This is a genomic window from Streptomyces prunicolor NBRC 13075, from assembly GCF_000367365.1.
GTDB classification, from domain to species: Bacteria; Actinomycetota; Actinomycetes; order Streptomycetales; family Streptomycetaceae; genus Streptomyces; species Streptomyces prunicolor.
This window is the reverse complement of sequence record NZ_BARF01000025.1, coordinates 341,788-398,427: the sequence shown is the minus strand read 5'-3', so window position 1 is coordinate 398,427 and position 56,640 is coordinate 341,788. Positions and strand designations below refer to the sequence as shown.

The window sequence follows — 56,640 nt, the reverse complement described above, 5'->3', positions numbered from 1 at the left end:
TCGCTGACCGGGTTCACCACGGTGGGGCAGTTCGTGGGCACGCTCGACTATGTGGCTCCTGAGCAGATCTCGGGGCGGCCGGTCGATGGGCGGTGCGATGTGTACGGGCTGGCGTGCGTCGTCTACGAGAGTCTGGCGGGGCGGCCGCCGTTTCGGCGGGACGATGACATGGCGCTCCTCTGGGCCCACCAGTACGACATGCCGCCGGCGGTCAGTGAGGCTCGGGGTGATCTGCCGGGGCACGTTGACGGGGTTTTCGCGAAGGCGTTGGCGAAGAGTCCTGATGATCGGTACGAGTCTTGCCTGGCGTTTGTTACGGAGTTGCGTGGGGGTGTCGCCGGGCATGCGCCTACCGAGGTGGACCGGCGGGTGGCGGTGGCTCGGGGGCGGGATGAGGGGCCGCCTGCGCCGCCTCGGTGGGCGGAGCCGGTCTTTAGGCGGCGTGACTGAAGTGTTTTGTGTGCGGGTGCGTTGTGGCTGGTCGCGCTCACGCGGCGGAGCCGCATATCGATACAGCCCCGCGCCCCTAAAGGGGCGCTGCAGTGCCCGGCGTCAACCCGTTCAGCGGCACCCGCCGCGCCTCCAGCCTCCGCCGCGCGATCCGCCAGCCCGCCCCCACCCGCACCACCGTGTCCACGTACGTCACCGATCCGCATGAGCCGTCCGTTCTGATGCCCAGCCCCTTCGACCGCACCCGGACCTGGCCGTCCGCCAGTTCCTCCACCACCACGTTGGTGACGTGATGTGCCACGGGATTCGCGGCGCCCAATGCCAGGGACGCGTCCGTGAGTTGGGTGAGGCCCGTGAGTGTGCCCCGGCCGAAGTCGGTGAGGTCGTACTCGACGTCCGGGGTGAACACCTCGGCGGCGCGGTCGAGTTCGCCCTCGTCGACCAGGTGGCCGTGCAGTGCGATCAACTCCGTGATGGTCAGGCGGTCTTCGAGAGTCAGTGGCATGTCGCGCACACTTTCACGCCGGGCGCTGCGACTGTGCGGGAATTTCGACCTCGCCCCGCCGGTGCACCGGTCTCGCCAGCAGCGCCCCCAGGAAGCCCGCGATCAGGCCCCACAGAGCTGCCAGGCCCACCGCCGACCACAGTTCGGGCTTCAGGAACAGGTCTCCGGACAGGCCGCCGCCGACGTCGCCGATGCCGAGGAGGGAGAGGCCGTAGTGGGCGGAGATGCGGCCGACGAGGCAGATCATGAGGACGGCGAGGGCGAAGGCGATCGCCAGGTGGACGGCGTGTTGCCAGGCGCGGACGTGGGCCGGGGAGCGGGCGGCCATCAGGAATGCTGCGGACAGGAGGAAGACGGCGTTGGCCGCCAGGAGCCACCACACGCCGTTGTCCTGGGCGGCGAGCGAGCGCAGGTTCAGGGTGGAGACGTCCGGGGTGCGCAGGACCTCGCTCAGGATGCGCGGGACGGGCAGGCCGAACGGGCCCTCGACCCGGCCGTTCCAGGTGGCGCCCAGGCCGATCGTGAGGGCCAGCCAGGCCAGGTTGGGCATGCCGAGCAGGATCAGGGCGAAGGTCTGGGTGGCGTTGCCGCGGGTCGCCGCCGCGGCCAGGGCCAGGACGACACCGAGCGCGACGTAGGCCAGGAGCAGGGTGACCACCGCGTACGCGGACGGGCGTACCGACGCGTGGAAGCGGAGGAGGCGGGCGGGGAGGGGCGCGCCGGGGGAGACCAGGAGGGCGAGTACCAGTACTCCTGCCAGCCACAGCAGGCCGAACAGCGCCGTCTGCGGTACGTCCGCCTCGAAGCCGACCTCGGGGGACGCGCCGATCAGGTCGCCGATGTCGCCGAGGGTTCCGGTGCCCAGGGAGATCGAGAACTTCTGGCGTGCGCCGAAGGCCAGTCCGATCAGGGCGAGCAGCCACAGGACGGCGATACGGGCGGCCCAGCCGGCCAGTTCCGCGCCCGAGGCGACCGCGCGGTGCCGCAGGGGGCGTAGGAAGCCCGCCGCGGTCATCAGGGCGCCGGTCAGGGTCACCGAGAGGGGGATGACGGTCAGGCCTGCCTTGGTGTCGGCCAGGGAACCCGCGTTCCCGGAGAGTTTCACGGTGCCCCCCACGGCCGTCACCACCGTGGCTGTGACGACCCGGGGGAACGCGCCGTCCGGGAGGTCCGTCGCGCCCGCCGCCCACAGGCCCAGCGCGGACACCAGGCCCATGCCGAGCAGTCCGGCCAGTACCGTGCCGAGCGCCTGGAGCCAGCCGTGGCGGGCTACTGCCTGGTCAGAGGGGGTTCGGGGGGTCACACGGCCACGCTAAGCAGCGCCGGGGAAGCGCGCCCGCCGGGAGGGCCGTCCGCGTCGGCTTGCGGGCGGACCATGACCCGAGCACACAATGGGTTCGTTGTGGATAAAGCGGCATGAATTGGTATGAATGCCGCTGTCGCCCGCGTCGGGAAGAAGAGCTCGTGAGCGTCGAACCTCCGTCTTCAGGCCGCCCCACCGGACCGCCCTCCGGCCCGCTGTCGGGACCCTCCCAGCCGCCTTCGGGCCCGCCCTCGCAGCCTTCGGGCGGCGGCGGTGCCGGGGCGCCGGAGCCGCACCGGCCCTGGTGGAAGTCGGTGCCGCGCGTCGCGATCCTCACGGCCGTCGTGGTGGCCGCCGTTGTGCTGGGCCTCGTCTTCACCCGGTCCGACGGCGGTTCGAGCAACACGGCGAGCAAGGGCGAGGTCTTCCTCCAGTCCGCGGCCAAGACCGGCCCCGACCCGTTCACCGAGTCCAGCGCCACCGAGAACTCCGCGCCGCCCGTCTCCGCCTCACCCAGCGCCTCGGAACCGGCGAACGCGGTACGCGGCGTCGACGGCGGCGCCCCCGGCCTCTACGGCGGCACCCAGAACGTCGCCAGCTGTGACGTGGAGAAGCAGATCAAGGCCCTGAACGCGGCCCCGTCGAAGAAGCAGGCGTTCGCGTCCGTCGTCGGCGTCCAGCCCGCCGGAGTCCCCGCCTATCTGCGCTCACTCACCCCCGTACAGCTGCGCATGGACACCCGCGTCACCAACCACGGCTACCGCGACGGCGCCGCCACCAGCTACCAGGCCGTCCTCCAGGCCGGCACCGCCGTCCTCGTCGACAACCACGGCGTGCCCCGGGTCCGCTGCGCCTGCGGCAACCCCCTGTCGCCGCCCGTCGCCCAGCAGACCACCCCGAAGCGCACCGGCGACACCTGGTCCTCGTACCGGCCGCAGAACGTCGTCGTGGTCACCCCCGCACCCCAGATCATCAACATCTTCGTGATCTACGACCCCCACAACGGCCACTGGTTCGGCCGGCACCACGGCGACACGGGCAAGCACGACCACAAGACCCCGGCGCCGGTGAACCCCGCCAGCCCCTCGGTGACCGTGTCCCCGCCGACCTCACCGTCCTCCGACTCCCCGTCACCGTGCGCCTCCACGGCCCCCGGCACGCCGGGCACGCCGGGCACGCCCGGCACGTCCACCAGCCCGTGCCCGCCGACGTCGAGCGCGCCGTCGTCCTCGTCGCCGAGTTCGGAGTCCCCGTCGAGCCCGAAGTCCCCGTCCTCCGAGCCGCCGTCCACGGAGTCGTCGGCAGCCTCCTCCGCCTCCTCGGCCTCGTCGTCCCCACCCGAATCGCTCGCCTCGGACACGACCACGACGTCGGCGTCCACCGTCAGCGCGCCGGTTTCGTCGGGGTCGATTTCACCGTCACTCTGATCGGGGGGAGTGCCGGGCGTGGTGCTGGGTACGAGCACTGATGCGACAGCGACCGGCAGTGCCGCCTTCCGAGAGAGACACGCATGATCGACCACCGGGACGGGGTAGTGATACCGACTCGTTTCGACGTGCCCGTGGAACCGCTGCGGCGGGCGGCGCACTACACCGGCGAACCGGGCTGCATCTCCGATGCCCGGCGCTTCACCCACCAGTTCCTCGAACAGCTCAGAACCGAGTGGTGCGCCACGATCGACGACCAGTCCGACGGTGAACTGCTCCTGGTGGTCAGCGAGTTGGTCACCAACGCGGACCGGCACAGCAACGGGCCGTACATCCTGGAGCTGGAGGGCACGGACACCTCGGTGACGGTGTCCGTGTGCGACAGCAGTGTCGCTCTGCCCCGGCTCTTCGCCCGTGACCCCGAGCGCATCGGCCGGCACGGCCTGGAGATAGTGCACGCCCTGGCGGCGCAGGTGAGCGTGGAACGGGTGCCGGTCGGCAAGCGGGTGCGCGCCGTGGTGCACCTGGGCGGAGCGGACCGCTAGGGCCTGTCCTGGGAGGTCACGCCCCGGTCCGGGTGGCCGTGATCAGTTCGTGGAAGTACCGCTTGGTGACCCGGCCGCCGTGCCGCGTCTCCAGCAGCTCCCGCAGACAGGCCAACAGGCCCTGGCGCGAGGGCTCGTCCATCGCGAGATGGTCCGAGTACGTGAGCACGACGTCGAGGTACTCGTCGGTCGTGTACGTGATCTCCTGCGCGCCGCGCCACACCGTGACGTCCGCGAAGTACGCGGAACGCTCGAACTCCCCGGTGTCCGTTGCCGTTTCGTCCTCGGTGGGACTCCGGAAGCCGGGCGGAGTGGCCGGGTCCCAGCGTTCGTAGCAGCGCTGCATCCGGTCGAAGAACTCCTGGGTGCCGCCCGCGACATGGTGCGTGGTGACGACCGCGAACGTCCCGCCGGGACGCAACACGCGTGCAGCCCTCGCCACCCTCGTCCCGGGATCGAGCCAGTGGTACGCCGTCGCGATCACCGCGAGGTCGAACGGCTCGGCCGGCGGCTCCCACAGCTCGAAGTCCGCGACCTCCACGTCCGCCCGCGGGAACGCGCGCAGATTGCGCCGGGCCACCGCAGCCATCGACGGTCCCAGCTCCACGGCGGTCAGCCGGCAGCCGAACTCGGCGAGCGGGACGGTGAGTTGGCCGGTGCCGGGGGCGATCTCCAGGACCCGGCTGGCCGGGCCGAGGTCCGATGTTCGGGCCAGTTCGTCGACCAGGGGGCGCGGATACCGGGGGCGGGCCCGGTCGTAGCGCTCGGCCACCGTGTCGAACGTGTCGCGCAGCACCGGTCCGGCACCCTTCGTATCGGCGATTCCCCCCAGGGCAGAATGCTGATCCCTTGCCCTCACGTCCAACGCTTTTACTCTGAGGGGGTGAGCAACCAAGCGCCGAACCAAGCCCGCGTGATTCCGCTGCGCCCGCACGAACCGGCCCCTCACCGGGCGGAGCCGCAGGTGCCCGGGCCCAAGGAACCCCTGTGGCGTGACCTGGTCGGTGACGTCCTGCGGCAGGAACGCCTCGCTCAGGAGCGCACCTTGAAGGACGTGGCCGACGCCGCCCGGATCTCCATGCCGTATCTCTCGGAGGTGGAGCGGGGCCGCAAGGAGGCCTCCTCGGAGGTCCTCGCGGCCGCCGCCCACGCCCTCGGTCTCGACCTCGGCGACCTGCTGTCGCTGGCGGGGGACGAACTCGGCCGGCACCGCAACAGGCGTCAGGGCAGGGTCACTTCGCCGTACAACGGACAGCTCAGCCTGGTCGCCGCCTGACGGCGCTGCTCAGAGCGGGCCGAGGCGTCGGCCGACCACCTCGTCGGCCAGGCCGTACGCCACGGCCTCCTGCGCGGTGAACACCTTGTCGCGGTCCATGTCGGCGCGCAGCGTGGCGATGTCGTGGTGGGTGTGCCGGGACAGCACCTCCTCCACCTGGGAGCGGATCCGCACCATCTCCTTCGCCTGGAGGGCGAGATCGGAGACCATGCCGCGCTGCCCGCCGCTCGCCGGCTGGCCGAGCAGCACCCGCGCGTGCTCCAGGACGGACCGCCGTCCGGGGTCCCCGCCGGCCAGCAGTACGGCCGCCGTCGAGGCCGCCTGACCGACGCAGAACGTCGAGATCGGGGACTGGACGTACGTCATCGTGTCGTAGATCGCCATCAGTGAAGTGAACGATCCGCCGGGCGAGTTGATGTAGATCGCGATCTCGCTCTCCGGCGACGACGACTCCAGATGGAGGAGTTGCGCGATGACGACGTTGGCGACGCCGTCGTCGATGTCGGTGCCGAGGAAGATGATGCGCTCGGACAGCAGCCGGCTGAACACGTCGTAGGAACGCTCCCCGTTCGGGGTCCGCTCGACGACGTTCGGAATCGTGTACGTCCCCATGTCAGAGCCCCATCCGTCGCTTCGAGGCGGCCGGGCGCACGTCGTCCAGGGAGGCGACGACCCGGTCCACCATGCCGTACTCCTTGGCCTGTTCCGCCGTGAACCAGCGGTCGCGGTCGCCGTCGCGGCGGATGGTCTCCTCGCTCTGGCCGGTGTGCTGGGCGGTGAGGCGCTCGATGGTCTTCTTCGTGTGGTCCAGGTTCTCCGCCTGGATCTCGATGTCGGCGGTGGTGCCGCCGATGCCCGCCGACGGCTGGTGCATCATGACCCGGGCGTGGGGGACCGCGTAGCGCTTGCCGTGGGTGCCGACGCTGAGCAGGAACTGGCCCATGCTCGCCGCGAACCCCATCGTCAGCGTCGAGACGTCGTTCGGGATCAGCTGCATCGTGTCGTAGATGGCTAGGCCCGCCGTCACCGAGCCGCCCGGGCTGTTGATGTACAGGCTGATGTCCGTGCGCGGGTCCTCCGCGGACAGGAGCAGCAACTGGGCGCAGATCCGGTTCGCGGAGACCTCGTCGACCTGGGTGCCGAGGAAGACGATCCGCTGTCCGAGCAGTTGGGCGGCGAGGTGGTCGTCGAAGCGGGAGGACGGGGTGTCGCCCTCCTCCGCGCGTGGCATGAGGGCCGGTGCGAAACCGGCCGTGAGTGGAGACATGGGCACTCCTTGTCGAGGGCGTCGAAGGTGTTGTGACCTGTCTCCACTGTCGGCCGACAACGCCCCGGCCTGGGGATTTCTCGGCCCTCAGCAGATTCGCCATGAGCAGACCGATCAGCTGACGCCCTTCTCGCGCAACTGCCGGAAGAAGGCCCGTACGTCCTCGGCCAGCAGGTCCGGTTCCTCCATCGCGGCGAAGTGGCCGCCCCGGTCGAGCCTGGTCCAGCGGACGATGTTCTCGGTGCGCTCGGCCTTGTGGTGGAGCGGGATCTGGATCTCGGCCGGGAAGACGGCGAGCGCGGTGGGGGTGGTCGAGGGGAGGGTGGGCGCGGCGGCCCGGGCGCCGGTGGCGTGGGCCCGCTCGTAGTAGATGCGGGCGGCCGAACCGGCGGTCCCCGTCAGCCAGTACAGCATCACGTTGGTGAGCAGCCGGTCCCGGTCCACGGCCTCCTCGGGCAGCTCCTCCGAGTCCGTCCACTCCCTGAACTTCTCGACGATCCAGGCGAGTTGGCCGACCGGCGAGTCCGTGAGGCCGTACGCCAGGGTCTGTGGGCGGGTGGCGTGGAGGACGGCGTACCCGGTGCCCTCGCGCGACCAGGCGGTCCAGCGGCGCCAGGACTCCAGGGCGTCCGCCCGCTCCTGGGGGGCGAGTTGGGCCAGTTCCTCGGCGGTGGGCTCGGTCTGTGCCTGCGCACCCGGCAACAGGTTGAGATGGACGCCGATGACCCGGTCGGGGTGGGCGCGGCCCAGCTCGCGGGAGATCGCCGAGCCCCAGTCGCCGCCCTGCGCGCCGAACCGCTCGTAGCCGAGCCGGTGCATCAACTCGGCCCAGGCGTCCGCGATCCGGCCCGCCTCCCAGCCGGTGTCGGCCGGCGGCCCGGACAGTCCGAAGCCGGGGATGCCGGGTACGACCACGTGGAAGGCGTCGGCGGGGTCGCCGCCGTGGGCCGCCGGGTCGGTCAACAGGCCCACGATGTCCACGAATTCGACGATCGAGCCCGGCCAGCCGTGCGTGAGGATCAGCGGGGTGGCGTCCGGCTCCGGGGAGCGGATGTGCGCGAAGTGCACGTTCGACCCGTCGATGGTGGTCGTGAACTGCGGCCACGCGTTCAGCTCCGCCTCGGCCGCACGCCAGTCGTACGTGTGCCGCCAGTACCGGACCAGCTCCCGCAGATACCCGGCCGGTACGCCGTACGCCCAGCCGGTGCCGGGGAGCTCGTCGGGCCAGCGGGTGCGGTCGAGGCGGGTGTGGAGGTCGTCGAGGTCGGACTGGGGGATGTCGATGCGGAAGGGGTGGACGCGGTCTGGGTGGGAGGACGTCATGGAATCCGAGACTAGTTCCGGGTGGCGGATCGACCACTCGGATTACTCGGCCGTCGGACCGATGAGTTTCGCGGCCCGTCCCGGTCGATACAGATGACCGTGTTCGATGCCCCCGGAGCCCATGGAGGAGCTCATGACCACCGACGCACCCACCGACGGATTCACCACGTGTCTCTGGTTCGACGGCCAGGCCGAGGAAGCCGCCCACCACTACGTGTCGATCTTCAAGAACTCCAGCATCGGCCGCGTCAGCCACTACGGCGAGGGCGCCCCGCAGCCGGCGGGCTCGGTGCTCACCGTGGAGTTCACGGCCTTCGGCCAGAAGTTCGTCGGGCTGAACGGCGGCCCGGAGTTCAAGTTCACCGAGGCGGTCTCCTTCCAGATCCCGTGCGAGGACCAGGAGGACATCGACTACTACTGGACCAAGCTCACCGACGGCGGCGAGCCCGGCCCGTGCGGCTGGCTCAAGGACAAGTTCGGCGTGTCCTGGCAGGTCGTCCCCACCCGGCTGATCGAGATGATCACCGACCCGGACCCGGCGAAGGTCGCCCGCGCCACCGAGTCCTTCATGGCGATGGGCAAATTCGACCTCGCCGCGCTGGAGAAGGCCTTCGCGGGGGAGTGACGGCAGGACCGGACGGGGTGGCCGGGATCAGCTCTCGCTGTCGAGCAGCAGCGCGTGCAACTCGGCCGCCCGCCGGGCCAGTTGCTCCGCCTGGCCGGCCTCGGCGCGGGTGCGCGGCCGGGGCAGCGTGATGTCGAGGACCGTACGGATCCGGCCGGGCCGGGGAGTGAGGACGACCACCCGATCGGCGAGCATGACCGCCTCGTCCACGGAGTGCGTGACGAGGACGACGGTGGACGGATGCTCGCGGTGCGTCCGCTGCAACTCGGCGCACAACTCGTCCCGGGTGAGCGCGTCGAGCGCGGAGAACGGCTCGTCCATCAGCAGCACCCGGGGCCGCTGCATGAGCGACCGGCACAGCGCCACCCGCTGCTGCATCCCGCCGGACAGCTCGTGCGGCAGGCGGCGCTGGAAGCCGTCGAGGCCCATCGTCCCGATCAGCTCCAGCGCCAGTTTCCGTGCGCCGTCGCTCCGCTCGCCGGAGATCTCCGCAGGCAGCAGCACATTGTCCAGCACCGACCGCCACGGCAGCAGCGCCGGGCGCTGGAAGAGGACGGCGCAGTCGGGGCGCGGCCCGGTGACGGCACGGCCGCCCACCAGTACCTCGCCCCGCGTCGGCGGTACGAGCCCGGCGATCAGCCGCAGCAGCGTCGACTTCCCGCAACCGGAACGCCCGACGACCGCCACGAACTCACCGTCGTCCGCCTCCAGATCGATGCCGTGAAGCGCTTCGACGCAGCCCCGTCGATGCGCGAACTCCTTGGACACGCCCCGTAGTTGGATCACGCGTCGACTCCCGTCGGCCGCCGTGCGCGGAGTACCGAAAATCGCTCTGCTGGATTGTGACACGCGCGCGTACGCTTTCTCGGATCGCGACCCCGGCGATAACGCCCCACCAAGTGCCGCCGTCCCCTCACCCATTCCCCCTCCGGGGAGGTCGCATGATCCGCTCGTACCGTACGACCGCGGTGTTCTGCGCGACGCTCACGCTACTGGCCGCCGCGGCCTGTGACTCCAACTCGTCCCCGAAGAGCACGAGTTCGGCCGAGGACCACGTCACCTACGTCACCGCGTTCGGTGCGGCGGGGCGGGACGCCTTCGCCTGGGTGGCCGAGCAGAAGGGCTATTTCCGGGACGCCGGAATCGACGTACAGATCGAACTCGGAAAGGCCACCGGCGAGAATCTCAAGACCCTCGCCTCCGGAAAGGCACAGTTCACGAGTCTGGACTTCACGGGCGCGATGATTTCCGCGGGAGCCAAGAACTCCACGGCCTACCGCGACTTCCGCGCGGTGCTCGCCATCCACCAGCGCACGCTCGTCTCCATCATGGCGATGCAGGGCTCGGGCATCACCACCCCGAAGGACCTCAAGGGCAAGCGGATCGCGGCCGCCGCCAACTCCGTGAACCAACTGCTCTTCCCCGGCTACGCCAAGCTCGCCGGTGTCGACTCGGCCGGAATCCACTGGATCGCCGTCCAGCCCGTCCAGTTGGGCCCGGCGCTCGCCAGCGGAAAGGCCGACGCGCTCAGCACGTTCCTGATCGGCCGGCCCACCATCGAGAAGGCCACCGTGCAGGCCAGGTCGAAGCATGTCGTCGTGTTCCCCTACAGCACCTACCTGCCCGACCTGTACGGCAACGCGACCGTCACCACGGCTTCCATCGCCGCGAAGCAGCCGGACCTGGTCAAGCGCTTCCGCGCCGCTCTGCTCAAGGGACTGAAGTACACGATCCAACACCCCGATGAGGCAGGGAAGTTGCTGCACGCCAAGCACCCGGAGACGGACTCCACGGCCGCGGCCTCCGAGATCAAGCTGATGACGCAGTCCGTGACCGCCGAGGGCACGGAGAACATCGGCCTGATCACCCAGGACCGGATGCGGCGCGCCCTCACCAGCCTGCAGAACGCCGGGGTCATCGAGCCCGGGATGGCACCGCAGGACGTCGTCGACTTCGCCGCCATGAAGACGAGTTGACGGCCGTGGAGACCCCGCTCTCGTACGTCTTCGACAACGACCACCCGGAGGCCGCCGACCGGCACGGCCAACTCCCGGCGATCCTCGACGAGTTCACCGCCTCGCGGCTGTCGTCCCTGGGCGACCTGACCGGCCTGCGCTGTCTGGAGACCGGGGCCGGGGGCGGCAGCATCGCCGCGTGGCTCGCCCGCGCGACGGGACCGACGGGGCGAGTGCTGGCCACCGACGTCAACACCCGTCATCTGCCCCCGAGTCCGCCGTACGACGTGCTGGTGCACGACCTGGAGAACGAACCCGTGCCGGACGGCCCCTGGGACGTGATCCACGCCCGGCTGGTGCTGCTGCATCTGCCCGGGCGGGAGGCCGTGCTCCAAAGGCTCGCGGCGGCGCTCGCGCCCGGTGGCGCGCTGGTGGTGGAGGACTTCGAGACGACCTTCCGCAAGCTGGTGCTGGCGGCCCCCAGCCCGCAGGCCGCCCAACTGGTCGACCGCTACCACGAGTTGCTCGTCGAACGCGTCCTGCCCGCTCACGGCAACGACCCCACCTGGGCGGGCCGGGTGCCCGCCGCCATGCTGGAGGCGGGCCTGACCGACGTGGACACCGTCATCGAGGCCCGGTCCTGGCCGGGCGGCACCGCGGGCACGCTGCTGATCGGCGCGAACATCGCGCAGGCGCGGGAGGACTTCCTGGCCGCCGGCATGACCGAGGCCCAGCTGGACGAGCTGAGCCGACTGGTCACCGACCCCCGGCTCGTGCTGCGCGGCCACTTCACCTACTCGACCATCGGCCGCAGGCCCTCCGGGTGAGACGCGTCCTCGCGGCGGGACCGCCGGTCCTGGCGGCGGTGTGCGCGCTTGCCGGGTGGTGGCTGATCACCGTCGCCTTCGACATCCGGCCGTTCCTGCTGCCCTCGCCGCCCGACGTCGTCGACGCCTTCGACCGGCTGCCCGGCTATCTGCTCCGGCAGAGCTGGCAGACGTTCACCGAGACCGCCGTCGGCTTCGGGCTGGCGGTGGGCGCGGGGCTGGCGACCGCCGTGCTGCTCACCGCGTCCCGTGGCGTGGAGCGCGCGGTCATGCCGCTCCTGGTCGCCGTCAACGCCGTACCCAAGATCGCGGTGGCACCGCTCCTCGTGGTCTGGCTCGGCTTCGGGACCGCACCGAAGGTGTTCATGGTGGCGCTCCTCGCCTGGTTCCCCGTGGTCGTGTCGGCCATGGCCGGGCTGACCTCGGTCCCCCTGGAACTGACCGAGCTGGCCCACTCCCTCACCGCGTCCCGCTGGCAGACCTACCGAAAACTCCGCATCCCCTGGGCCCTGCCCCAGGTCTTCGTCGGCCTGCGCCTCGGCGTCACCCTGGCCGTCGTCGGCGCGGTCGTCGGCGAGTTCGCGGGCGGCGACCAGGGCCTCGGCTACGTCATCGTGGCCTCCGGCGGCAACGCCGACACCCCGCTCGCCTTCGCCGCCATGGCCCTGCTCAGCGCCATGAGCGTGCTGCTCTTCTACGTCGTCGTCCTCGCGGAGCGGGCGCTGCTGCCCTGGGCCCGCGAGACCACCGGCTGAGCGACCGCCCTCGCGGCGGACGCGACCCCTGCGCGCCTTCTCCGGGTAACCAGTGCGTTTCGGACGTTAATTTCCGCCGCCAAAGGGTTGGCGGGAAACCATCCCCTGGTTATCGTTCACCAACTTCACTCAATCGTTCCGCTGAACGAATAGCTGAACGAATAGCGACAAGGACGGTCGGTACATGTCCGACATCCACCACCCGGGCCGCCGGTCGGTGCTCGCCGCGGGCGTCGCCTCGGCCGCCGCGCTCGGCGGGTCCTGGCTGCTGACCGGTTGTTCCGGGGCGGAGGCCGCCCCCGTCCTGCCGGCCGCCGCCGCGAAGGGCGCCCCCGACCGCGGCGGCACCCTGCGCATCGCCCGGCCGCCCGCCTCCGACGCCGAGACCCTCGACCCGGCCAGCTCGCTGTCCGCGTACGAGTACCTGGGCGCCCTCTACAACCGGCTCGTCCGCGTCGCCGCGAACGGCGAGCTGGCCCCCGACCTCGCCGAGTCCTGGGAGACCGACGCCAAGGCCCGCACCTGGACCTTCCGCCTTCGCAAGGGCGTCGCCTTCCACAACGGCCGTGCCTTCACCTCCGCCGACGCCGCCTACACGCTGCGTCACATCCTCGACAAGGCGACGGCGTCCCCGCAGGCCGCGGTCCTCGCCCCGCTGATCGACCCGGAGAAGCTGGGCACGCCCGACGCCCACACCCTCGTCGTGCCGCTGAAGAGCCCGAACGCCGAGTTCCCGAGCCTGCTGACGCACTACAACTGCTACGTCATCCCCGACGGCAGCGCGAAGTCCATCGGCCGCACCGGCATCGGCACCGGCCCCTTCAAGCTGGAGTCGTTCGCACCGGCGGGCCCGGGCCGCGTCACCGCGTACAAGGACCACTTCGCGGGCCGCCCCGTCCTCGACGCGATCGCCTTCTACTCGGTCGCCGACATGTCGGCCCGCTCAAACGCCCTGCTGGCAGGGCAGGTTGACCTGCTCTCGCAGACCAATCTCGACTTCGCGACCGCCCGCGTGGTCGCCGCATCCGACCGCGCGACCATCGCCCGCGTGAAGAACGCCCAGTGGTACGTCCTCCCGATGCTCACCACCGAGAAGCCCTTCACCGACGTCCGTGTCCGCCAGGCGATGAAGCTCGCCTACGACCCCGAGCACGTGGTCAAGGTCGCCCTCCAGGGCGCGGGCACCCCCGGCTGGGACAACCCGGTACCGCCGAGCGACCCCGCGTACATCTCCGCGCACCCGAAGCACGACCCGGAGAAGGCCAAGTACCTGCTGAAGCAGGCGGGCCACGAGGGTCTGGCGATGGACCTCTACACCTCCTCCTACGACCCGCTGTTCACGCCGATGGCACTCGCCTACCAGGACTCGGCGAAGCGCGCCGGGATCCGGATCAAGGTCAAGACGGCCTCCGCGGACTCGTACTACACGCAGATCTGGATGAAGAAGCCGCTGATGGCCACCTACTGGTTCACCGGCCGGCCCGTCGACCAGCTCTTCACCCAGATCTTCCGCAGCGGCTCCTCCTACAACGAGACCGCCTGGTCCGACAAGCAGTTCGACGCGGTGCTCGACAAGGCCCGCGCCGAGATCGACGACACCAAGCGGCGCGAACTCTACGGCGAGGCGCAGACGTTGGTGATCGAGAGAGGCGGGGCGATGACCCCGATGTTCGCCGACCGGCTCGTCGGCATCTCCCGCAAGGTGCGCGGATACGCCGAGCACGGCTTCGAGTTCGACTACCTGGGCATCGGCCTGAAGGGAGCCTGACCATGCTCTCCTTCATAACCCGCCGTATCGCGGCGGCAGTTGGCACCCTCTTCCTCTCCTCCATCCTCGTCTTCCTCGCCGTCCAGGCGCTGCCCGGCGACGTCGCCACCCAGATCCTCGGCAAGGACGCGACCCCGGACGCGGTGGCGGCCCTGCGCGAGAAGCTGAAGCTCGACCGGCCGGCCTGGGAGCGGTACTGGGACTGGGTCTGGGGCGCCCTGCACGGCGACTTCGGCACCTCCCTCGTCTCCGGCAAGGCCGTCGGCGGCGAAGTGTCCATGTACCTCGGCAACTCCGCGCTGATCGCCGTCGTCACGGTCCTCTTCGCGGTCACCGGTTCTATCGTCCTCGGCATCCTCGCGGGCCTGTACCGCGACCGCTGGCCCGACCACGTCATCTCCACCGTCAGCCTCGTCGGCATGAGCGTCCCCGAGTTCGTCGTGGCCACCGTCCTCGTCCTGTGCTTCTCGGTCGCCCTCCCGTGGTTCCCCGCGGTCGTCCTCTACGGCCCCGACGCCAGCGTCTCCCAACTCCTGCCCGCCGTATGGCTTCCCGCCCTCGCGCTCGCCGTGGTGATGGCCGCGTACATCGTCCGGATGGCCCGCACTTCGGTCATCGACGTGATGGCCACGGAGTACGTCACCACCGCCCGCCTCAAGGGCCTGTCCACCTGGCGGGTCGTCACCCGACACGCCCTGCCCAGCGCCCTGTTGCCCACCCTGCACGTCATCGCGCTCAACGTCGCCTGGCTGGTCGGCGGGGTCGCGGTGGTCGAGAACGTCTTCAACTACCCGGGCATCGGCAAGCTGATGCTCTCCTCCGTGCAGAACCGCGACCTGCCCACCATCCAGGCCATCGCCCTCATCAGCGCGGTCGTCTACGTCGTCTGCAACCTCGCGGCAGACCTGGCCACCATGGCCCTGAACCCCAGGCTCCGCACCCGAGGGAGGACCCGATGACCACGCTCGACACCATCCCGCCGACCACCGTACGAGGCGCCCGCACCGCCCGCGCCTGGCGCACCCTGACCAGCTCCCGCACCGCCGTCATCGGCCTCGCGATCGTCGCCGTACACGTCCTGATCGCCCTGCTCGCCCCCCTCCTCACCTCCTACGACCCGATCGCCAACGACGCCGACCACGCCCTCCTCGGGTCGAGTTGGAGCCACTGGGCCGGCACCGACCAGTACGGCCGTGACGTCCTCACCCGCGTCCTCTACGGCGGCCGGTACGCGCTCGGTATCTCCGTCACCGCGACCCTGATCACCGTCGCCCTCGGCACGGTCATCGGATGCGCGGCGGCCCTGCGCGGCGGCTGGTTCGACGACGTACTGGGCCGGGTCCTGGACGCGATCCTGTCCATCCCCGCCGTCCTGGCCCTGCTCGTCGTCGTGACCGCCCTCGGCACCGGCCCGGCGGTCATCGTCCTCGCCGTCGCGATCGTCTACGTCCCGCAGGTCGTCCGTGTCGTCCGTGGCGCCGCCCTCGCGGTGGTCCCGGCCGACTACGTGACCGCGGCCCGCGCCCGCGGCGAGAGCACCTGGTCGATCCTGCGCCGGGAGATCCTGCCGAACATCACCGACGTGGTGTGCGTGGAGTTCGCGATGCGGGCCTCCTGGGTCGTGCTGCTGATCTCCTCGCTGTCCTTCCTCGGCTTCGGCGCCGACCCGCCAACTCCTGACTGGGGCCTGATGGTTGCCGAGAACCGCACCGCCATCACCGTGGTTCCGATGGCCAGCCTCGCCCCCATCATCGCCCTGGCCACCCTCGTGGTCGGGCTCAACCTCGCGGCCGACGGCCTGTCCAAGGCGTGGGGCGTCGACCGGATCAGGGAGGGCTCCTGATGGCCTCGATCGTGTCCGTCAACTCCCTTTCCGTGGCCTACCGTTCGGGCGGCCAGGACGTCCCCGTCGTGCACGAGGTGTCGCTGGACGTTGCCGAGGGCCAGACCCACGCTCTTGTCGGTGAGTCCGGCAGCGGCAAGTCGACCATCGCCGCGACCCTGCTCGGGCATCTGCGCCACGGCTCGCGGATCACCGGGGGCTCGGTCGAGGTGTCCGGAGCGGACGTCTTCGCCCTGCCCGCACGGGAGTTGCGACAGCTGCGCGGCGGAACGGTCGCCATGGTCGGGCAGAACGCCGGCCACGCCCTCACCCCCTCCATGCGCATCGGACGGCAGATCGCCGAGGCGGGCGGTGACGTCCCCGTCGTCGACCTCCTCGAACAGGTCCGGCTGCCACGCCCGGCGGAGTTGGCCCGCCGCTACCCGCACGAACTCTCCGGCGGCCAGCAGCAGCGGGTCGCCATCGCCATGGCCATCGCCGCCCGCCCCAAGGTCCTCGTCCTCGACGAGCCGACCACCGGCCTGGACGTCATCACCCAGCGCAGCGTCCTCGACCTGATCGCCGCCCTGAGCGACGAACTCGGCCTCGCCGCAGTGCTGGTGAGCCACGACCTCGGCGTCGTCGCGCACATGGCCGACGAGGTGACCGTCCTGCGGTCCGGGCGAGTGGTGGAGTCGGCGACCACGCGGCAGCTGTTCGCCCAGCCCCAGGACCCGTACACCAAGCGCCTGTTGGCGAGCGTGCCGCGCCTCGACGACACCGGGCTCGCGGTCGTCGGCGAGGCGGGGGAGCGGGAGGTCAGGCCCAGGTCGGAAGTCCCCGTCGACGCCCCCGTCGCCGTCTCCGCGCAGGACATCACCATCGACTACGGCAGCACCCGTGCCGTGCACGGCGTCTCCTTCGACGTCCGGCGCGGCGAAGTCCTCGCCCTGGTGGGCGAGTCGGGCAGCGGCAAGTCCACCCTCGCGTGGAGCCTGGCCGGACTGCGCACCCCGTCCGGCGGCACGATGAAACACGCGGACGGCGACCTGGCCCGCCCGGCACAGCAACGACCGCTGTCCCTGCGCCGCCGGGTACAGCTCGTCTTCCAGAACGCCGACACCTCGCTCAACCCCCGCCGCTCCGTGGGCGACGCGGTCCGCCACCCCCTGCGCTTCTTCGGCACGGCGGCCGACCGCCCGGAGGCGACCGAGCGGGCCCGCCAACTCATCGCCGACGTACGCCTCGACCCGGCCCTCGCCGACCGCCTGCCCGCGCAGCTCTCCGGCGGCCAGCGCCAACGCATAGGCATAGCAAGGGCGTTGGCGGGCGAGCCGGACGTCCTGATCGCCGACGAGATCACCACCGCCCTGGATGTATCGGTCCAGGCCGATGTGCTCCGGCTTCTCGACGACCTGCGCCGCGAACGCGACCTGGCCTGCCTGTTCATCAGCCACGACCTGGCCGTCGTACGGGGCATCGCGGACCGGGTCGTCGTCCTGCGCCACGGAGTCGTCGTCGAGGAGGGCCCGACGGAGACCGTCTTCGCCGACCCCCAACACCCCTACACCCGCCAGCTCATGGCCGCCGCCCTCGAACCCGACCCCGACGCGCAGCCCTACGTTGACGACACTGCCGACTGGGCCGACGCGGCGGACGGCGACGACATCTGGACCGAGCACGGCACCGACGGCCACCGTGTCCGACGCTGGCGCCCCCTCAACGCCCCTGTGGCAGAAGGAGCTTTGTGAAGTACCGCGAACAGTTCGAGCGCCAGGTCGTCCGTGAGGACGTCTGGATCCCCACCCGGGACGGAAGGACCCGGCTGCACGCCCGTGTCTGGCGGCCGGTCGACGCCGAGTCGGACCCGGTGCCCGCGCTGCTCGAATACCTCCCGTACCGCAAGAGCGACTGGACCGCGCCGCGCGACGCACAGCGCCACCCCTGGTACGCAGGACACGGTTACGCCTCCGTCCGCGTCGACATCCGGGGCCACGGCGACAGTGAGGGCCTGCCCGGCGACGAGTACGACGCGCAGGAACTCGCGGACGGCGTCGACGTCGTCAACTGGCTTGCCGCGCAGGCCTGGTGCACCGGCAAGGTCGGTATGTTCGGCATCTCCTGGGGCGGCTTCAACTCCCTCCAGATCGCCGCGCTCGCCCCGGAACCGCTCAAGGCGATCGTCACCGTCTGCTCGACCGACGACCGGTACGACAACGACGTCCACTACACGGGCGGCGCAGTCCTCGGCATCGACATGCTCGCCTGGGCGGGAACCATGCTGGCCTTCGCGTCCCGCCCGCCGGACCCGGCGAGCGTCGGTGCGGACCGCTGGGTGCCGATGTGGCGCGAGCGCCTCGACGCCCTCGAACCCTTCCTGCACACCTGGCTCGACCACCAACAGCGTGACGCCTACTGGAAGCACGGCAGCGTCTGCGAGGACTACACCGCGATCGACGCGGCCGTCCTCGCGGTCGGCGGCTGGAACGACCCGTACCGGGACGCCGTGTTGCGGCTCGTCGAGCACCTGCCCGAGGACCGCGTCCGGGGCATCGTCGGCCCCTGGTCGCACCAGTACCCCGACCGGGGCCTGCCGCCCGGCCCGGCGATCGGCTTCCTCCAGGAGACCCTGCGCTGGTGGGACCAGCACCTCAAGGGCATCGACACGGGAGCCATGGACGAGCCCCTGCTGCGGGCCTGGATCACCGACCCGGTCCCGCCGGCGACGTCGTACGACGTGCTGCCGGGACGTTGGGTGGGTGATGCCAAGTGGCCGAGCCAGAAGGTCAGTTGGGACTCGCGTCCGCTCGGTGCGAGCGCGGAACCCGTCCTCGTACGCTCCCCGCAGCACACCGGCCTCGACGCCGGCCGCTTCTTCCCCTTCGGCAACGCGAGCGACCTGCCGCCGGACCAGCGCGAGGAGGACGGCCGCTCGGTGTGCTTCGACTCCGAGCCGCTCACCGAACGCGTCGAGATCCTCGGCCGCCCGCGCGTCCGGCTCCGCCTCGACAGCGGCACCCCGCGCGCCCACGTCATCGCCCGCCTGTGCGACGTGGCGCCGGACGGCTCGTCCACGCTCGTCACGCGCGGCGTGCTCAACCTGCTGAGCAGACACGGCCGTGATCGGGCCGTCGAGTGGACACCGGGGACGTACGAGGACGTCGAGTTCGAGCTGACCGGCATCGGCTACGCCGTCCCGCCCGGCCACCGCATCCGCCTCGCCGTCTCCGACACGTACTGGCCGTGGGTGTGGCCGCACGGCGAGCGCGGCGAGTTGCGGATCGTCCCGGCCGAGAGCGCCGTAGAACTGCCCGTGCGGGAAGCCGGAGACGAGCCGCTGATCCGTTTCGAGGAGCCCGAACAGGCGACACCGCTCGATGTGACCTACGACCGGCCCGCCGAGCCGACTCCCGAGCGGCTCGTCACGCACGATGTCGCCAAGGGGGAGTGGACGCTGGAGGTCGACCCCAACTACGGGGGATCGCGGACGTATCCGGACGGGCTGCGCTACGAGGAGAGCGCGCGGGAGACGTACCGCATCCACGGCGACGACCCGCTGTCCGCGAACGCCGTGTCGGAGTGGCGGATCCGGTTGCGCCGCGGGGACGACTACGACGCTGAGATCATGGCGCGGACGGAGCTGTGCGCCACGGCCGCGGACTTCGTCATGGACAGCCGGGTCGAAGCACGGGCGAACGGAGAGACAGTGGCCGAGCGAGCATGGCACCGCACCACCCCGAGGACGTCGGGATGACGGCCGCCAAGCAGCCGGCCGCGAAGTCCCCGCGTCGCGCCGTCGCCGCCGCCGACCGCACCCGGCAGCCCACCGAGGTGCGCCGCCGGCTCATCGTCGAGGCGGCCGTCCCGTTGATAGCGGAACGCGGTTATGCCGCGGTCGGCGTCCGGGACGTGGCGGCGGCGGCCGGTGTCTCCGTCGGCACTGTCACGTACCACTTCGGCAGCGTGCAGGAGATCCTCTCCGAGGCGATGGTCCTCCATATCGAGCGCTACTACGCCGAGTTGAGCGAGGCTGCCGAGCAGGCGACGAGCGGGGCCGAGGCGCTGCGGCTGCTCGTCGACGCGCTGTTCACGGAGGACACCGACCGGCACTGGCGGATGTGGTTCGACTACTGGAACGCGGGCGAGCAGGGCACGGACGCGGCCTTCAGCGGCGGCCAGGCCCATCGCTACGAGACCTGGCACCAGCAGATCCGCGCACTGGCCCAACGGGGCGTCACCGACGGCGAGTTCGACGCCGATGACCTCGACGGCTTCACCGTCCGTTTCGCCGCCCTCGCCGACGGCCTCGCCCTGCAACGGCTGCGCCAGGCACCCCCGTTGAGCACCCAGGATGCCCGCCGGCACCTCAATCGGCTCATCGAGACGGAGTTGGGGTCTGAGCGCCGATCACCCGAGTGATCTCCCGGGCGATCCGCAGGATGCCGGGGGAGGGGACCGGGCACGGCCTCGGCGTCGAGGTCGTCGGCGCCAGGCAGAAGTGCAGGTAGTCCGTGTCGAGGTGCAGGGCCGTACGCCCGTTGCCCGGCTGGGTGCAGTAGTCGGGGTGGGCGCGTTCGTAGGCGGTGCAGGGGAGGTACTGGGTCCAGGTGTAGCGGGCTCCGGTACGGCTCACGGTCCGGCCGGCGTCGGCGACGATGTCCCCCGCTGACCTGGCCTCCGTCTCGTAGAGCGCGTTCACGGCCCGGACGCGCTCGGGGGTGATCGGGTCGGGTCCCTGCAACAGCCAGACGATCGTGGGCCGTTGAGCGCCCGCGGCGGTCGCGATCTGCGCGGTGAGCTTCTTGACGTCGGCCTTGTACCGCGCGAAGTACGCCTCCCGGTCGGCGTCGTAGGTGATCCCGTCCATGCAGGGTGTGTAGCCCCACGCGTTGCCCCAGAACTGGAGCACCACGTAGTCCGGGTGGAGTGAACGCACCAGCGCGGGTGCCTTGTCCGCGTCCGGGACCAGTGACCCCTCCTTGGTGCCCTCCAGGTAGTCGCACGGTGTGGTCCCCGAGTACGGGGCGCTCGTGTACGTCGCGTCCAACTCGCCGCGTAGTTCCCGCCCGAGCACTTTCTGGCTCTCCATCGCGAGGGAGTCACCGAGGTACAGAACCCGGGGCGCCGACTTCACCACCGGAGCACTGCTCGGCGAGACCGGCGCCTGTCGTTGTGTGGTGGTCGGCACGGACGGGGTGGGCGGCGCGACCTCGGGCCCGGACGACGGGTCCGTGCACGCGCCGAGCAGCACTCCGGCCAGCACCACACTCACGATCCACGGCTTCCGCATACGCCAACTCCCGCCCCCGGCACCGGAAAACGGCCCCTCAGGCAAGCACAGCCGGACGGAAGGCGGAAGACGCCCGACTACTCGGGGCTCTCCAGGAACTCCAGCAGATCGGTCAGCGGGAGCGGCTTCGCGAGATGGGCGTCGAAACCGGCCGCCCGGGACAGCGTTCGGTCGGTGCCCTGGCTGAAGCCGGAGACCGCGATCAGGCGCGGCCGGGTGCCGTGCGGGCGGGCGCGTACCGTACGGGCTACCGTGTAGCCGTCGGTGTCGGGCAGGCCCAGGTCGCACAGGACCACGTCGAAGACGTCGGACTCGGTCGCGGTGAGCGCGTCCGCGCCGGTGTGCACGGCGGTGACGTGGTGACCTTGGCGCTCCAGGAGGGTGCGGTAGGTCGCGGCCAGGTCGGTGTTGTCTTCGACGATCAGGATGGCCAGTTGGCGCCGGGGGCGAGGCGATGCGGAGGGTCGTGGCGGCTGCGGCGCCTCCTCGTCCGCCCGGGGCAGGAGGACCGTGAACGTTGCCCCCTTGCCGGGGCCTTCGCTGTGGGCGGTGATCCGGCCGCCGTGCAGGTCGACCACCGTGCGGGCGACCGCGAGCCCCAGGCCGAGGCCCTCGGGTGTGTTGGGGCCCGCCGGGGCCGCGCGGGTGAACACCCCGAACAGGTCCTCTGCCTGGGCGGGTTCGAAACCGATGCCGTCGTCCTGGACCGTGAGCCGGGCCCGGCCCTCGTCGATCGCGAGGCGGACCTCCGTATGCCCGCCGGGCGGGGTGTACTTGAGCGCGTTGGACAGCAGGTTCGTCAGTACCTGCGCCAGCCGCAGCCGGTCCCCGTCGACCACAACGGGCTTGTCCGGCAGGGTGACTTGGAGTGTGCGCTCCTCGTGTCCGAAGAGGTTCCGGATGTCGGCGCACGCCGCCTCGGCCACGGTCCGCACGTCTACCCGCTCGGGCACCAGGTCCAGGCGTCCGGTCAACGCCCTTGTCCCGTCGAGGAGATCGTTGCTCATCCGGACCAGCGTGCCCAACTGCCGTTCCAGGACGGACAGTGCGGGACGGCCGGCGTCCGGCAGGTCCAGCGCGAGCAACTCCACGGCCGCGGTGGCGGCGGCGAGCGGGTTGCGCAGCTCGTGCGAGAGCGTGGCGATGAAGCGGTCCTTGGCCCGCTGCTCCTCCCGCAACTGCCGCCCCGCAGCGTCGAGTTCGGCGTTCGCGCGGCTCAACTGGTCGTTGACCTCGCGGATCTCCCGGGCCCGGACGAACAGGTCGATCTCCATGCCCTCGGCCCGCATCTGCGCCTCGGCTGCCGCGCGTTCCTGCTCCCGGCCGACGTGGCGCAGATGCACGAAGTCGGTGACGTCCTCCACCCGGTGGATGATGTGCGTGACGCGTCCTTCGGCGTCCAGGACAGGGGAGTTGACGGGACTCCAGTACCGCTCGTCGAAGGTGCCCGCCTCGCCGCCGGGGATGTCGTAGCGCTGCAGGGCCATCGTGTCCTTGCGGCCCGTCGCCACCACCGACTCCAGCGAGCGGCGCAGATTGGCGACCCCGTCGGCCGAGGGGTCGTCCGGGTTGTCGGGGAAGACGTCGAAGATGCGGTGCCCGACAATCGTGCGTTCCGTACGGGTGGCGGTGAGGTACGCGCGGTTGACTTCGACGATGGTGAAGTCGGGACTGAGGATCAGGAGCGGGGACAGCGACGCGTCGAAGAGCAGCCGGAAGTCCGGGGCGGCGAGGGGCGGCATGGCGACTCTCAGGGGTCGAGGCGGTAGCCGTACCCGCGGACCGTGGTGATCCGGGGTGCGGGCGTGGGGAGTGCCGCGAGCTTGCCGCGCAGGCGGTACACGTGCTCGATCACGGTCGCGGGCTGCTGCCAGGAGGCACCCCAGATCCGCTCCAGCACCTGCTCCGTGGAGAACACCCGGCCGGGCGCCTCCCCGAGCATCTCCAACAGGGCGTACTCCTTGGGCCGTAGCGTCAGGAGGACGCCGTCGGCAGACGCCTGGCGGGCCGCCGTGTCGATCCGCAGCGAGCCGATCTGGAGGACCGCCGGCATCTCCGGCGGCTGCGATCTGCGCAGCACTGCTCGGATGCGGGCCACCAACTCCCGTTGGGAGAACGGCTTGACCAGGTAGTCGTCGGCGCCGATCTCCAGTCCCGCCACCCGGTCGGCCTCGGCGCCGCGCCCGGTGACCACGATGACCGGGAGGCGGCTGGTGGAGCGCAGTGCCCGCAGGAGTTCGAGGCCGCTGCCGTCCGGGAGGCCCAGATCGAGTACGGCGAGATCGACGCGGCTCTCGTAGAGGACGGACTTGCCGGCTCGGGCGTCCATGGCCCAGGTGACGGTGAATCCCTCGCGTTCCAGATAGGAACGGCACATCAGTGCGAAATCGGGTTCGTCCTCGATCAGGGCGAGGTGCGGACGCATTCCGGATCACCTGGCCCAACTGCTGCCCGCTCGTTGTGTCGCTGATGAGCGGGCGTTGATGCCCCGACCATGTGGCGAAGGTAGAACAGTTGGTACCCACGGTTCAAGGGGGAGCCGCTCGGGGGGAGTTCCGGCGCGGGCTCGTGCGGTGCGGGGATGTCGAAGCCGCCGCACGGACCCGCGCCGGATCGCGCGCCCGCGCGCGAAAGGCACGGAACGGGGACGGAACACCTTGCGCGAGAACAGCCTGTTGTCCGAGAACGACCTGTTGCACGCCACAAACCTGGAGCCGGTGCCCACCCCGGCCTGGCCCGCGCCCGGCCAACACGCCCTGCTGGGCGCGCGGGACGGCCTGCTGGTCGTCGACCTGCACGGCGACCTCGACCTCGCGACCGCCGGCCCGCTGCGCGAGTGGCTGGACTCCGTCGTCGCCGTGCGCGCGCCCGCGTACGTCGTCGATCTGCGCCGCACCACGTTCATCGACTCCACCGGCCTCAACCTGGTCCTGCGCTTCCGCCGCCGGGTGCGGGAGTTCGAGGCGGGGTTCGCCGTGGTGTGCGCCCCGCGCACCGTGCGCCTGTTGCGGGCGCACGGCACGCTGGACGTACTGGACCCGGTGCCCGGCCTCCCGGAGGCGGCCTCCATGATCGCCGGGCGCTGAGACTCGGACCCGGTCGGCCGCGATCAGCGGATACGGGAAACTGCCGTTGCGGTAGGCGTCCGGGAACCCCCGTGCGCCGCCTACCTGCTGAGGTCGTTCACCAGAACCGCGGCCCCGTCGAAGCGACCGGCCTTCAGATCCGTCAGCGCGTCCGAGGCCCGCGAGAGCGGATAGGTGTGCGTGGTCGCGCGCACGTCGTGCCGGGCGGCCAGATCGAGGAACTCCCGTGCGTCCGCACGGGTGTTGGAGGTGACGCTGCGCAACTCCCGTTCGTAGAACAGCTCGTGCTCGTAGTTCAGGGGCGGTGTGTCGCTGAGGTGGATGCCGGCGATCGCGAGGACGCCGCCCCGGTCGAGCGCCCGCAGCGCCACCGGGACGAGATCGCCGACCGGCGCGAACAGGATCGCGCTGTCGAGCGGCTCCGGCGGCGCCTCGTACGCGTCACGCGCCGAGGCCGCCCCCAGCTCCAGCGCGAGCCGCCGCGCAGCCCGGCCCCGGGTCAGCACATGCACGGTGGCCCCCTCGGCCAGTGCCACCTGGGCGCACAGATGGGCGCTGCCCCCGAAGCCGTAGAGACCGAGCCGACCGCCCGGTGGCAGCGCGGCCCGGCGCAGGGCACGGTAGCCGATGATCCCGGCGCACAGCAGGGGCGCCAGGGCGACGTCGTCGAGGTCGGCGGGGAGTCGGTGGGCGAACGCGGCCGGTACGGTCGTGTACTCCGCGTAGCCGCCGTCCGCGTCCCAGCCGGTGTACTCGGAGCGCGGGCACAGATTCTCGGCCCCGCGCAGGCAGTACACGCAGGTGCCGTCGGTGTGCCGCAGCCACGCGACGCCCACCCGGTCGCCGACCGTGAAGCCACTCACCGCCGCCCCGAACCCCGCCACTACGCCGACGACCTCGTGCCCCGGAGTCACCCCGGGCCGGTGCACCGGCAGATCCCCCTCGGTGACATGCAGATCGGTCCGGCACACCCCGCACGCGCGCACGTGCACGAGGAGTTCGTCATCCCCAGGCACGGGCACCGGCTTCTCCACGAGCTGGAGTGAGCCTCCCTCGACGGGCCCCGGCTCGGTCACGGCCCACGCGCGCATCGTCGTCGTATCCGCCATACGTCCAGTGTGGAACGGACCTCGGCGTTCGGCGCGCGCCCCGCTCCCCGGGTGACTAGCGTGAGAAACCGGACGACACCCCACCAATCGGAGAGGGCCGCAGCCATGGCCGTACAACCTGAGGGAACGCCCTGTTGGGCCGACGCGATGTTCAGCGACGTCGAGGGAGCGAAGAGCTTCTACGGCGACGTCCTCGGCTGGACCTTCGGCGACGCGTCGTCGGAGTACGGCAACTACACCCAGGCCTACGTCGACTGAAAGGCCGTGGCGGCGGTCGTACCGCCGATGCCCGGAGCGGAGGGGCAGTCGCAGTGGTGCCTCTACTTGGCGTCACCGGACGCGGCGGCCACGGCGGCGAAGGTCCGGGAGAACGGCGGGCAGGTGCTGATGGAGCCGATGCAGGTCGGCGACTTCGGCACGATGTGCCTGGCCAGTGAGCCCAGCGGCGCGGTCTTCGGTATCTGGCAGGGCGGCACCCACGAGGGCTTCGAGGCCTCGGGCGTGCCCGGTGCCTACGCCTGGGCCGAGGTCTTCACCCGCGAACCGGAGAAGGCGGACGGGTTCTTCCCGGCGGTCTTCTCGTACTCGGCACAGCAGGTGGAGGACGACAACGTCGACTTCCGCGTCTACAACCTCGGTGAGAACACGGTCCTGGGCCGGATGAAGATGGGCGAGGAGTTCCCGCCCGAGGTGCCGTCGTACGTCAACGTCTACTTCACCGTCGACAACTGCGACGACGCCATCGCCAAGGCCACCAAGCTCGGTGCCGTGCTGCGCTTCGGTCCCATGGACAGCCCCTTCGGACGGTTCGCGGCGCTGAGCGACCCGCAGGGCGCCTCGTTCTCGGTGATCGACATGACCACGACGCAGGGCGAGATGCCGTCGATGACGGACGTCTAGCCGAGCGGGCCGTTCGTCAACTGCCGTCGCCCGCCCACCAGGCGGGCGCGCAGGCGACGGCCGCGTCGACCATGTCGTCCTTCGTGACGGCGGGGTCCTTCAGCCATGCCCTGATGGCTCCCGCGAAGCCGTGCGCCATGAACTGCGCGATCATCCGCCGGTTGGCCTCGGGCAGCCCCGGGTGGTCGCCGTCGGCCATGAAGGTCAGGGCGTAGTCGCTGAAGTGGCGCACGAGCGCGTCGTAGACACCGCTGTCGGCGGAGTCGTCGAGGGCGTGCCGGTAGATCGGCAGGTACCGCTCGACGTGGTCGGCCACCTCCGCCGTGGACATCCGCAGCAGTTCGTGGGCCGAGTACCCGCCCTGTGCACGGTGTTCGGCCTCGCGGCGGTGGCCGCGCTCCAGGTCGTCGTGGAGCACCTGGATGAGCAGGTCCAGCGGGGAGTTGCAGCGGTTGTAGAACGTGGCGCGGGTGACCCCGGCGCGGTCGGCCAGTTCGCCGATGGTGATCTGTGAGACGGGCCGTCGGCCGGCCAGGTCGACGATGGCCTCCTCGAAGGCACGGGTCGTGCGGGTGATGCGTGGATCGATCCGGTTGCTCAGGGCTCCGCCCTCCTGGGGTTGTCGTTGCACCCTGCCATGGCGAGTGATTGTATACATGTGTCAAATAGTGCGGCGAAAGGGAAAGCCATGGCCTCGCACACCGAGATCTCACCCCGGGAAGCCGCCGACCGACTCGCCATCCGCGAGCTGATCGACGCCTACGCGCACTGCGCGGACCGGCGGGACGCCAAGGGCCAGATGAGCCTGTTCACCGAGGACACCCGCTTCCTGGTGTTCATGGACGCCACCGCCGCCGAGCCGACACAGACCCTGCACGGGCGCGAGTCCCTGGCCCCGGTGTTCGACAACCTCAACGTCTACCGGGCCACCACCCACTTCAACGGCCAGAGCACCATTTCCATGGACGGCGACGACCGGGCGACCGGCGAGAGCTACTGCCTGGCCCATCACATCGGGGTCGACGAATCCGGGCAGCGCACGCTGATGATCGCCTCCATCCGCTACCTCGACGAATTCACCAAGCGCGACGGCGACTGGTACTTCGCCGAACGCCGGCTGATGGTCGACTGGACCGAGACGCGGCCCTCGACGCCCTGACGCCGGTGTGCGGTCATGTGGCCGGTTCTTCCTGGTAGTTGGCCACGCGGTTGGCCACGGCGACTCCCCAGGGGATGCCGAAGAGCAGGACGAGGGCCAGGCCGAGGACGAGGGGAGCCGGGCGCAGGGCGCCGACGCCCACGCAGAGGAGGGCCATGGCGACACAGGTGCGGGCCAGGGGGCGGTAGAGCCCGAGGTTCTCGTTCCAGTGGCGCAGGGATGCCGCGAGCACCATCGTCGCGCAGAGTACGACGGCCGCGCCCCCGCAGAGCACCCAGGCCGTGGCGGCAGGGGTCCGGCTGTCGTGGGCGTGCTCGACGAGGCCGACCATCGCGGCGCCCATGGCGGCCACCGCGGCCGTGATCGGCAGATGGACCATCATCCACCGCAGGGCACACGCGCGCGTGGGCCTCGGCAGCCGGTGTCCCGCGAAGTCGAAGTAGGTCCACCACGCGCCGAATCCGACGACCACGGCGACGAGCCCGACGGCGAGGGTGAGCGCGTTGGTCGGCTCGTGGGCCAGTCCGTCGACCACTCCGGTCACGTTCTCGCCGAGCACGATGATGATGAACAGCCCGAACCGTTCGGTGAGCGCGGCGGTCACGCTGAGCGCCACCACCTCTTCCGGAATGGCTCGGGCGATGACGAACACGAACCCCGCCAGGTAGCCGACGGCCAGCACACCCCAGGTCAGCACGCGGGCGTCGGCGGGCAGCGCCGCGCTCGCGGCCAGCACGACCGCACAGGCGGCGGTCCCCGCCACGTACAGCACGCTGGGGCGCCGGAACTCGGGGGTGTCACTGCGCGAGGCGAGCAGCCACAACAGCGCCAGGACCGCGAACAGCACCCCCGCGTCCACGGCGAACGCGGTTCCGCGCTCGGCGCCCGCCTCGGGGATGAACGCGCCCAGCGGGACGAGCACGAGGATCTGCAGCAGGAACATGCTCCGGCCGCGGGCATCCTCGTGCCCGTGCAGTTCGTGGTGCAGGCTGCCGTTGAACCAGGCGATCCACACCAGCGCGAACACCGCGGCGAACAGGCCCAGTCCGTGCCAGTCGAGCTCCCCGGACAGATGGTGGGCGGCCTGCGCGACCAGCACGACCACAACGAGGTCGTAGAAGAGTTCCAGCGGCCCGACCACGCGCTCGCGCGGCTGCTCCCCATGGGGACGTGGCGGTCGCCACAAGTGGCGGCGCACCCGGGCCCATTGCTCTTGTCGCGTGGTCATGCGCGCAGCGTAGAGGGCCGGCGGAGGAGATCTTCGGATACGGTCCACGGCCGGGCCGCGTTCTCCCGGTCCAGGGAGAAGAGGTGACCGATGGAGCCCTGCCCTGCTCGCCGGGCGGGAGCTCGCCCGGGGTGTCGCGGAGCCCGTCGCGCGGTCATGGCATGATCGGGCGCATGCGTGAACGTGTGGTGGCCGCGTGCGACGGGGCTTCGAAAGGGAATCCCGGGCCGGCCGCCTGGGCGTGGGTCGTCTCGGACGACAAGGAGAGCCCGGCCCGCTGGGAGGCGGGACCGCTCGGCAAGGCCACCAACAACGTCGCCGAACTCACCGCGCTGGAGCGCCTGTTGACGGCGATCGCACCGGACGTACCGCTGGAGATCCGGATGGACTCGCAGTACGCCATGAAGGCGGTCACCACCTGGCTGCCGGGCTGGAAGCGCAACGGCTGGAAGACGTCGGGCGGAAAGCCGGTCGCCAACCAGGAGTTGGTCGTCCGTATCGACGAACTCCTCGGCGGCCGCTCGGTCGAGTTCCGTTACGTCCCCGCCCACCAGGTCGACGGCGACCCGCTGAACGACTTCGCCGACCGCGCGGCCAGCCAGGCGGCCATCGTCCAGGAACCCGCGGGCAGCGACCTCGGCTCCCCGGAACCGCCCCCCTCGCCCGACACCCCGAAGAAGCCCGCCCGCGCGGGTGGCGCCAAGTCGCCCCGGAAGAGCACGAGTTCGGCCTCCCGCACCATCAAGGCCAAGTTCCCCGGCCGCTGCCTGTGCGGTCGCGCCTACGCGGCCGGCGAGCCCATCACCAAGAACCCCAAGGGCTGGGGCCACCCGGAGTGCGCCACGGCCGAGGCGTAAGCCTCTCGCCTGCCCGACGCGTCCCATCGGCCTTCGAGTCCCGAGGCCGATGGGACTTTCTTGTGTCTCCAGCCTGCTACTCTGCGGTTCCACTTGACCACTTTGAGTAATCCCCAGGGGTGTGCGCGTGAAGGTCGCCTGTGTCGGAGGCGGGCCCGCCGGTCTGTATCTCTCGATCCTGCTGAAGCGTCAGGACCCGTCCCACGACATCACCGTCTACGAGCGCAACGCCGAGGGCTCGACCTACGGCTGGGGCGTGACGTACTGGCGTGGTCTGCTCGACCAACTCCGGGAGTACGACCCGGAGTCCGCGCAGGCCGTCGACGAGCACTCGGTGCGCTGGAGCGACGGCGTCGCCCGCATCCGGGACCTGACGACCACTCAACCCGGGGACGAGGGCCACGGCATCGGCCGCCACCGACTCCTCAAGATCCTCGCCGAACGGGCCCGAACTCTGGGCGTACGGCTGGAGTTTGAGTGCGAGGTGACTGCCGACGACCTCCCCGACGCCGATCTGATCGTGGCCGCCGACGGCGTCAACAGCGCGCTGCGCACCCGGCACGCCGACCACTTCGGCGCCGAACTCAAGCCCGGCCTCAACCAGTACATCTGGCTCGGCACCAGCAAGGTCTTCGGCTCCTTCACCTTCGCCTTCGTGGAGACCGACCACGGCTGGATCTGGTGCTACGGCTACGCGTTCGGCCCCGAGGGCAGCACCTGTGTCATCGAGTGCGCACCCGAGACCTGGACCGGGCTCGGCCTCGACACCGCGGCCGAGGCCGACGGACTCGCCCTGCTGGAGAAGCTCTTCGCCGACCTCCTCGACGGCCACTCACTGATCGGCCGCGCCTCCGCCGACGGCAGCGCCCAGTGGCTCAACTTCCGCACTCTCACCAACCGCACCTGGCACCGCGACAACCTCGTCCTGCTCGGCGACGCCGCCCACACCACCCACTACTCCATCGGCGCCGGCACCACCCTCGCCCTGGAGGACGCCATCGCGCTCGCGGACGCCCTGCGCGAGCACACCGAACTGCCGCAGGCCCTCGCCGCCTACGAACAGCGGCGTAGGTCCGCCCTGTTGTCCATCCAGAGCGCGGCCCGCTACAGCGCCCAGTGGTACGAGAACCTGCAGCGCTACATCCACCTGCCCCCGCACCGCATGTTCGCCCTGCTCGGCCAGCGCCACTCGCCCCTGCTGCCGTACGTCCCGCCGCAGGTGTACTACGGCCTCGACAAGGCGGCCGGACGGCTGGAGGCGCTGCGCCGGTTCAAGCGGTGGCTCGGCCCCAAGGTCGCGCGGACCGTGCACGCGCGGGCGCTCGCCTCCCGCAAGTAGGGCACCCTCCGGGAGCGGTTCGGCTTCCGCGAGCGGCCTGGGAAGGTTGGGTGAATGACTATTCACCAGTTAGGGTGAATAGTCATTCACCTCCTTTTTCATGCCAGCTGGAGTGCCCATGGGCCAGCCCGTCCCGATACCCGACCCGTCCGGCAGCCTCGCCGGGCGGAGCCCCTTGCGGGACCGGTTCACCGTTCCGGTGCTGGCGTTCGGCGGGATCCTCATGGCGGTCATGCAGACCGTGGTCGTCCCGCTGCTGCCGTCCCTGCCCCGGCTGACGCACTCCTCCCCGGGCGCGGTGTCCTGGATGGTCACCGCGACCCTGCTCTCCGGCGCGGTCCTCACCCCCGTGCTCGGCCGGGCCGGCGACATGTACGGCAAGCGGCGGGTCCTGACCGGCGCCCTGAGCCTGATGACCGTCGGCTCGGTCATGTGCGCCCTGTCCTCCGACATCCGCGTCCTGATCTTCGCCCGCGCCCTGCAAGGCGCCGCCGCAGCCGTCGTACCCCTGTCGATCAGCATCCTGCGCGACGAACTGCCCCCGGAGCGCCGGGGCAGCGCCGTGGCGTTCATGAGCTCCACGGTCGGTATCGGCGCCGCGCTCGGACTGCCGCTCGCGGCGCTGATCGTGCAGTACGCCAACTGGCACGTCATGTTCTGGGCGACCAGCGCGCTCGGCGCGATCGGTGTGTGGGGGATCTGGTGGGCGGTGCGCGAGTCGCCCGTCCGGGAGCCGGGCCGCTTCGACGTGCTCGGCGCGCTGGGACTGGCCGTAGGACTGGTGTGTCTGCTGCTCGGGGTGTCGCAGGGCGGTCAGTGGGGATGGGGGAGTCCGCGGATCCTGGGGCTGTTCCTCGCCACGGTCGTCGTGTTCGGCCTGTGGTGGTGGCAGCAGCTGCGTACCGAACTCCCGCTGGTGGACCTGCGGTTGGTGTCCCGGCCCCGGGTGGGTCTGTCCCATGTGGCGGCCCTGCTGACCGGCTTCGCGTTCTACGCCAACTCCCTCGTCACCGCCCAACTGGTGCAGGCACCCAAGGCGACCGGGTACGGGCTCGGGCTGTCCATCGTCCAGACCGGGCTGTGCCTGCTGCCCGGCGGCATCACCATGCTGCTGCTCTCACCCGTCTCCGCCCGCATCTCGGCGGCCCGCGGCCCGCGCATCACGCTCGCCCTCGGCGCCGTGATCATCGCGCTCGGCTATGTGGTGCGCATCGCCGACAGCCGTGACCTGTGGACGATCATCCTGGGCGCGACGATCGTGGCCAGCGGCACCACCTTCGCCTACTCGGCGCTGCCCACGCTCATCCTGCGCGCCGTCCCGGCCGGCCAGACCGCGTCCGCGAACGGCGTCAACGTCCTGATGCGCACCATCGGCCAGGCCGTCTCCAGCGCCGTGGTGGCCGCCGTGCTGGTGCACCACACCAGCCTGGTCGGCGGGCTCCCGCTGCCCACGCTGCACGGTTACCTGATGGCGTTCGGCATCGCGGGCGTGATCGCCCTGGTGGCCAGCGCGGCGGCACTGACCATCCCGGGCGACCCCGCTCCGGACGACACTCGGCGCGCCGGGGACCGTACGGAGGGCGCGCGGGACGAGGCGCTGGAGGGAGCATGAGTGCCGTGAGCACCACTCCACCCACCACGCCACCCACCGCGTCCCCGCCCGCACGCCGGGACGCCGAGGCGACCAAGGCGGCCATCCTCAGGGCCGCCCGCTATCTCCTCGCGCGGAACGCGCACGCCGACATCACCCTCAAGGCCGTCGCCGAACGCGCCGGTGTCAGCGCGCCGTTGATCCTCAAGTACTTCGGCAACAAGGACGCCCTCTTCGCCCGCGTCATGTCCTTCGAGACCGACGCCGAGGACCTCCTCGACGCCCCGCTCGACGGACTCGGCCGCCACATGGTCCGGCACGTCCTGGTCAGCCAGCGCGAGCGGGGCGCCGACCCGCTGCTGCGGATCGCGTTCGCGCCCCTCCAGGGCGACCACGGCGACATCCTGCGCGTCAACTTCCGCGCCCACGTGGTCGACCGCCTCGCCGCCCGCCTCCCCGGTCCCGACGCCGGCCTGCGCGCCGAACTCGCCGTGGCGACCCTCCTCGGCCTCGGCGTCATGTACGGCATCGCCCGCGGCACCGAACTGCGAGCGACCGCGGTCGACACCATCGTGGACCGCTACGGACCCACTGTGCAGGCCCAGTTGACGCCCTAGGCGTAGCGGCGCGCCTTGCGGTACTGCCGGGCCAGGACCCGCAGCGTGGCCAACGTCGCGGGACCCGTGTCGTGCAGCAGAACCCGGCCCCCTTCGCGTCGCACCGCGCCGAGCCGCAGTTCCTGGACGGCGATCAACGCGTCGAGGAACGGCCGGTGTTCCGCCGCGACGAGAGCGGGAAGCGTACGGCAGCCGGCGAGCGTGGTCTCCGCGAGGTCGGCCTGTGCCCGGACCACGTGGTCCAACGCCGGTACGCACGCCGGTGACTTGCTGCGCAGGTCCTCGAACTTCAGTCCGTGCCGGGCGAGTTCGTCCCGTGGGATACCGATGCGGTCGTTGTCGGCGTCCTCGCAGAGGTCGGCGAGGAAGTCACTGCGCTGCCAGCCCTCGATCAGATCCCGGCAGCCCTTGACGTACGACTCGTACGCGTCGGGGTCGGCCGGTGCGAGCAGCGACGCGGTCAGCAACAGGCCGGGCAGCGAGTAACCGTCCACGTACGCCTGGAAGTCGGCCTCCGTCTCGAAGCCGGTCCAACTCGCCTCGACGGGAGCGCCGTCGAGGAAGGCGCGCACCCGGGCGGCCATGTGCGGGCGACGACGCGCGGTGTCCCAGAGCGTCAACAGAGTGTCCTGGACGGGCGGTTCGCCGCTCTCCAGGGCCGCCGTGGTCTCGGCGTCCCAGGAGGCGAGGGCCGCCGTACGCGCGTCCACGTCACCGGTGTCGATCAGTTCGTCGGTCGCGTGCATGTAGGCCACCGCGGCGACGACCGGTGGATGCAGCTCCGCCGGCAGCAACAGCCGTACCGCCACGTACTCGTGCGGCGCGTACTTGCGGACGATCCCGCGCTGGGCATCGTAGGCGCGCCGCAGTCGCGGATCGGTGATGCCCGCCTTCGTCAGTGCGGTGGACCAACTGCTCACAACTCTCCCCAGCTCAAGGACCCGGAGACAGCCTAGCCAGCCCTAGCCGAACAGCCGGTCCAGGAAGGCGTTCCCGAACACCCCGTGCGGGTCCAGCCGGTCGAAGGTCCCCGCCGCCTGTCCCCACACCGACTCCCCGAACGAGCCCGGGATCGCCGTGCCCAGCACCTCCTCGTCACTCCACGCGGCCTCCTCCGTATAGGCCCAGCCCTTCGACCACTCGACCCGGGTCAGGGCATCGGTGCCGTCGTAGGAGCGGTACAGGAACTGCTCCAACTCCCGCAGGAATTCCTCCGCGTACGGCGTGCCGGGCAGGGTCAGGACGTCCAGCCAGACCGCCGTGTCCCACTCCGGGTGCTCGGTGCTCGGGCGCAGCGCGGACAGCAACGGGGCGCGGGCGCCCGCGAGTTCGGTGTCGGCGGGGTGGTCGAGGCCGGTGACCCGGATCTCGACGGTGCCGTTGACGGGGAAGCGGCCGAGTGCCGCGTAGGCGGTGAGCCGTTCCTGGTAGAAGTCCGTGAACTCGTGGACCACGCGCTGCACTTGGGCCCGCGAGGTGAGCACCGCGTAGCCGTTGGCGGTCTCACGCAGGGTCGTCGGCTTGATGTAGAGCAGCGTGTTCTTCGAAGGACCCCAGATGTCCGCCGACAGTGTTGTCGTCAACCCCAGTGCGGCGACGTCGAGTTGGGCGTTGCCCAGCACCGGCGCCAGATACCAGGCAGCATCCGACAGGATCCGCCCGACGAGATCCGCGATCAGTGTCGGCACGTTGTCGGAGAACGGGTAGTTGTACGGCGATGCGACGTGCCGCGAGGTCAGCGGCCGGGTCGGTGCGACGCTCCACACCTTCAGCCAGGGGAATTCGGTGAACGCGAACCAGATCGCCTCGGCCCGCCCCGCCTCGTCCAGGAAGCTCGCGAAGGTCCGCCCGCCGGAGCCGGGGGCCCCGAACAGCTCGGTCGCCGGAATGTCCGTACGGCTGACGCAGCGCAGGTTGGCGTTGGCCCCGACCCGCAGTACGACCTCGGTGACCAGTGCCCGCCCCAGATGCGTGAGCAGCGCCGCGCAGTCCGCCTCGTCGCGGGTATAGGTCCGCAGCACGTACGCGCCGGTCTCCGTGTCCCACACCACCGCCGTCAGCGACAGCACCAGATTGCTGAGCGACCCGAAGGTGTGCCCGGCGGTCCGCTCCTCGCCGTGCGCCGGTACGGCCGTGCCGTGCGCGTCGATGGCCAGGGCGCCGCCGAGCGTCAGATCGCCGGGTGCGGGGGAGGCGGTGAGACCGAGGCCGTGGCCCTCCAGGAAGGTGAGCAGGGCCTCCAGGGTGATCCCGGTGCCGGCCCGCACGGCCGAGGCGGGGTCCAGGGTCAGGCCGGTGAGGTGCGGGGCGGTGTCGACCAGCAGCACCGGCGCGTCGGACGTCGTACCGGACTCGATCGTCAGCGGTGACCAGCCGTGTGAGGAGCCGCGGGGGCGGACCCGCCAGCCGTGCTGCCAGGCCCAGTTGACGACGGACACCACCTGGTCGGCGTCGGTCGGCGCGCACGCCCACATGCCGTCGGCGGTGATCTCGCCGACCCAGTTCCGGTACGCCGAGCGGTAGAGGTCGACGTCGGCCGGGAAGCCGGGCAGCTCGGCCGACGCGACGGCGGGATCGGCCGTCAGGAGTACGGGTACGGCGGCCAGGGCCGCTGCCGAGAGGAGGAAGCCGCGACGGGTCCAGGGAGCGGAACTGCCGCTCCCCGATTGGAGGTTGTTCGCCACATGATCGGTCACGCGCACACGCTAAGTGCGCGTTGACACGAGTAGGCATCCTGTCGAACCGGTTCACTCGTGTGAGTGAAAGATTCACAGGTCGCGGCCCGGAGGAGCCCGATCCGCGCATGTCAGTGGCGGATGACAGACTGAGGGCATGGACGAACGTGTAATCGGCAGGTCGAATCAGCAGCTGTCCGTCGTCGGTCTCGGCACCTGGCAGCTGGGCGCCGACTGGGGAGACGTCGACGACAAGGAAGCCCTCGCGGTGCTGGAGGCGGCGGCGGAGTCGGGGGTGACCTTCTTCGACACGGCCGACGTGTACGGCGACGGGCGCAGCGAGCAGACCATCGCCACGTTTCTGAGCGGTCGGCCCGATCTGCATGTCCTGGTCGCGACGAAGATGGGCCGCCGCGTCGACCAGATCCCCGAGAACTACGTCCTCGACAACTTTCGCGCGTGGAACGACCGTTCGCGCCGCAACCTCGGCGTCGACCGCATCGACCTGGTGCAGCTGCACTGCCCGCCCACGGCGGTCTACTCCTCGGACGAGGTGTTCGACGCCCTCGACACCCTGGTCGCCGAGGAGCGCATCGCCCGGTACGGCGTCAGCGTCGAGACCTGCGAGGAAGCCCTCACCGCGATCGCCCGGCCGAACGTGACCAGCGTGCAGATCATCCTCAACGCGTTCCGCATGAAGCCCCTGCTCCAGGTGCTCCCGGCCGCCCAGGAGGCGGGCGTCGGCATCATCGCGCGCGTGCCGCTCGCGTCGGGCCTGCTGTCCGGCAAGTACACCAAGGACACGGTCTTCCCGGAGAACGATCACCGAACGTACAACCGGCACGGCGAGGCCTTCGACCAGGGCGAGACCTTCTCCGGCGTCGACTACGCGACGGGCGTCGAGGCCGCCGCCGAGTTCTCCGCGCTCGCCCCGGAGGGGTACACCCCGGCCCAGCTGGCCCTGCGCTGGATCATCGACCAGCCCGGCGTCACGTCGGTGATCCCCGGCGCCCGCTCACCCGAACAGGCCCGCGCCAACGCGGCGGCGGCCAAGCTGCCCGCCCTCTCCGAGGACACGCTCACCGCGATCCGGGACCTCTACGACCGCCGGATCAAGGACCAGGTGGAAAGCCGCTGGTAGGCCCCGGGCTCTGTTGGAACGGCCCTCCGTTTGAAAGGTCGGCGGTCCGGTTACACGGACCGCATGACCCAGGAGGAAGATCGACGGGCGGGGCGCGACGAGTCCGAGGACGAGCGGGCGGACCGGATGTGGGGCGAACTCATCCAGGAGGTCCGGGTCGCGCAGACCGGCGTACAGATCCTGTTCGGGTTCCTGCTCACCGTCGTCTTCACCCCGAAGTACGCGCAGCTGGAGCACGCGAACCAGGTTCTGTACATCGTGACCGTCGTCCTCGGCGCCACCGCCACCGGCGCCCTGATCGGCCCGGTGTCCCTGCACCGCCTGGTCTCCGGCCGGAGCGTGAAACCCCAGGCGGTGCGCTGGGCGTCCCGGCTGACCTTCGTCGGCCTCGTCCTGCTGCTAGCCACGATGACCGCCGCGCTGCTGTTGATCCTCCGGGTCGCCACCCACGACGCCTATGTGCCCTGGTTGGTCGCGGGGGTCGTCAGCTGGTACCTGCTGTGCTGGTTCGTACTGCCCATGTGGGCCCGGCACCGGCATACGACCCGATGACCCCGAGCCTCGCCAGCTGCCGGTCGTGGACGCGGCTGAGCAGCAGCACCGAGACCGTGGCCCCGATCAGCGCGCAGAACATGTCCCACTGCGTGTCCCACACGTCCCCCTGAGTGGCCAGGAACGCGTCCGCGCTGTGTCCGCCGATCACGGCCGCCGCCCACTCGAAGAGCTCGAACAGGGCGCTGAAGGCGAGACACGCGCACACGGTGAGCGGCGCCAGCCAGCGGCTGCCGCGCAGGGGTGAGGTGCGGGTGAGCAACTCCCGTACCAGGACCGCCGGTACGGAGCCCTGCATGAGGTGGCCGAGACGGTCGTAGGGATTGCGGCTGAGGCCGAAGGTGTCACGGACCCAGTCGCCCGCCGGTACCTCCGCGTACGTGTAGTGGCCGCCCACGGCGAGGACCAGCGCGTGCGCGGCGAGCAGACAGCACAGCAGGCCGGTCATCGGGAAGCGGCGCCAGGTCAGGACGATCACCGGGAGTCCGACGAAGACCCACACGGTCTCCAGGAACCACGTCGTGCGATCGTGCGGCTGCCAGGCGGAGAGGGCCATACCGACGACCACCAGCGCGACCATGGCGGCGGGCAGACGGCGCCGCGGTGCGGAGGGAAGAACGGACACGATGGGGCTCCCTTGTCGTGGGGAGCCCCATCGTGTCCGAAGGCCGAAGTCGCTACATGAGTACGGCTACTCAGCCGGAGTGGTGGTCTTGCGCAGCGCGTTGAGGCAGCTGTCGATGGCCTGCTGGAGCTCCTCCAGGCGCTGGACCATGTCGTCCTCGTAGAAGTCCTGGGCGTCGTCGAAGGTCAGCTCCTCGAACGCCTTCGTGGCCTTCTGCAGGCTGCTGTAGAACTTCGTCCGCTTCTCCTGGACGCGCAGTTCGGGGTCGGCCTCGACCGCCTCGACGACCAGGTTCTTCATCGTGTCGTAGGCCTCGGTGGCCCACCCGCCGGTGTCCTCGCCGTCCTCCAGCTCGTCGAGGAGCGAGAGGTGCCGCTCGGCCTCCTGGCGGAGGTCGACGGGTGCGTCGACGGTCTGGCCGGCGGGGGTCTTGATCTGGCCCGACTCGGCGATCTGGCGGACGTATCCGATCCGGTCCGCCGAGCGGCTCTCCGTCGCCACCGCCTTCTTCAGGTCGTCGGTGCGTACGACGTCCCGGGCCAGCTCGGACTGGAGCTCAGGGTCCTCGCGGACGCGGTCCAGGAGCGCCTGCCGGGCCGCCCGCGCGGTTGACGGGTCGGCGAGGATCGCGGCGCGCAGCGCGGTCGGGTTCTCCGCGACCTCCAGCGCCTTGGTGGGGCGGATGCCCTCGGCCTCGGCGGCCTCGGTGATGGCCGTGCCGCGCTCCGAGGTGGCGCTGGAACGGGAGACGTAGTAGTTCAACCACACGTCCGCGTCCGGGAGTTCGACCTCCTGGCCGGGGGCCAGCTCCTCGAAGTGCGGGACGAGACCGTCGTCCGCGGCCCGGTCCCAGGCCTTGTAGTAACGCATGACACGCTCGGGGGAGCAGTCGGCGAGTTCGGCGAACTCCTTCGCGGACACCTTGGACGTCTCGTCCGCGCTCTGCCCGCCGGGCCGGACGCTGCGCGCCACCTTGAGGCCGAACGCCCAGCCGCCGGTGCGGGCGTAGGCTCCGAACTCGTGCGCGTCCCGGGCGACGAGGCCGGTGTCGTCGAGGGCGGTGAAGGACGTCTCGGCCTGGTCGATCACTACGGTCAAGGCGGACTCTCCTGGGCTTGTGATGAGGCACGGTGCGAACAGGCAGCCTATATCCACCCATTGCCGCTGGTTTGAGCGCCCGGCCCTCGCGGCGCGGTCAGTGCCGTCAGTTCGATTCCCGCCGGAAGGTCTTGAAGAAGGTCTGCAACGCCTGGCGGTTGGCCGCGTCGTTCCATTCGTCGGCGGGCGTCGTCCACCGTAGCGAGAAACTGCGCCCGCCGCCGATCAGGAAACCGCGCCCGAGCGTGCGTATCCGGTCGTCGCCGGTGCCGGAGAACCACTCCAGGTCGGCAGCCTTGTCGCCCTGGTACGTGGTGGCTTGGATGTCGCCGATCTGCTGGAACCCCTCGGTCTGCTTCAGCCCCGGGAGGACGTCGTCCCGCCAGATGGCCACCGGGTCCGGGCCCGCCTGTGTGCTGTAGGTCACGGCCAGCGTGCGCGGCTCGTCCGTCGCGCCGAAGGTGACCCGGTAGGCGCCGGACACCTGCTGGGTATCGATCACCTTCCAGCCCTTGGGGAGCGCCACGGAGAAGCCCTGCGGCGCCTTGAACACGCGGAAGCCGGCCGGCAGCGCCGAGGCGGTGGGGGAGGGGGAGGGGGAGGGGGACGCGGTGACGGAGGGCGAGGCGGACGCGGAAGGGGACGGCGAGGCGGGGGACGTGGGCGACGGCGTGGCGGACGGGGAGTAGGCGTGGCCGTCGACGTTCTCGCCGGGGGTGCTGACCGAGGCGGACGCGGAGGGCAGGGGGGAGGGCTCGGACGTCGCTGAGGTCCGAGTGCCGGGCAGTTGGTGGGTGGCGGCCAGGACGGCGACCGTGACGGTGCCGACGGCGAGGGCGGTCCCGGCGGCCATGCCGCGGCCGCTCCAGGTGGTCCCCGCCCCGCGGAAGGAGTCGAAGGCCCGCCGCAGGCGGGGCAGCGGAACCGGCTCGCGGTCGGCGTACGGGTCGTCGTTGAGGATGCGGGTGAGGGACTCGCGGACCACCGGGCGGGTCAGCCGCTCCTGGGAGTTCTTGCGCAGCAGCCCCTGCACGACCTGTGCCAGCGGGCCGGCGCGTGACGGGCCGCGCATCGGGAGCCGGTCGACGCCCTTCAGGGTCGCCTCGGGTCGGCCCCGGTCGCGGAACGGCGGGTGTCCCTCGACCAGCGTGTAGAGGATCGCGCCCAGCGCCCACAAGTCGGCGGCGGGACCGATGCGTTCGTCCCGTGCCTGTTCCGGCGAGGCGTACGACGGTGCGGTGATCCGGGGGGCGAGGGTGGCGCCCGCGAGTCCGAAGCCGGTGAGGACGATCCCGCCCTGGTCGCGCACGAACACCTGGCCGGGGCTGAGTTCGCCGTGGGTGATGCCCTCGCTGTGCGCGGACTCCAGGATGTCGAGCAGTTCGAGCCCGATGCGGGCGGCCCGGACGTAGTGGAACGTGCCCTGCTGGGCGAGGAGTTGGCCGAGCGGGGTGCCGTCGATCCAGTCGGTGACGGTCCACAGCGTGCCGGCCTCCTCGACGGCGTCGACGACCGGTGCGACCCGGGTGGGGCAGAGCAGCACCATGACGTCGGTGGTGCGCCGGATGCCGGCGGTGATCCGGCCGGCGCTCTCCCCGTCCGGGGCGGCGGGGAGGGTCACCTGCGTGAGGAGGCAGGGGCGTTCGTCGATCATGTCCTCGCCGTACCAGGAGACACGGTTGGTCTCGCGGTGCGCGACCTCCATGGGCCGGTATCTGCCGGCGACCGACTCGTGTGCGGAGACGTGCGTCTCGACCATGGCCATCCCTCGCTGAACCCCTGGGTCTCACCTTTCACAGAAGTACGGTGGATGTGCCGGGCTGCGTTCAAAGGAAACCCAATTCCCCGGTGTTTCTTGCCTTTTATTCAACGGCGGCGAGCAGGTGTGCGAGAAAATCGAGTCGCGGGGAGGTCCCAGGTCGGCGCTCGTGTCCCGGGGCGGGTGAATTCGCCATGGGGGCTTCCGCGGCGGAATATCGGCGCCCTACCTGGTGGTAACCGGCGGTAAACGCAGGCGTGAAGACCACGAATACACGGGTCTTTGTCGACAACGTAGTCAAGGGATCTGTCCACGAGCCTGTCAACGATCCTGTGGACGAAGGGAGTTGACGGAAAGTCAGCGCAACCCGAAGCCCTCCGACCAGCCCGCGATCTCGCCGACGGTCGCGTTGCCCCCGCAGACCACCAGGCCGAGCCGGGCGCCGTCGCCGACCCGCTCCAGCACCTGCCGGGCGGCGGGCAGCAGACAGCCCGCGGCGGGCTCGGTCCACACCTTGGCGTGCTCGGCGAGGTCGAGACAACCCCGTACGGCCTCCCGGTCGGGGACGGTCAGCACCTCGGTGACGAGGGCCGACACATGGTCGTACGTCAGCTGCGACACGGCCGGCGCGCTGAGCGTCGTCACGATCGACGAGGGCGTGACCGGTACCGGGCCGCCCGCCGCGAGCGCCGCTGACATGGCCTCGGCACCCTCGGTCTCCACACCCCAGACCCGGATTCCGGGCCGCCGGGCGTGCAGGGCGGCGGCGACACCGGCGATCAGGCCACCGCCGCCGATGCTGACCAGGACATCGGTGAGTTCACCGGCGTCCTCCGCGAACTCCAGCCCCACGGTGCCCTGTCCGGCGATCACCACCGGGTCGTCGAACGGGTGGACCAGGGTCAGCCCCTCGTCCCGCAACCGGTTCACCAGCGCGAACGCGCTCGGCATGTCGTCCGTCAGCCGCAGTGACGCGCCCGCCGCCTCCACCAGCGCGACGGACCGCGCCGGCGCCGAACGCGGCATGACCACCGTCGCCTTCACATCGAGCGCCGCCGCCATGACCGCGAGCGCGATCCCGTGATTGCCGCCGCTGACCGCGACCACCCCGGCCGCCAACTCGGTCTCGCCGAGCGACAGCAGCTTCGCCGTCGCCCCGCGCGCCTTGAAGGAACCCGTGCGCTGCAACAGCTCCAGCTTCGTCGTGACCGGCGCGCCGAGCAGCTCGGAGAGCCCGAAGCTCCGCAGGGTCGGGGTGCGTACGACGTGTCCGGCGATCCGCTCGGCGGCGGCTTCGATCTCCGAGATGCCGATCAAGGCAGTCATCCTTCCGGCACGGGGACAGGTGACCCGTGCCGGTTAGACCCTGACTCGGAAAGGACGCGCAGGTCAACACGTTTCAGAGATCGCGGCGCACCAGGAACTCCAGCAGGGACCGCAGGTCGTCCGCGGGCCCGGCAGCCAGCGGCACACCGGCGAGAGCCGTCTCCACGGCGCCGATGTGCCGACGGGCCTCCGCCAGCGCCGCCGCACGACCACCCGCCTCCTCGATCAGCGCTGCCGCTACGGCGGGTTCGGTGCCCGACTCCAGGAGCGCGGCGAGGCGTTGGGCGCCGGGGGCGGAGAGCGCGGCCAGGACCGGGAAGGTCTTCTTGCGCTCCCGCAGATCTCCGTGCACGGGCTTGCCGGTCACCGCCGGGTCGCCCCAGATCCCCAGGATGTCGTCGACCAGTTGGAAGGCGATGCCGAGATGCCGTCCGGCCCGGTCGAGCGCGGCGACCGTCGTCGGGGGCGCTCCGCCGAGCACGGCACCGACCGCGACCGCGCAGCCGAGCAGCGCGCCCGTCTTGCCCTCGGCCATCGCCCGGTACTCGTCCGGGCGGACCCGCTCCGGCCCCGTCCAGGGGCGCGCGGCGAACAGCAGGTCGTCCGCCTGCCCGTGCACCAGGTCGCCGAGCGCCGTGGACAGCAGACGCAGCCCGCCCGCTCCACCCGGGGCCGCGGCGAGCGTCTCGACGGCCAGCGCGAACAGGGCGTCGCCCGCGAGGACGGCCGGTCCCGTGCCGTAGGCCTTCCAGACCGTGGGGCGGCGGCGCCGGGTCGGGTCGCCGTCCATGATGTCGTCGTGCAACAGCGAGAAGGTGTGCACCAGTTCCACCGCCACTGCCGCGGCGACCCCGGCCCGCCCGGGCGCTCCGGCCGCCTCCGCGCCGAGCACGGCGAGGGTCTGCCGTACGCCCTTGCCGCCCGGCGCGGCGACGGGAGCGCCGCCCACCTCGCACCAGCCGAACGAGTAGGCCGCCATCTCACCCATCCACGGATGCAGCCGCCCGACGGCCTCCGTGAGCGCGGGGCGCACCAAGTCCCGGCAGCGGGACAGGACGTGAGGCACGGACGGTGCCGCTACGGTCGAGGAGCGCGCCGTCACCGTACGGCCTCCGCCGTGCCGCCGACGCCCAGCTCGTCCTGCGCCCGCGCCACCATCTCCCGCGCGTGTCGCAGGCCTATCCGTTCCAACGTCCTTGCCAGTTCGGCGAGTTCGGCCGCCGTCTCGGTGCGGTCGCGGCCCAGCCGGGCCAGGGACTTGGCCAGGCCAAGCCGGGAGAGGGCCTCGCCACGCGGCTCGCTCATCGCGCGGAACTCGGCGAGTGCCTGCTCGTAGAGGTCCCGCGCCTCGGCATAACGCCCGGCGCGGTAAAGGACGTTGCCGCGCATCTTGTGGTTGTAGGCGAGCGCGCTGGACAACGTCATCGCACGGCAGCTCTCCTCCGCCTCGGACAGCAGGCCGAGCGCCCGCTCGGTGTCCCGGTCGCGCACGGAGACGATGTCGGCGAGTCCGCGCAGCGCCCAGGCATGCCCGCGCCTGTCGTCGGCGCCCGCCGCGATCTCGGCCGCCTCCTCGAACATCGCGAACGCCGTGTCGTAGGAACCCCTGTTGCGATGGATCTGCGCGATGCCCTCCAGCGCCCACACCGTGTGCCGGGCCTCGCCGCGTTTGCGGGCCTCGGCGAGGAGTTGTTCATGCAGGCGTGCCACGGCCTCGTAGTCGCCCTGGATGCGGCCGGTCTCGGCGAGGCCCGCCAGCGAGTAGCCCCGTACGACGATGTCGCCGCCGCGCTCGCCGAGTTCGGCCGCGAGCCCCAACAGCCGCCAGGCCAGCGGGAACGCGCCGCGCTGCCGGGCCAGGGTGCCGCCGCTCCACATCGCCCAGGCCATCGCGGCCGTGTCCCCGGCGTCGCGGGCCGCGCGGTAACTCGCCTTCCACGCCCGGTCCGCCTCCCGCACCTGTCCGAGCCGCCGGTGCGCCTCGGCGACCGCGAGCCCCGAGCGGGCCGCCTCGCCGCGCTGCCCGGACCGCTCGGCCGCCGCCAACTGCTCGGTGCCGGCGGCCAGTACGTCGACCAGTGAGGAGTTCACGGACAGGGTGGTGAGGGCTCCCTGGTACTCCGGAGCGAATGCCTTGCCGTACATCGATGCCTTCCGGTCCATATGCACGACATGTAGACACTGTGTGTATACATAATGGGTATACGCTGCATGTATACATGTCGTGTATAGAGCGTTGAAAATGAGCCCCGGCCGTGGGGGCCAGGGCGTCATCTGCTGATGTGGATCAAGACGTCGATGTGTACGGCGAGGTTGCCTCTGAGGTGTAGATCACTCGCCGTGACCTCAGTGCTGCTGAGCCTTCTGCGGGGTCTCCTCGCTCGGTCGTACGACGACGAACCCCTCGCCCTGGAGCATGAGTTGGACGGCCTCGCCCGAACCGCCGCGCAGCATCGAGCCGATGGACTGCGAACGGTGCAGCGAGGTCTGGAGGTGGGCCGACCAGCCGACCACCGCGTCCGTGTCGACGAACACCGGGTACTGCGGCGAGACCGGTATGACCAGAGGGTTGCCCTCGCAGACCAGACCCAGCTTGCCCTGCCCGGTGAAGACGCTGTTGAAGAGACCGCCGCCCGCGATGCCGGAGCCCTTCACCGTCTTGATCGCGTACGACAACGAGGCGTCGAAACACAGCACGTTGCGGCCGTTGACGGTGAACTCGTCACCGGGGTCGATCTCGACCACGAAACAGTTCTGCGCCTCGTGCGCGAACCACGCCTCGCCCTGTCCGCGCACCACCATCAGCGGCAGACCCTCACCGGTGACCGCGCGCTTGAGCATGCCGCCCACGCCCTGGCCCTTGCGCTCGAACTGGAGATTGCCGCGGTAGGCGATCATCGCCCCCTGGCGGGCGAGCATCTCGCCGTTGACCGCGTACCTGATGCACTTGGCATTCTCGACGGTCATGCCCGGCGCGGTGGCCGGCTGCACCATGTGCTCACTGGAAAACAGATCACCCTTCATGCGGGCATCCTGACCCGGAAGATCTCATTCCGCCAAGATCGTGGAGGGGGTGACTCTCCCCGGCGGTCAGGCGCCGAAGAGTTGCGTCCAGTACGTCCCCATCTGTCCACCGCCCGCGAAGCCGATGCCTATGTGGGTGAAGTCCGGCTTGAGGATGTTGGCGCGATGGCCGGGGCTGTTCATCCAGCCCTCGACGACCTCGGCGGGCGTTCGCTGACCGCACGCGATGTTCTCGCCGATCGTGCGTCTGCGCGCACCCGCGGCGGCGGCCCGGTCCCAGGGCTGCGAGCCGTCGGGCGAGGTGTGCGAGTAGAAGGCGCGGGCCACCATGTCGGTGCTGTGCGCCTGCGCGGCGGCGGCCAGCAGCGGGTCTACGGCGAGTGCGCGCAGCCCGGCCCTGGCGCGCTCCGCGTTGGTCGACTCGACGACCCTGTCCGCCGTTCGGGCCAGGTTGCCCGCGGTGAGCGGCCTTGCCCACAACCCCGTCCAGTAGATGTCACCGGAGCGGCGATCGACGGCCTGCGCGAGACCCGCGTGCGTGAAGACCCGCTCCAGCAGCGTCCGGCGGGCGCGTTCGGTGCGCAGGCAGTAGTCGACGAACTCGGCGGGGGTGCGCAGGCCGGAGACCAGGTGCTCGCCGACGGTGAGGTAGGCGTAACCGGCGTGGATCACCCGCTGGTACACGGACGTGCCGTCTCGGCTCTCGGCGCTGAGGTGTCCGGCGGCGGCCATGGCGGAGGCGTGCGCTTGTGCCGCGGCGGTGAGTCGGGGATCGAGGGAGACGGGCGGTGAACCGGAGCCGGCGCGGGCCGAGTTGGCGAGGGCGAGGAAGCCGGTGGGGTCGGTGTGGTTGGTGGGGGCGGTGGCCGGGGAGGCGCCCCGTGTCGGGCGTGGCGTGGCGGCGCCCGCACCTCCCGCGCCGGCCCCTCCGGCTCGCGCTCCCGCCCCTCGTGCCGCCGCGGGAGTCGCGTCCTCGGCGATGTCCACGCCGAAGTCCCGCGCGATCCCCGCGAGTCCGTCGGCGTACCCCTGCCCCAGTGCGCGCAGCTTCCAGCCGGTGCCGCGTCGGTACAGCTCGGCGAGGAGCAGGACGGTCTCCCGCCGGGGGCGTGGTGGGGTGAAGCGGGTGAGGGGTCGGCCGCCGGTGTCGGTCACATGGAGGGTGGGGCCGGGCAGGCGGCCCAAGGGGGTGCCGGGCTCGGCCGGACTGATGACGACGGTGACCCGCGCGGCGCCGGTGCGCAGGCGGGCCGGGTCGATGGCCAGGGTGCCGTCCCGCAGCCGTGCTCCGGGCGCCCTCGGCTGGTTGTAGAACACGAAGTCCGCGTCGCCGCCGACCTTGCCGCTCTCGTCCGTGATCAGCGCCGACATGTCGAAGGGGCCGGGCACCCGCAGGGTCAGGGCGCCGCCCGGAAGGGGCAGATTGCCGCCCGGCACCAGCTCGTTCATGGCACCGCCCTCGCTGATCGTGCCCGGTGGGGGACTTCCCCAGGGGACTTCCCCGGTGGGGGACTTCGTCCTCCACTCAACGTCCCGTCGGCGCGCGAGGGTTCCCGCAGGACGCGGTGGGGGCCGGAGCGAGGGCGGGGAGGGCCGGAGAGCGAGGCTGCCCGACCTCGCCCCCGACCCCACCCGCGCACCGCGTCCTCAGTCCCGTGCGACCCCCGGCGCGATGTCCTCGTAGGCCACATTCCGTTCGGTGACGTAGGAGCCGCGGCCGGTGAGCGGCGAGTTCTGGATCGCCTTCGTCCGCTTGCCGCAGAACGCCGACTCCAGGGTGCCCGCCATCGTGTTCAGCACCTTGCCGTTGTTGGAGGTGTTGGCCAGCGCGGTGAGGCTGCGGCGGCCGTCCTTCGAGGTGAAGGAGTAGGTGTAGAAACCCTGGACCGCGCCCGTGTGGCCGTACACGGAGACACCGCAGGACAGATCGCGGCGGCGCAGTCCGAGTCCGTACCGGGTCGTGCTGTTGACCGGGGTCCACCGCTCCATCTGCGCGAGCTGGGCGGCGGAGGTGAGCCTGCCGCCGAGCAGCGCGGAGAAGAAGGTGTTCAGGTCGCGGGTGGTGGAGATGACCGCGCCCGCGCTCTGCGCCCAGGAGACAGTCTGGTCGGTGGCGTCGACGAGCGGTGCGCCCGCGCGGTCCGGGGTGAGATAGCCGTGGGCGTACCGGCCCGGGATCTTCGTGGCCGGGTGGACGTAGAAGGTGTCGCGCAGCTTGAGCGGCTCGATGACGCGCTTCCGGTACTCGGTTCCGACGGAGTGGCCCGTCAGCTTCTCGATGAGCATCCCGGCGACCACGAAGTTGGTGTTCGAGTACGAGTAGGCGGCGCCCGGCGCGTTGGTGCGCGCGTGCCGGAGCGACAGCTGCACCAACTGCCGGTAGGTGAAGACCTTGTTGCGTACGGCCTCGAAGCCGGAGACCGAGCTGGCGAACATGGAGTTCGTGTAGTCGTAGAGACCGCTGCGGTGGCTCAGTACGTGGCGCACGGTGATCCGTTTGTCGGGGAGCAGGCCCGGCAGGTAGCGGTCGACCGAGGCGTCCAGGTTCAGCTTGTGGGCATCGACGAGTTGCAGCAGGACGACGGCCGAGAACGACTTGGTGATGCTGCCGATGCGGAAGCGGTCGGCGTTGCCGATGGCCCGGCGTGTCGTGCGGTCGTCGATGCCCGCGGCGGCCGTGCGGACGGTGCCGTGGTCGTCGATGCGGGCGATCGCACCCGGTGCGCCCTGTGCCGTGAGCGTGCGCAGCACGGCACGGAGGCCTGCCATGTCGGGGGCGGGAAGTGCGGCCGTGTTCGGGGCCGGAAGCGGTGCAGTGCTGCTGGTTCTCGTGGTGTCCGACTCGTGGGTCGCGGCATGTGCCGGTACCGCCGTGAGCGTCAGCAGGGCCACCGCCGACGCCGTGGCCCTGCGCACCGTTCTTGAGACCATCCGGTTCTCTCCCGTTTTTCTCTGTTTGCGAGATCGATCACAGTCGGGCGAGGCAACCTTCTCGCGCCCCGTCACATCTCCACAGCTGAAGCACAGTTGGTCATTCGCTGATCACTGAGCGATGCGGATGCGCAAAGTATTGCCATGAAAGGCTCGAAAACCGTTCATTTCGGCTTTACATGTACATGGTGGATGCGTGAGGGTTTCGGTCCGGGGCCCGACCAGCCCCCTGGGTGCGGTGCGTTCAACCGTGTCCTGTCTCAAGGCGGTTGGTGATCCCGGCCGCTTTCGTACGGAGGAGCCCTCATCCATGCGTGGACCCCACATACGCGGCCTGGCGATCGCCGTCGCGGTGACGACGGCCGCCACGGGGCTGGCCGGAACGGCCTACGCGGGACCGGCCACGGGGACGGATCGCGCGGAGACGTCGACCGGCACCGGTACTACGGCCGCGTCCGTCGTCACGGCCGCGCGTGCCGCCGCGTTCGCGCACGCGTCGGCGACCGGTGTCACGCGGGGCGATGAACTCCGGGCCCAGGACGTGCTGATCGACCCCGAGGGCGCCCGGCATGTGCGCTTCATACGCACGCACCAGGGCATGCCGGTCCTCGGCGGCGACCTCGTCGTCCATCTGTCCCACGGCCTGGCCTACACCGGCGTCACCCGGGCGGCCGAGCAGAGCGTCAGGCCCGCCACCACGCGGCCCGAGCTGACGGCAGGTCAGGCCGAGACGAAGGCCGCCGCCGTCGCCAAGGGTGACGCGGGCACCGCCGAACTCGTGGTGGACGCCCGGGACGGGGGAGCCGCCCTCGCCTACCGGATACCCGTCAGCGACAGCACCACCGCCGAAGCCGCCGGCACCCGGACCGTCGTCATCGACGCCGTCACCGGCAAGGTCCGCAGCAACACCCCCGACCGCGACGAGTTCCTCTCGCCCAAACTGCTCGACACCCTGCGCGAGCGCGGCGAGACCCTGGACCCCGCCACCGGCGTGGTCGTACAGCCGAATTCCCGCACCGGAGTCGCCGCCGCGACGCGCGCGGTCCACTACCCGGTCACCGCCTCGGGCACCGGCACCTCCCTCTTCGTCGGCAAGGTGCCGCTGACCACCACCCGCACGGCACGCACCAGTTACCTCCTCAAGGACCCGACCCGCTGGGGCACCGAGACCCGCGACGCCAAGGGGAAGGAACTGGAGAACTTCGCGCAGGGCAAGAAGTTCACGACCACAAATGACAAGTGGGGCAACGGCGCCGTCTCGCACCGCGACAGCGCCGCCGTCGACGCCCAGTACGGCATCACCAAGACCCTGGACTTCTACAAGAAGACCTTCGGCCGCAAGGGCATAGCGAACAACGGCAAGGCCGCTCGCGGCATGGTCCACTTCGGCAACAAGGTGGCCAACGCGTTCTGGGACTCGACCTGCGGCTGCATGCTCTACGGCGACGGCGACGGGGACATGTTCAAGAAGCCGCTCGTCGTCCTCGACGTGACGGGACATGAGCTGACCCACGGCGTCGTGGACGCCACGGCCAAGCTGGAGCCCAACCGTGTCGACGCGGACGGCAACCAGTACGGCGAGCCGGGCTCCCTGAACGAGTCCCTCGCGGACATCTTCGGCTCGAACGTCGAGTTCAGCGCCAACAACGCCAAGAACCCGCCGAACTACCTGATCGGCGAGAAGCTCGGCCTCGCCCAGAAGTTCCTGCGGCGCCTCGACCACCCCTCCCTCGACAAGCTGGAGGGCACGATCGACTACTGGTCGCCGCAGACCTACGACGCCGAGGTGCACTCCGGCTCCGGAGTCTCCTCGCACGCCTACTACCTCCTCGCGGAGGGCAGCGGCCGCAAGACGATCGGCGGCTTCGCCTACGACTCGCCCACCTACGACGGCTCGACCGTCACCGGCATCGGCCGCACCAAGGCCACGGCGATCTTCTACCGCGCGCTCACCCGCTACATGGTGTCCACCACCGACTTCCACGACGCGCGCCTCGCGACCCTGAAGGCCGCGGCGGACCTCTACGGCGCGAACAGCGCGGCGTACAAGACCGTCGACAAGGCCTGGGCCGCCGTGAACGTCACGGTCGTCAACACCCCTGCCGCCAGGCACTGATGAGCCTCCGGGTGCCCTGCCACGAGCGGGGCACCCGGACGCGTCCGGGCCTCAGATCCACTGCTTCTCGACCTCCTCGGACACGGTGAACTCGGCCTCGCAGGAAGGGCAACTGGCCTTCCCGAACACATACGTCAACGCCCGCGCCACCTCCGCCTGCCCGAACTCGACCGCCTCGCCGTGCAGGCGCGCACCGATGCCGTCGAGCCGATCGGGCGCGGCCGGTACGAGCTCCGTCCGCCCCTCCGTGTCCACCTCCTTCTCCTTGCCCGTGCCGGTCACGTAGTCACCGGCCGAGGTGAAGACGCCGTACGAGCCGAACGCGACGAACAGGCCCTCCTCGCACTCGGGGCACTCCAGGTCGTACTCCTCGGCATTGATCCGCTCCAGCGCCTCGGCCCACACCCCGTCGCCGCCCTCGAAGGCGAGCACGGCCATCTGGAGGTACACGAAGGTGTGCGCGTCCTGTCCCGGATCGGCGCGCAACACCCGGGCCACGTCCAGCAGTTGGCCTATCTCGCGTGCGTACCGCGCACGGCACTCCTCGTCCGGGTCCGTGGTGATCAGCCCGGCCATGGTGACCGCCTGTATCGTCCCGCCCGGCGCCCGGCCCAGCGCGATGTCGGTGAGCACGGGCAGCGCCGCCCAGCTCGCGTCGTACACCGAGCCCTGGTGGCACAGCGAGCCCCACAACTCCTGCCACACGGCCTCGTCCTCGGCGCCACCGAGGCGCGCGAACAGGCCCGGGATGTCCTCGGCGCTGCCGTAGGCGTGGGTCAGCTCTGACCAGTCGATCGTCGTCATACGGCGATTGTGCCGCCCGGCACTGACAACGAGGCCTCGGCAGGCATCAACTCCGCTCAGGCGACTCACAACTTGCCTTCGACAAATCCTGCTTCTTTTATTGACGACGGAAAAGAAGGGATCTAGGTTCCCGCCATGCGCTCGATCTCCCGTACCGAGTCGTTCCCGGCTCATACCCCCGCCGTCTCACAGGTGTTCACGATCGTGCTGTCCCACGGCCCCCTCACCCGTCTTGAGGTGGCCCGCCGGGCGGGGCTGTCGGCGGCCGCCGTGACCAAGGCGGTCCGGCCGCTGATGGAGGCCGGATACCTGGCGGAGGGCGCCGACCAGGACGCGCCCCCGGCGCTGGGGCGGCCCGCGAACCTCGTCCGGGTCGACGGCGGGCGGGCGTTGTTCATCGGGGTCAAGGTGACCGGCGACGAGATCATCGGCGTCCTCGCCGACCTGTGCTGCCGGATCCGGGTCGCCCGCCATGTGCCGCTGACCGACCGCGACCCCAAGGCGGTGCTGTCGTCGATCGCGGACCTGGCCCAGGAACTCCGCACCGAGGCGGACGACTTGGGCGTTCAGGTGCTGGGCCTCGGGCTCGCGGTCTCCGGTGACGTGGACCGCGGCGAAGGAGTCGTCCGCTACTCGCCGTTCCTGGAGTGGCGTGACGTACGCCTGGCCGAACTGGCCGCCATGACAACGGGGTTGCCGGTCACCGTCGACAACGACGTGCGCGCGCTGACCGTCGCCGAGCAGTGGTTCGGCGCCGGCGCGGGACTCACGGGCTTCGCCGTGGTGACCGTCGGCGCGGGCATCGGCTGCGGACTGGTCGTGCACGGCCAGGTCGTCGCGGGTGCCCACGGGGTGGCCGGTGAGATCGGGCACGTGGTCGTCGACCCCGCCGGGCCGCTGTGCCACTGCGGCAACCGCGGCTGCGTCGAGGCGATCGCCGGGGACGCCGCGATCGTCGCCCGCGTCCGCGAGGTCACCGGCGTCCAAGTCGCCGACACCGCCGAGGCATTGGCCCTCGCCCACCAGGGCGACGCCGGAGCGCGCGAGGTCTACGCGCGGGCCGGTGAGGCCATCGGCCGGGGCATCGCGACCGTGGTCAACCTGTTCGGCCCCGAACGCGTGATCATCTCCGGCGAGGGCCTGGCCGCCTACGACCTGTTCGCCGAGCAGATCCGCGACTCCTTCGCCGAGGCCGCCTTCGGCTCCGCCGCCCGGTGCGACGTACACACCCGGCCCCTGCCCTTCGACGAGTGGGCGCGCGGCGCCGCGGCCACCGCGATCCAGTCCTTCATCCGATCGGACACCTAGCCGCACGCTCACACCCCACCCGCACACTCCCCGCCCCGCACACTCCTACCCGCACGAGGAGCCCGACGATGTACTCCCTCACGCCTGTCCGCGCCCTGAGAGCCATGGTGGTCCTGGCCCTCACCGCCGGCTTCGCCACCTACCTCCCCGCCGCCGAGGCGGCCACGCCCACGGCGGACACCGCCACGGCTGTCGCGGCCAAGCCCTATATGGGCTGGTCGAGTTGGAGCATGCAGTCGTCCAAGTACCCGGGCCTCAACCCGGACGGCGACTACAGCTACCTCACCGAGGCGAACGTCACCAAGCAGACCGACGCGCTCGCGAGCAAGCTGAAGAAGTACGGCTACGACCACATCAACATCGACGCCGGCTGGTGGCGCGACAACAGCTGGACGCCCGAGTACGACCAGTACGGTCGCCAGGCAGCCGATCCGAAGCGCTTCCCCAGCGGCATGAAGGCCGTCGCCGACCGCATCCACTCCAAGGGCCTCAAGGCCGGCATCTATCTGCCGGCGGGCCTGGAGAAGGAGGCCTACAACAGCGGCAAGACACCGATCTGGAACGCCGAGGGCTGTACCACCGCCGACGTCGTCCACAGCGACCTGCGCACCACCAACGGCTGGGACAGCTCGTACAAGCTCGACTTCTCCCGCCCCTGCACGCAGAAGTACATCGATTCGCAGGCCCAGTTGATCGCCGACTGGGGTTACGACTACCTCAAGCTCGACGGTGTGGGCCCGGGTTCGGGCAAGAGCGGTGATCAGTACGACAACGTTGCCGATGTGGCGGCCTGGAACAAGGCCATCACCGCCATCGGGCGCCCCATCCACCTGGAACTTTCCTGGTCCCTCGACTACGGACACGCCGCCGACTGGAAGAAGTACTCCAACGGCTGGCGCATCGACACCGACGTCGAGTGCTACTGCAACACCCTTGTCACCTGGGAGAACTCGGTCGACGACCGCTGGGACGACACCCCGGCCTGGACGAGCCTGGCAGGCCCCGGCGGCTGGAACGACCTCGACTCCCTCGACGTCGGCAACGGCGCGATGGACGGCCTGACGAAGGCGGAGCGCCAGAGCTACGCGACCCTCTGGGCCGTGGCCAAGTCCCCGCTCTTCACCGGTGACGACCTCACCAAGCTCGACGACTACGGCGTCTCCCTGCTGACCAACCGCGAGGTCATCGCCGTCGACCAGAGCGACGCACCGCCCGCGCGCCCGGTCACCCCGTCCGACGCCCAGCAGGTGTGGGCCGCGAAGAACCCCAACGGCACCTACACCGTCGCCCTGTTCAACCTCTCCGACGCCCCCGCCGCCGTCTCCGCGAACTGGACGACCCTCGGCTTCACCGGCAAGGCAGCCGTCCGTGACCTCTGGAACCACGAGGACCTCGGCACCTACACCAACAAGGTGACCCAGGCCCTGCCCGCCCACGGCTCCCGCCTCTTCACCGTCACTCCGCGCGGCAGCGCTGTCACCCTGACCGGCTACGAGGCCGAGGCCGCCACCAACACCCTCAGCGGCAACGCCAACATCGCCGACTGCTCGGCCTGCTCCGGCGGCAAGAAGGTGGGCAACCTCTACGTCGGCGGCAAGCTCACCGTCAACAACGTCGTCGCCGCCAAGGCCGGCACCTACCAGGTGAAGATCGCCTACGTCAGCGGTGACTCCCGCTCGGTGAGCGTCTCCTCGAACGGCAACGGCGCCACCAGCCACAAGTTCCCGTCCACCGGCGACTGGGGGACCGTCGGGACGGTCAGCGTGCCGGTGACCCTGAAGGCGGGCGCCAACACGATCACCTTCGACAGCGGTTCGGGCTACGCGCCGGACATCGACCGGATCGACGTGCCCAACTCCTCCTCCTGAGCCGACCTTTTCGGAGACCGCCATGTCCAGTGCACTGCCCGACCTGCCCAGACGCAATCTGCTCGCCCTCGCCGCGGCCACCGGCGCCCTCGCCGGCCTGCCCGCCTTCACCGCCTCGGCCGCACCCCAGCGACCCGCCAACACCTCGTACGACAGCGGTACTTCACCCAACACCCTGTGGTGGCAGGCGCCCGCCGGCGACACCTCGATGATCGAACAGGGCCTCCCCGTCGGCAACGGCCGGCTCGGCGCCCTCGCCAGCAACGACCCGGGCCACGAGGTCCTCCTGATCACCGACGCCACGATCTGGACCGGCGGCCTCAACGGCACCCTCGACTCCGACGGCCAATTCCCCTACGGCCGCGCGGACTTCGGGTCCCTGACCCTGCTCGCCCGGCTCACCGTGGACATCCCGGACCACGACCTGGGCGCCGTCAACGGCTACCGCCGCACCCTCGACCTCGACCGGGGCGTGGTGGGCGCCTCCTACGTCCGCTCGGGGGTGACGTACAAGCGGGAGGTCTTCTCCAGCAGCCCCGACGACGCGATCGTCCTCCACTTCTCGCAGAGCGGAGGCGGACGCTACACCGGCTCCGTCACCCTGGAGGGAACGCACGGTGAGGCCGCCGCGCTCTCCTTCGGCGCCCAGTTCGCCAACGGCCTGAAGTACGGGGCCGCCGTCACCGCGTACGGCAGCGGCGGCCAGGTCACCGTGAACGGCGCGCACATCGAGTTCTCCGGGTGCAAGGACCTCACCGTGGTGGTGAGCGGCGGCAGCAACTACGCGCCGGACGCCGCCCGCGGTTTCCGCGACCCCAAGCTCGACCCGCAGAAGCTCGCCCGCACCAAGGTCCGCGCCGCCGCCCAGCACTCGGCCGCGACCCTGCTGAGCACCCATGTCGCCGACTTCCGGGCCGCGTTCGGCACGTTCGCGCTCTCGCTCGGCACGTCGTCCGACGACCAGCGCGCGCTGGACACCTGGGAGCGGATCCAGGCCCGCCACACGAGCGGCGACCCCGACCCCGAACTCGAGGCCGCCTACGTCCAGTTCGGCCGCTACCTCATGGTCTCCGGCTCGCGCGGCAGTCTGCCGATGGGCCTCCAGGGCCTGTGGCTGGACGGCAACGACCCGGACTGGATGGGCGATTACCACACCGACATCAACATCCAGATGAACTACTGGATGGCCGACCGGGCGGGGCTGTCCTCGTCCTTCGACGCCTTCACCGACTACTGCGTCGACCAGCTGTCGTCCTGGACCGACCTCACCCACCGGCTGTTCCAGGACTCCCGCAACCGCTTCCGCAACACCAGCGGGAAGGTCGCCGGCTGGACCGTCGCCTTCTCCACCAACCCCTATGGCGGACTGGGCTGGTGGTGGCACCCGGCGGGCAACGCCTGGCTGTCCAACAGCCTCTGGGAGCACTACGAGTTCACGCACTCCCGCACCCACCTGGAGAAGATCTACCCCCTCCTCAAGGGCGCCTGCGAGTTCTGGCAGGCGCGGCTGATCACCACCACCCTCGACAACGGCAAGGAAGTACTGGTCGCGGACCACGACTGGTCGCCGGAGCAGGGTCCGCAGGACGGCAGGGGCAACACCTACGCCCAGGAAGTGGTGTGGACCCTTTTCGGCAACTACGCCGCGGCTTCCGCGGAGTTGAAGCGGGACAGCGGGTTCGCGAACACGATCTCGGGCCTGCGCAGGCGTCTGTACCTGCCCGAGGTGAGCCCGACGTCCGGCTGGCTGGAGGAGTGGATGTCGCCCGACAACCTGGGCGAGACCACCCACCGCCACCTGTCCCCGCTGATCAACCTGTTCCCCGGCGACCGCATCCGCCCCGACGGCTCCACCCCGAAGGACATCGTCGACGGCGCCACCGCCCTGCTCACCGCGCGCGGCATGAACAGCTTCGGCTGGGCCAATGCCTGGCGCAGCCTGTGCTGGGCCCGCCTCAAGAACGCCGACAACGCCTACCAGCTGGTCGTCAACAACCTCCGCCCGTCCGAGAACGGCAGCAACGGCACCGCCTTCAACCTCTTCGACATCTACGAAGTGGAACAGGGCCGCGGCATCTTCCAGATCGAGGCCAACTTCGGCACCCCGGCGGCCGTGACCGAGATGCTCCTGTACTCCCGCCCGGGCTTTCTGGAGCTCCTGCCCGCCCTCCCGGACGCCTGGGCCGAGTCCGGCTCGATCACCGGGGCCGGCGCGCGCGGCGGCTTCGTCGTCGACCTGCGCTGGAAGAACGGCAAGCCCACCGAGGCGAAGATCCGCAGCGTCGGCGGTCGCACCACGACCGTCGCCTACGGCGGCAGGACCCGCACTGTGACCGTCAAGCCCGGTGGATCCGTCACGTTGAAGGACTTCGCCCGGTGACGGGCGGAC

General features: G+C 70.7%; 52 protein-coding genes and 1 pseudogene (2 of these 53 cut by a window edge). 28 read left to right on the top strand and 25 right to left on the bottom strand.

Going from position 1 to position 56,640, the window contains the following annotated elements; translation table 11 throughout:
* On the top strand, positions 1 to 450 hold the end of the coding sequence (locus SPR02S_RS11585) for a serine/threonine-protein kinase (RefSeq protein ID WP_019057125.1). The gene continues 534 nt to the left of window position 1, outside the view; only the last 450 of its 984 coding nucleotides appear in the window; its start codon lies beyond the left edge, outside the window; its stop codon occupies positions 448 to 450.
* A 76-nt stretch (positions 451 to 526) separates the two neighbouring features.
* Here the strand turns inward: SPR02S_RS11585 and SPR02S_RS11580 are convergent, their stop codons facing one another.
* Together SPR02S_RS11580 and SPR02S_RS11575 are read right to left on the bottom strand one after the other, a co-directional pair.
* A complete protein-coding gene (locus tag SPR02S_RS11580; RefSeq protein ID WP_019057124.1) occupies positions 527 to 955 on the bottom strand; it encodes a nuclear transport factor 2 family protein in 429 nt (142 codons plus the stop codon).
* 13 nt (positions 956 to 968) lie between these two features.
* Positions 969 to 2,258 (bottom strand): streptophobe family protein, encoded by a 1,290-nt coding sequence (locus tag SPR02S_RS11575; protein ID WP_019057123.1) that lies wholly within the window; start codon positions 2,256 to 2,258, stop codon positions 969 to 971.
* A gap of 161 nt (positions 2,259 to 2,419) precedes the next feature.
* Here SPR02S_RS11575 and SPR02S_RS11570 point away from each other — a divergent pair, with 161 nt between their 5' ends.
* The gene (locus tag SPR02S_RS11570; protein ID WP_026150434.1) at positions 2,420 to 3,685 is read left to right on the top strand and encodes a DUF6777 domain-containing protein; all 1,266 of its coding nucleotides are present in this window, start codon (positions 2,420 to 2,422) and stop codon (positions 3,683 to 3,685) included.
* 83 nt (positions 3,686 to 3,768) lie between these two features.
* Positions 3,769 to 4,230, top strand: a complete 462-nt coding sequence (locus SPR02S_RS11565; protein ID WP_019057121.1) for an ATP-binding protein — start codon at positions 3,769 to 3,771, stop codon at positions 4,228 to 4,230.
* 16 nt (positions 4,231 to 4,246) lie between these two features.
* On the opposite strand, the gene SPR02S_RS11560 is transcribed toward SPR02S_RS11565, so the two are convergent.
* On the bottom strand, positions 4,247 to 5,026 hold the full coding sequence (locus SPR02S_RS11560) for a class I SAM-dependent methyltransferase (protein ID WP_019057120.1): 780 nt from the start codon (positions 5,024 to 5,026) through the stop codon (positions 4,247 to 4,249).
* 87 nt (positions 5,027 to 5,113) lie between these two features.
* Between SPR02S_RS11560 and SPR02S_RS11555 the strand changes: the two genes are divergently transcribed.
* On the top strand, positions 5,114 to 5,506 hold the full coding sequence (locus SPR02S_RS11555) for a helix-turn-helix domain-containing protein (protein WP_026150433.1): 393 nt from the start codon (positions 5,114 to 5,116) through the stop codon (positions 5,504 to 5,506).
* A 9-nt stretch (positions 5,507 to 5,515) separates the two neighbouring features.
* On the opposite strand, the gene SPR02S_RS11550 is transcribed toward SPR02S_RS11555, so the two are convergent.
* From SPR02S_RS11550 to SPR02S_RS11540, 3 genes are all read right to left on the bottom strand, one after another.
* Positions 5,516 to 6,118 (bottom strand): ClpP family protease, encoded by a 603-nt coding sequence (locus SPR02S_RS11550; RefSeq protein WP_019057118.1) that lies wholly within the window; start codon positions 6,116 to 6,118, stop codon positions 5,516 to 5,518.
* A 1-nt stretch (position 6,119) separates the two neighbouring features.
* Complete coding sequence (locus tag SPR02S_RS11545) at positions 6,120 to 6,773, bottom strand: ClpP family protease (RefSeq protein WP_019057117.1); 654 nt, start codon at positions 6,771 to 6,773, stop codon at positions 6,120 to 6,122.
* A gap of 114 nt (positions 6,774 to 6,887) precedes the next feature.
* Positions 6,888 to 8,096: an epoxide hydrolase family protein gene (locus SPR02S_RS11540; protein ID WP_019057116.1), complete on the bottom strand. Its 1,209-nt coding sequence runs from the start codon at positions 8,094 to 8,096 to the stop codon at positions 6,888 to 6,890.
* A 121-nt stretch (positions 8,097 to 8,217) separates the two neighbouring features.
* Between SPR02S_RS11540 and SPR02S_RS11530 the strand changes: the two genes are divergently transcribed.
* Complete coding sequence (locus tag SPR02S_RS11530; protein WP_019057115.1) at positions 8,218 to 8,721, top strand: VOC family protein; 504 nt, start codon at positions 8,218 to 8,220, stop codon at positions 8,719 to 8,721.
* A 27-nt stretch (positions 8,722 to 8,748) separates the two neighbouring features.
* On the opposite strand, the gene SPR02S_RS11525 is transcribed toward SPR02S_RS11530, so the two are convergent.
* Positions 8,749 to 9,507, bottom strand: coding sequence for an ABC transporter ATP-binding protein (locus tag SPR02S_RS11525; protein ID WP_019057114.1), 759 nt, complete (start codon positions 9,505 to 9,507; stop codon positions 8,749 to 8,751).
* A gap of 155 nt (positions 9,508 to 9,662) precedes the next feature.
* Between SPR02S_RS11525 and SPR02S_RS11520 the strand changes: the two genes are divergently transcribed.
* The 9 genes from SPR02S_RS11520 to SPR02S_RS11480 all read left to right on the top strand — a co-directional run bounded on the left by SPR02S_RS11520 (position 9,663) and on the right by SPR02S_RS11480 (position 20,267).
* Complete coding sequence (locus tag SPR02S_RS11520; RefSeq protein WP_019057113.1) at positions 9,663 to 10,697, top strand: ABC transporter substrate-binding protein; 1,035 nt, start codon at positions 9,663 to 9,665, stop codon at positions 10,695 to 10,697.
* Positions 10,698 to 10,702: 5 nt separating this feature from the next.
* Positions 10,703 to 11,503, top strand: coding sequence for a class I SAM-dependent methyltransferase (locus tag SPR02S_RS11515; RefSeq protein WP_245607551.1), 801 nt, complete (start codon positions 10,703 to 10,705; stop codon positions 11,501 to 11,503).
* Positions 11,500 to 12,258: an ABC transporter permease gene (locus SPR02S_RS11510; protein WP_019057111.1), complete on the top strand. Its 759-nt coding sequence runs from the start codon at positions 11,500 to 11,502 to the stop codon at positions 12,256 to 12,258. Before SPR02S_RS11515 ends, SPR02S_RS11510 begins: the two co-directional genes overlap by 4 nt.
* A gap of 184 nt (positions 12,259 to 12,442) precedes the next feature.
* A complete protein-coding gene (locus SPR02S_RS11505) occupies positions 12,443 to 14,026 on the top strand; it encodes an ABC transporter substrate-binding protein (protein WP_019057110.1) in 1,584 nt (527 codons plus the stop codon).
* 2 nt (positions 14,027 to 14,028) lie between these two features.
* Positions 14,029 to 14,985, top strand: coding sequence for an ABC transporter permease (locus SPR02S_RS11500; RefSeq protein WP_019057109.1), 957 nt, complete (start codon positions 14,029 to 14,031; stop codon positions 14,983 to 14,985).
* Positions 14,982 to 15,869 (top strand): ABC transporter permease, encoded by an 888-nt coding sequence (locus tag SPR02S_RS11495; protein WP_019057108.1) that lies wholly within the window; start codon positions 14,982 to 14,984, stop codon positions 15,867 to 15,869. Before SPR02S_RS11500 ends, SPR02S_RS11495 begins: the two co-directional genes overlap by 4 nt.
* The gene (locus tag SPR02S_RS11490; protein WP_019057107.1) at positions 15,869 to 17,599 is read left to right on the top strand and encodes a dipeptide ABC transporter ATP-binding protein; all 1,731 of its coding nucleotides are present in this window, start codon (positions 15,869 to 15,871) and stop codon (positions 17,597 to 17,599) included. The genes SPR02S_RS11495 and SPR02S_RS11490 overlap by 1 nt, the downstream gene beginning before the upstream one ends.
* A complete protein-coding gene (locus SPR02S_RS11485; protein WP_019057106.1) occupies positions 17,596 to 19,602 on the top strand; it encodes a CocE/NonD family hydrolase in 2,007 nt (668 codons plus the stop codon). Before SPR02S_RS11490 ends, SPR02S_RS11485 begins: the two co-directional genes overlap by 4 nt.
* Positions 19,599 to 20,267: a TetR/AcrR family transcriptional regulator gene (locus SPR02S_RS11480; RefSeq protein ID WP_245607546.1), complete on the top strand. Its 669-nt coding sequence runs from the start codon at positions 19,599 to 19,601 to the stop codon at positions 20,265 to 20,267. Before SPR02S_RS11485 ends, SPR02S_RS11480 begins: the two co-directional genes overlap by 4 nt.
* Here the strand turns inward: SPR02S_RS11480 and SPR02S_RS11475 are convergent.
* The 3 genes from SPR02S_RS11475 to SPR02S_RS11465 all read right to left on the bottom strand — a co-directional run bounded on the left by SPR02S_RS11475 (position 20,224) and on the right by SPR02S_RS11465 (position 23,563).
* Positions 20,224 to 21,138 carry an SGNH/GDSL hydrolase family protein gene (locus SPR02S_RS11475; protein ID WP_019057104.1) on the bottom strand — a complete coding sequence of 305 codons (915 nt, stop codon included), beginning with the start codon at positions 21,136 to 21,138 and terminating at the stop codon, positions 20,224 to 20,226. The two genes, SPR02S_RS11480 and SPR02S_RS11475, sit on opposite strands and share 44 nt — an antisense overlap.
* Before the next feature lie 77 nt (positions 21,139 to 21,215).
* On the bottom strand, positions 21,216 to 22,880 hold the full coding sequence (locus SPR02S_RS11470) for a hybrid sensor histidine kinase/response regulator (protein WP_019057103.1): 1,665 nt from the start codon (positions 22,878 to 22,880) through the stop codon (positions 21,216 to 21,218).
* Between the two features lie 8 nt (positions 22,881 to 22,888).
* Positions 22,889 to 23,563, bottom strand: coding sequence for a response regulator transcription factor (locus tag SPR02S_RS11465; protein WP_019057102.1), 675 nt, complete (start codon positions 23,561 to 23,563; stop codon positions 22,889 to 22,891).
* A gap of 232 nt (positions 23,564 to 23,795) precedes the next feature.
* Between SPR02S_RS11465 and SPR02S_RS11460 the strand changes: the two genes are divergently transcribed.
* On the top strand, positions 23,796 to 24,224 hold the full coding sequence (locus tag SPR02S_RS11460; protein ID WP_019057101.1) for an STAS domain-containing protein: 429 nt from the start codon (positions 23,796 to 23,798) through the stop codon (positions 24,222 to 24,224).
* Between the two features lie 80 nt (positions 24,225 to 24,304).
* Here the strand turns inward: SPR02S_RS11460 and SPR02S_RS11455 are convergent, their stop codons facing one another.
* The gene (locus SPR02S_RS11455; protein ID WP_019057100.1) at positions 24,305 to 25,315 is read right to left on the bottom strand and encodes a zinc-binding alcohol dehydrogenase family protein; all 1,011 of its coding nucleotides are present in this window, start codon (positions 25,313 to 25,315) and stop codon (positions 24,305 to 24,307) included.
* Positions 25,316 to 25,438: 123 nt separating this feature from the next.
* Between SPR02S_RS11455 and SPR02S_RS55575 the strand changes: the two are divergent.
* Positions 25,439 to 26,233 (top strand): annotated as a pseudogene (locus tag SPR02S_RS55575) (VOC family protein).
* A gap of 16 nt (positions 26,234 to 26,249) precedes the next feature.
* Here the strand turns inward: SPR02S_RS55575 and SPR02S_RS11445 are convergent.
* Positions 26,250 to 26,864 (bottom strand): TetR/AcrR family transcriptional regulator, encoded by a 615-nt coding sequence (locus SPR02S_RS11445; protein WP_019057097.1) that lies wholly within the window; start codon positions 26,862 to 26,864, stop codon positions 26,250 to 26,252.
* A gap of 57 nt (positions 26,865 to 26,921) precedes the next feature.
* Here SPR02S_RS11445 and SPR02S_RS11440 point away from each other — a divergent pair, with 57 nt between their 5' ends.
* On the top strand, positions 26,922 to 27,392 hold the full coding sequence (locus SPR02S_RS11440) for a nuclear transport factor 2 family protein (RefSeq protein WP_019057096.1): 471 nt from the start codon (positions 26,922 to 26,924) through the stop codon (positions 27,390 to 27,392).
* A gap of 13 nt (positions 27,393 to 27,405) precedes the next feature.
* Here SPR02S_RS11440 and SPR02S_RS11435 read toward each other — a convergent pair whose 3' ends face one another.
* Positions 27,406 to 28,620: a low temperature requirement protein A gene (locus SPR02S_RS11435; RefSeq protein ID WP_026150430.1), complete on the bottom strand. Its 1,215-nt coding sequence runs from the start codon at positions 28,618 to 28,620 to the stop codon at positions 27,406 to 27,408.
* Positions 28,621 to 28,781: 161 nt separating this feature from the next.
* On the opposite strand from SPR02S_RS11435, the gene SPR02S_RS11430 reads away from it, so the two are divergent.
* From SPR02S_RS11430 to SPR02S_RS11415, 4 genes are all read left to right on the top strand, one after another.
* Positions 28,782 to 29,477, top strand: a complete 696-nt coding sequence (locus SPR02S_RS11430) for a ribonuclease H family protein (protein ID WP_019057094.1) — start codon at positions 28,782 to 28,784, stop codon at positions 29,475 to 29,477.
* A gap of 127 nt (positions 29,478 to 29,604) precedes the next feature.
* Complete coding sequence (locus SPR02S_RS11425; RefSeq protein ID WP_026150429.1) at positions 29,605 to 30,816, top strand: FAD-dependent monooxygenase; 1,212 nt, start codon at positions 29,605 to 29,607, stop codon at positions 30,814 to 30,816.
* Between the two features lie 118 nt (positions 30,817 to 30,934).
* Entirely contained in the window at positions 30,935 to 32,428 is a 1,494-nt protein-coding gene (locus SPR02S_RS11420; RefSeq protein ID WP_019057092.1) for an MFS transporter, read from the top strand.
* Positions 32,425 to 33,024, top strand: a complete 600-nt coding sequence (locus SPR02S_RS11415; RefSeq protein WP_019057091.1) for a TetR/AcrR family transcriptional regulator — start codon at positions 32,425 to 32,427, stop codon at positions 33,022 to 33,024. Before SPR02S_RS11420 ends, SPR02S_RS11415 begins: the two co-directional genes overlap by 4 nt.
* Here the strand turns inward: SPR02S_RS11415 and SPR02S_RS11410 are convergent.
* Together SPR02S_RS11410 and SPR02S_RS11405 are read right to left on the bottom strand one after the other, a co-directional pair.
* On the bottom strand, positions 33,021 to 33,944 hold the full coding sequence (locus SPR02S_RS11410) for a phytoene/squalene synthase family protein (RefSeq protein ID WP_019057090.1): 924 nt from the start codon (positions 33,942 to 33,944) through the stop codon (positions 33,021 to 33,023). The two genes, SPR02S_RS11415 and SPR02S_RS11410, sit on opposite strands and share 4 nt — an antisense overlap.
* Before the next feature lie 42 nt (positions 33,945 to 33,986).
* Complete coding sequence (locus SPR02S_RS11405) at positions 33,987 to 35,720, bottom strand: cholesterol oxidase substrate-binding domain-containing protein (protein WP_245607545.1); 1,734 nt, start codon at positions 35,718 to 35,720, stop codon at positions 33,987 to 33,989.
* A 136-nt stretch (positions 35,721 to 35,856) separates the two neighbouring features.
* Between SPR02S_RS11405 and SPR02S_RS11400 the strand changes: the two genes are divergently transcribed.
* Entirely contained in the window at positions 35,857 to 36,840 is a 984-nt protein-coding gene (locus tag SPR02S_RS11400; RefSeq protein ID WP_019057088.1) for an aldo/keto reductase, read from the top strand.
* A gap of 63 nt (positions 36,841 to 36,903) precedes the next feature.
* Positions 36,904 to 37,392 (top strand): DUF6328 family protein, encoded by a 489-nt coding sequence (locus SPR02S_RS11395; RefSeq protein WP_019057087.1) that lies wholly within the window; start codon positions 36,904 to 36,906, stop codon positions 37,390 to 37,392.
* On the opposite strand, the gene SPR02S_RS11390 is transcribed toward SPR02S_RS11395, so the two are convergent.
* The 9 genes from SPR02S_RS11390 to SPR02S_RS11350 all read right to left on the bottom strand — a co-directional run bounded on the left by SPR02S_RS11390 (position 37,325) and on the right by SPR02S_RS11350 (position 48,155).
* Positions 37,325 to 37,972: a DUF2238 domain-containing protein gene (locus SPR02S_RS11390; RefSeq protein ID WP_245607550.1), complete on the bottom strand. Its 648-nt coding sequence runs from the start codon at positions 37,970 to 37,972 to the stop codon at positions 37,325 to 37,327. The genes SPR02S_RS11395 and SPR02S_RS11390 overlap by 68 nt on opposite strands.
* A 111-nt stretch (positions 37,973 to 38,083) precedes the next feature.
* Positions 38,084 to 39,106 carry a hypothetical protein gene (locus SPR02S_RS11385; protein WP_020684168.1) on the bottom strand — a complete coding sequence of 341 codons (1,023 nt, stop codon included), beginning with the start codon at positions 39,104 to 39,106 and terminating at the stop codon, positions 38,084 to 38,086.
* 115 nt (positions 39,107 to 39,221) lie between these two features.
* A complete protein-coding gene (locus tag SPR02S_RS11380) occupies positions 39,222 to 40,880 on the bottom strand; it encodes a protein kinase domain-containing protein (protein WP_019057084.1) in 1,659 nt (552 codons plus the stop codon).
* Between the two features lie 351 nt (positions 40,881 to 41,231).
* On the bottom strand, positions 41,232 to 42,191 hold the full coding sequence (locus tag SPR02S_RS11375; RefSeq protein WP_019057083.1) for a threonine/serine dehydratase family protein: 960 nt from the start codon (positions 42,189 to 42,191) through the stop codon (positions 41,232 to 41,234).
* 82 nt (positions 42,192 to 42,273) lie between these two features.
* Positions 42,274 to 43,302, bottom strand: a complete 1,029-nt coding sequence (locus tag SPR02S_RS11370; RefSeq protein ID WP_019057082.1) for a polyprenyl synthetase family protein — start codon at positions 43,300 to 43,302, stop codon at positions 42,274 to 42,276.
* Entirely contained in the window at positions 43,299 to 44,345 is a 1,047-nt protein-coding gene (locus SPR02S_RS11365) for a tetratricopeptide repeat protein (protein ID WP_019057081.1), read from the bottom strand. The genes SPR02S_RS11370 and SPR02S_RS11365 overlap by 4 nt, the downstream gene beginning before the upstream one ends.
* A gap of 201 nt (positions 44,346 to 44,546) precedes the next feature.
* A complete protein-coding gene (locus SPR02S_RS11360) occupies positions 44,547 to 45,224 on the bottom strand; it encodes an AIM24 family protein (RefSeq protein ID WP_019057080.1) in 678 nt (225 codons plus the stop codon).
* A gap of 66 nt (positions 45,225 to 45,290) precedes the next feature.
* Entirely contained in the window at positions 45,291 to 46,673 is a 1,383-nt protein-coding gene (locus SPR02S_RS11355) for a CAP domain-containing protein (protein ID WP_019057079.1), read from the bottom strand.
* A 198-nt stretch (positions 46,674 to 46,871) separates the two neighbouring features.
* Entirely contained in the window at positions 46,872 to 48,155 is a 1,284-nt protein-coding gene (locus SPR02S_RS11350; protein WP_019057078.1) for a serine hydrolase domain-containing protein, read from the bottom strand.
* Between the two features lie 310 nt (positions 48,156 to 48,465).
* Between SPR02S_RS11350 and SPR02S_RS11345 the strand changes: the two genes are divergently transcribed.
* Positions 48,466 to 50,271 (top strand): M4 family metallopeptidase, encoded by a 1,806-nt coding sequence (locus SPR02S_RS11345; protein WP_019057077.1) that lies wholly within the window; start codon positions 48,466 to 48,468, stop codon positions 50,269 to 50,271.
* Between the two features lie 51 nt (positions 50,272 to 50,322).
* On the opposite strand, the gene SPR02S_RS55570 is transcribed toward SPR02S_RS11345, so the two are convergent.
* Complete coding sequence (locus SPR02S_RS55570) at positions 50,323 to 51,075, bottom strand: hypothetical protein (RefSeq protein ID WP_043258194.1); 753 nt, start codon at positions 51,073 to 51,075, stop codon at positions 50,323 to 50,325.
* Between the two features lie 135 nt (positions 51,076 to 51,210).
* Between SPR02S_RS55570 and SPR02S_RS11335 the strand changes: the two genes are divergently transcribed.
* The 4 genes from SPR02S_RS11335 to SPR02S_RS11320 form a co-directional block, all read left to right on the top strand.
* Complete coding sequence (locus SPR02S_RS11335; RefSeq protein ID WP_019057076.1) at positions 51,211 to 52,383, top strand: ROK family transcriptional regulator; 1,173 nt, start codon at positions 51,211 to 51,213, stop codon at positions 52,381 to 52,383.
* A 68-nt stretch (positions 52,384 to 52,451) separates the two neighbouring features.
* Complete coding sequence (locus SPR02S_RS11330; protein WP_019057075.1) at positions 52,452 to 54,251, top strand: alpha-galactosidase D; 1,800 nt, start codon at positions 52,452 to 52,454, stop codon at positions 54,249 to 54,251.
* Between the two features lie 22 nt (positions 54,252 to 54,273).
* Positions 54,274 to 56,631 (top strand): glycosyl hydrolase family 95 catalytic domain-containing protein, encoded by a 2,358-nt coding sequence (locus tag SPR02S_RS11325; protein ID WP_019057074.1) that lies wholly within the window; start codon positions 54,274 to 54,276, stop codon positions 56,629 to 56,631.
* On the top strand, positions 56,628 to 56,640 hold the 5' end (the start) of the coding sequence (locus SPR02S_RS11320; RefSeq protein WP_019057073.1) for an SGNH/GDSL hydrolase family protein. 1,214 nt of this gene lie beyond the right edge of the window; 13 of the gene's 1,227 nt are visible here — the first part of the coding sequence; it begins with the start codon at positions 56,628 to 56,630; the stop codon falls past the right edge of the window. The genes SPR02S_RS11325 and SPR02S_RS11320 overlap by 4 nt, the downstream gene beginning before the upstream one ends.

Coding starts and splice junctions, on each gene's coding strand:
- SPR02S_RS11580 (WP_019057124.1), bottom strand. CDS start 955: ATGCCACTGACTCTCGAAGACCGCCTGACCATCACGGAGTTGATCGCA.
- SPR02S_RS11565 (WP_019057121.1), top strand. CDS start 3,769: ATGATCGACCACCGGGACGGGGTAGTGATACCGACTCGTTTCGACGTG.
- SPR02S_RS11550 (WP_019057118.1), bottom strand. CDS start 6,118: ATGGGGACGTACACGATTCCGAACGTCGTCGAGCGGACCCCGAACGGG.
- SPR02S_RS11545 (WP_019057117.1), bottom strand. CDS start 6,773: ATGTCTCCACTCACGGCCGGTTTCGCACCGGCCCTCATGCCACGCGCG.
- SPR02S_RS11540 (WP_019057116.1), bottom strand. CDS start 8,096: ATGACGTCCTCCCACCCAGACCGCGTCCACCCCTTCCGCATCGACATC.
- SPR02S_RS11530 (WP_019057115.1), top strand. CDS start 8,218: ATGGAGGAGCTCATGACCACCGACGCACCCACCGACGGATTCACCACG.
- SPR02S_RS11520 (WP_019057113.1), top strand. CDS start 9,663: ATGATCCGCTCGTACCGTACGACCGCGGTGTTCTGCGCGACGCTCACG.
- SPR02S_RS11505 (WP_019057110.1), top strand. CDS start 12,443: ATGTCCGACATCCACCACCCGGGCCGCCGGTCGGTGCTCGCCGCGGGC.
- SPR02S_RS11500 (WP_019057109.1), top strand. CDS start 14,029: ATGCTCTCCTTCATAACCCGCCGTATCGCGGCGGCAGTTGGCACCCTC.
- SPR02S_RS11495 (WP_019057108.1), top strand. CDS start 14,982: ATGACCACGCTCGACACCATCCCGCCGACCACCGTACGAGGCGCCCGC.
- SPR02S_RS11490 (WP_019057107.1), top strand. CDS start 15,869: ATGGCCTCGATCGTGTCCGTCAACTCCCTTTCCGTGGCCTACCGTTCG.
- SPR02S_RS11480 (WP_245607546.1), top strand. CDS start 19,599: ATGACGGCCGCCAAGCAGCCGGCCGCGAAGTCCCCGCGTCGCGCCGTC.
- SPR02S_RS11475 (WP_019057104.1), bottom strand. CDS start 21,138: ATGCGGAAGCCGTGGATCGTGAGTGTGGTGCTGGCCGGAGTGCTGCTC.
- SPR02S_RS11470 (WP_019057103.1), bottom strand. CDS start 22,880: ATGCCGCCCCTCGCCGCCCCGGACTTCCGGCTGCTCTTCGACGCGTCG.
- SPR02S_RS11465 (WP_019057102.1), bottom strand. CDS start 23,563: ATGCGTCCGCACCTCGCCCTGATCGAGGACGAACCCGATTTCGCACTG.
- SPR02S_RS11455 (WP_019057100.1), bottom strand. CDS start 25,315: ATGCGCGCGTGGGCCGTGACCGAGCCGGGGCCCGTCGAGGGAGGCTCA.
- SPR02S_RS11440 (WP_019057096.1), top strand. CDS start 26,922: ATGGCCTCGCACACCGAGATCTCACCCCGGGAAGCCGCCGACCGACTC.
- SPR02S_RS11435 (WP_026150430.1), bottom strand. CDS start 28,620: ATGACCACGCGACAAGAGCAATGGGCCCGGGTGCGCCGCCACTTGTGG.
- SPR02S_RS11430 (WP_019057094.1), top strand. CDS start 28,782: ATGATCGGGCGCATGCGTGAACGTGTGGTGGCCGCGTGCGACGGGGCT.
- SPR02S_RS11420 (WP_019057092.1), top strand. CDS start 30,935: ATGGGCCAGCCCGTCCCGATACCCGACCCGTCCGGCAGCCTCGCCGGG.
- SPR02S_RS11415 (WP_019057091.1), top strand. CDS start 32,425: ATGAGTGCCGTGAGCACCACTCCACCCACCACGCCACCCACCGCGTCC.
- SPR02S_RS11400 (WP_019057088.1), top strand. CDS start 35,857: ATGGACGAACGTGTAATCGGCAGGTCGAATCAGCAGCTGTCCGTCGTC.
- SPR02S_RS11395 (WP_019057087.1), top strand. CDS start 36,904: ATGACCCAGGAGGAAGATCGACGGGCGGGGCGCGACGAGTCCGAGGAC.
- SPR02S_RS11390 (WP_245607550.1), bottom strand. CDS start 37,972: ATGGTCGCGCTGGTGGTCGTCGGTATGGCCCTCTCCGCCTGGCAGCCG.
- SPR02S_RS11380 (WP_019057084.1), bottom strand. CDS start 40,880: ATGGCCATGGTCGAGACGCACGTCTCCGCACACGAGTCGGTCGCCGGC.
- SPR02S_RS11365 (WP_019057081.1), bottom strand. CDS start 44,345: ATGTACGGCAAGGCATTCGCTCCGGAGTACCAGGGAGCCCTCACCACC.
- SPR02S_RS11360 (WP_019057080.1), bottom strand. CDS start 45,224: ATGAAGGGTGATCTGTTTTCCAGTGAGCACATGGTGCAGCCGGCCACC.
- SPR02S_RS11355 (WP_019057079.1), bottom strand. CDS start 46,673: ATGAACGAGCTGGTGCCGGGCGGCAATCTGCCCCTTCCGGGCGGCGCC.
- SPR02S_RS11350 (WP_019057078.1), bottom strand. CDS start 48,155: ATGGTCTCAAGAACGGTGCGCAGGGCCACGGCGTCGGCGGTGGCCCTG.
- SPR02S_RS11345 (WP_019057077.1), top strand. CDS start 48,466: ATGCGTGGACCCCACATACGCGGCCTGGCGATCGCCGTCGCGGTGACG.
- SPR02S_RS55570 (WP_043258194.1), bottom strand. CDS start 51,075: ATGACGACGATCGACTGGTCAGAGCTGACCCACGCCTACGGCAGCGCC.
- SPR02S_RS11335 (WP_019057076.1), top strand. CDS start 51,211: ATGCGCTCGATCTCCCGTACCGAGTCGTTCCCGGCTCATACCCCCGCC.
- SPR02S_RS11330 (WP_019057075.1), top strand. CDS start 52,452: ATGTACTCCCTCACGCCTGTCCGCGCCCTGAGAGCCATGGTGGTCCTG.
- SPR02S_RS11325 (WP_019057074.1), top strand. CDS start 54,274: ATGTCCAGTGCACTGCCCGACCTGCCCAGACGCAATCTGCTCGCCCTC.